This is a genomic window from Nocardiopsis dassonvillei, from assembly GCF_964273065.1.
Classification (GTDB): domain Bacteria; phylum Actinomycetota; class Actinomycetes; order Streptosporangiales; family Streptosporangiaceae; genus Nocardiopsis; species Nocardiopsis dassonvillei_B.
This window is the reverse complement of the sequence record NZ_OZ186815.1, coordinates 1,935,972-1,993,642: the sequence shown is the minus strand read 5'-3', so window position 1 is coordinate 1,993,642 and position 57,671 is coordinate 1,935,972. Positions and strand designations below refer to the sequence as shown.

Annotated in this window: 47 protein-coding genes (2 of these 47 cut by a window edge); 25 read left to right on the top strand and 22 right to left on the bottom strand. The window is 74.2% G+C overall.

What is annotated here, in order from left to right:
* Positions 1–168: the final stretch of a glycosyltransferase gene (locus tag ACSUPR_RS08925; RefSeq protein ID WP_436890676.1), read on the top strand. 1,518 nt of this gene lie to the left of the window's left edge; only the last 168 of its 1,686 coding nucleotides appear in the window; its start codon lies off the left edge, out of view; its stop codon occupies positions 166–168.
* Positions 169–309: 141 nt separating this feature from the next.
* On the opposite strand, the gene ACSUPR_RS08920 is transcribed toward ACSUPR_RS08925, so the two are convergent.
* The 4 genes from ACSUPR_RS08920 to ACSUPR_RS08905 form a co-directional block, all read right to left on the bottom strand.
* Positions 310–765 carry a MaoC family dehydratase gene (locus ACSUPR_RS08920; protein ID WP_436891930.1) on the bottom strand — a complete coding sequence of 152 codons (456 nt, stop codon included), beginning with the start codon at positions 763–765 and terminating at the stop codon, positions 310–312.
* A gap of 73 nt (positions 766–838) precedes the next feature.
* Positions 839–1,972 carry an enolase C-terminal domain-like protein gene (locus ACSUPR_RS08915; protein WP_436890675.1) on the bottom strand — a complete coding sequence of 378 codons (1,134 nt, stop codon included), beginning with the start codon at positions 1,970–1,972 and terminating at the stop codon, positions 839–841.
* Between the two features lie 351 nt (positions 1,973–2,323).
* A complete protein-coding gene (ald, locus tag ACSUPR_RS08910) occupies positions 2,324–3,439 on the bottom strand; it encodes an alanine dehydrogenase (RefSeq protein WP_436890674.1) in 1,116 nt (371 codons plus the stop codon).
* A 104-nt stretch (positions 3,440–3,543) separates the two neighbouring features.
* On the bottom strand, positions 3,544–4,785 hold the full coding sequence (locus tag ACSUPR_RS08905; RefSeq protein ID WP_436890673.1) for an amidohydrolase family protein: 1,242 nt from the start codon (positions 4,783–4,785) through the stop codon (positions 3,544–3,546).
* 363 nt (positions 4,786–5,148) lie between these two features.
* Between ACSUPR_RS08905 and ACSUPR_RS08900 the strand changes: the two genes are divergently transcribed.
* Positions 5,149–7,263, top strand: a complete 2,115-nt coding sequence (locus tag ACSUPR_RS08900) for a cytochrome c oxidase assembly protein (RefSeq protein WP_436890672.1) — start codon at positions 5,149–5,151, stop codon at positions 7,261–7,263.
* 61 nt (positions 7,264–7,324) lie between these two features.
* On the opposite strand, the gene ACSUPR_RS08895 is transcribed toward ACSUPR_RS08900, so the two are convergent.
* From ACSUPR_RS08895 to ACSUPR_RS08875, 5 genes are all read right to left on the bottom strand, one after another.
* On the bottom strand, positions 7,325–7,738 hold the full coding sequence (locus ACSUPR_RS08895) for a hypothetical protein (RefSeq protein WP_436890671.1): 414 nt from the start codon (positions 7,736–7,738) through the stop codon (positions 7,325–7,327).
* A 33-nt stretch (positions 7,739–7,771) separates the two neighbouring features.
* Positions 7,772–10,741: an AAA family ATPase gene (locus tag ACSUPR_RS08890; RefSeq protein ID WP_436890670.1), complete on the bottom strand. Its 2,970-nt coding sequence runs from the start codon at positions 10,739–10,741 to the stop codon at positions 7,772–7,774.
* Positions 10,741–11,886: an exonuclease SbcCD subunit D gene (locus tag ACSUPR_RS08885; RefSeq protein ID WP_436890669.1), complete on the bottom strand. Its 1,146-nt coding sequence runs from the start codon at positions 11,884–11,886 to the stop codon at positions 10,741–10,743. The genes ACSUPR_RS08890 and ACSUPR_RS08885 overlap by 1 nt, the downstream gene beginning before the upstream one ends.
* Positions 11,887–12,236: 350 nt before the next feature.
* Complete coding sequence (locus ACSUPR_RS08880) at positions 12,237–12,896, bottom strand: O-methyltransferase (protein ID WP_436890668.1); 660 nt, start codon at positions 12,894–12,896, stop codon at positions 12,237–12,239.
* Positions 12,897–12,976: 80 nt separating this feature from the next.
* Positions 12,977–13,693, bottom strand: a complete 717-nt coding sequence (locus ACSUPR_RS08875; protein ID WP_436890667.1) for a metal-dependent hydrolase — start codon at positions 13,691–13,693, stop codon at positions 12,977–12,979.
* A 232-nt stretch (positions 13,694–13,925) separates the two neighbouring features.
* Between ACSUPR_RS08875 and ACSUPR_RS08870 the strand changes: the two genes are divergently transcribed.
* The 10 genes from ACSUPR_RS08870 (at position 13,926) to dapB (ending at position 25,271) form a co-directional block, all read left to right on the top strand.
* Positions 13,926–15,779: an ABC transporter substrate-binding protein gene (locus ACSUPR_RS08870; protein WP_436890666.1), complete on the top strand. Its 1,854-nt coding sequence runs from the start codon at positions 13,926–13,928 to the stop codon at positions 15,777–15,779.
* Positions 15,776–16,843, top strand: coding sequence for an ABC transporter permease (locus ACSUPR_RS08865; RefSeq protein WP_436890665.1), 1,068 nt, complete (start codon positions 15,776–15,778; stop codon positions 16,841–16,843). The genes ACSUPR_RS08870 and ACSUPR_RS08865 overlap by 4 nt, the downstream gene beginning before the upstream one ends.
* Positions 16,840–17,775 carry an ABC transporter permease gene (locus tag ACSUPR_RS08860; RefSeq protein ID WP_436890664.1) on the top strand — a complete coding sequence of 312 codons (936 nt, stop codon included), beginning with the start codon at positions 16,840–16,842 and terminating at the stop codon, positions 17,773–17,775. Before ACSUPR_RS08865 ends, ACSUPR_RS08860 begins: the two co-directional genes overlap by 4 nt.
* Complete coding sequence (locus ACSUPR_RS08855; protein WP_436890663.1) at positions 17,772–18,770, top strand: ABC transporter ATP-binding protein; 999 nt, start codon at positions 17,772–17,774, stop codon at positions 18,768–18,770. Before ACSUPR_RS08860 ends, ACSUPR_RS08855 begins: the two co-directional genes overlap by 4 nt.
* Entirely contained in the window at positions 18,767–19,825 is a 1,059-nt protein-coding gene (locus ACSUPR_RS08850) for an ABC transporter ATP-binding protein (RefSeq protein ID WP_436890662.1), read from the top strand. Before ACSUPR_RS08855 ends, ACSUPR_RS08850 begins: the two co-directional genes overlap by 4 nt.
* A gap of 292 nt (positions 19,826–20,117) precedes the next feature.
* A complete protein-coding gene (egtA, locus tag ACSUPR_RS08845) occupies positions 20,118–21,401 on the top strand; it encodes an ergothioneine biosynthesis glutamate--cysteine ligase EgtA (RefSeq protein WP_436890661.1) in 1,284 nt (427 codons plus the stop codon).
* Positions 21,398–22,741 (top strand): ergothioneine biosynthesis protein EgtB, encoded by a 1,344-nt coding sequence (gene egtB / locus ACSUPR_RS08840; RefSeq protein ID WP_436890660.1) that lies wholly within the window; start codon positions 21,398–21,400, stop codon positions 22,739–22,741. Before egtA ends, egtB begins: the two co-directional genes overlap by 4 nt.
* Positions 22,741–23,472: an ergothioneine biosynthesis protein EgtC gene (gene egtC, locus ACSUPR_RS08835; protein ID WP_436890659.1), complete on the top strand. Its 732-nt coding sequence runs from the start codon at positions 22,741–22,743 to the stop codon at positions 23,470–23,472. Before egtB ends, egtC begins: the two co-directional genes overlap by 1 nt.
* A gap of 12 nt (positions 23,473–23,484) precedes the next feature.
* Complete coding sequence (gene egtD / locus ACSUPR_RS08830; protein WP_436890658.1) at positions 23,485–24,459, top strand: L-histidine N(alpha)-methyltransferase; 975 nt, start codon at positions 23,485–23,487, stop codon at positions 24,457–24,459.
* A 104-nt stretch (positions 24,460–24,563) separates the two neighbouring features.
* Positions 24,564–25,271 carry a 4-hydroxy-tetrahydrodipicolinate reductase gene (gene dapB / locus ACSUPR_RS08825; protein WP_436890657.1) on the top strand — a complete coding sequence of 236 codons (708 nt, stop codon included), beginning with the start codon at positions 24,564–24,566 and terminating at the stop codon, positions 25,269–25,271.
* Between the two features lie 192 nt (positions 25,272–25,463).
* Here the strand turns inward: dapB and ACSUPR_RS08820 are convergent, their stop codons facing one another.
* The 4 genes from ACSUPR_RS08820 to ACSUPR_RS08805 form a co-directional block, all read right to left on the bottom strand.
* On the bottom strand, positions 25,464–25,748 hold the full coding sequence (locus ACSUPR_RS08820) for a hypothetical protein (RefSeq protein WP_436890656.1): 285 nt from the start codon (positions 25,746–25,748) through the stop codon (positions 25,464–25,466).
* Positions 25,735–26,361 carry a hypothetical protein gene (locus tag ACSUPR_RS08815; RefSeq protein WP_436890655.1) on the bottom strand — a complete coding sequence of 209 codons (627 nt, stop codon included), beginning with the start codon at positions 26,359–26,361 and terminating at the stop codon, positions 25,735–25,737. The genes ACSUPR_RS08820 and ACSUPR_RS08815 overlap by 14 nt, the downstream gene beginning before the upstream one ends.
* An 89-nt stretch (positions 26,362–26,450) precedes the next feature.
* On the bottom strand, positions 26,451–27,323 hold the full coding sequence (locus ACSUPR_RS08810; RefSeq protein ID WP_436890654.1) for a 1,4-dihydroxy-2-naphthoate polyprenyltransferase: 873 nt from the start codon (positions 27,321–27,323) through the stop codon (positions 26,451–26,453).
* A gap of 433 nt (positions 27,324–27,756) precedes the next feature.
* Complete coding sequence (locus ACSUPR_RS08805; RefSeq protein WP_436890653.1) at positions 27,757–28,308, bottom strand: N-acetyltransferase family protein; 552 nt, start codon at positions 28,306–28,308, stop codon at positions 27,757–27,759.
* Between the two features lie 86 nt (positions 28,309–28,394).
* Here ACSUPR_RS08805 and ACSUPR_RS08800 point away from each other — a divergent pair, with 86 nt between their 5' ends.
* From ACSUPR_RS08800 to ACSUPR_RS08785, 4 genes are all read left to right on the top strand, one after another.
* A complete protein-coding gene (locus tag ACSUPR_RS08800; RefSeq protein ID WP_436890652.1) occupies positions 28,395–28,775 on the top strand; it encodes a phage holin family protein in 381 nt (126 codons plus the stop codon).
* A 390-nt stretch (positions 28,776–29,165) separates the two neighbouring features.
* Entirely contained in the window at positions 29,166–30,137 is a 972-nt protein-coding gene (gene dapA, locus ACSUPR_RS08795; protein ID WP_436890651.1) for a 4-hydroxy-tetrahydrodipicolinate synthase, read from the top strand.
* A complete protein-coding gene (locus ACSUPR_RS08790; protein ID WP_436890650.1) occupies positions 30,134–31,819 on the top strand; it encodes a ribonuclease J in 1,686 nt (561 codons plus the stop codon). Before dapA ends, ACSUPR_RS08790 begins: the two co-directional genes overlap by 4 nt.
* 188 nt (positions 31,820–32,007) lie before the next feature.
* On the top strand, positions 32,008–34,494 hold the full coding sequence (locus ACSUPR_RS08785) for a DNA translocase FtsK (protein WP_436890649.1): 2,487 nt from the start codon (positions 32,008–32,010) through the stop codon (positions 34,492–34,494).
* Between the two features lie 301 nt (positions 34,495–34,795).
* Here the strand turns inward: ACSUPR_RS08785 and ACSUPR_RS08780 are convergent, their stop codons facing one another.
* Positions 34,796–36,940: a hypothetical protein gene (locus tag ACSUPR_RS08780; protein ID WP_436890648.1), complete on the bottom strand. Its 2,145-nt coding sequence runs from the start codon at positions 36,938–36,940 to the stop codon at positions 34,796–34,798.
* A 217-nt stretch (positions 36,941–37,157) separates the two neighbouring features.
* Between ACSUPR_RS08780 and ACSUPR_RS08775 the strand changes: the two genes are divergently transcribed.
* The 5 genes from ACSUPR_RS08775 to ACSUPR_RS08755 all read left to right on the top strand — a co-directional run bounded on the left by ACSUPR_RS08775 (position 37,158) and on the right by ACSUPR_RS08755 (position 41,561).
* Complete coding sequence (locus tag ACSUPR_RS08775) at positions 37,158–38,303, top strand: helix-turn-helix domain-containing protein (protein ID WP_436890647.1); 1,146 nt, start codon at positions 37,158–37,160, stop codon at positions 38,301–38,303.
* A 184-nt stretch (positions 38,304–38,487) separates the two neighbouring features.
* Complete coding sequence (rimO, locus tag ACSUPR_RS08770) at positions 38,488–39,930, top strand: 30S ribosomal protein S12 methylthiotransferase RimO (RefSeq protein ID WP_436890646.1); 1,443 nt, start codon at positions 38,488–38,490, stop codon at positions 39,928–39,930.
* Positions 39,927–40,532, top strand: a complete 606-nt coding sequence (gene pgsA / locus ACSUPR_RS08765; RefSeq protein ID WP_436890645.1) for a CDP-diacylglycerol--glycerol-3-phosphate 3-phosphatidyltransferase — start codon at positions 39,927–39,929, stop codon at positions 40,530–40,532. Before rimO ends, pgsA begins: the two co-directional genes overlap by 4 nt.
* Positions 40,529–41,047: a CinA family protein gene (locus tag ACSUPR_RS08760; protein ID WP_436890644.1), complete on the top strand. Its 519-nt coding sequence runs from the start codon at positions 40,529–40,531 to the stop codon at positions 41,045–41,047. Before pgsA ends, ACSUPR_RS08760 begins: the two co-directional genes overlap by 4 nt.
* A gap of 157 nt (positions 41,048–41,204) precedes the next feature.
* A complete protein-coding gene (locus ACSUPR_RS08755; RefSeq protein WP_436890643.1) occupies positions 41,205–41,561 on the top strand; it encodes a helix-turn-helix domain-containing protein in 357 nt (118 codons plus the stop codon).
* Between the two features lie 137 nt (positions 41,562–41,698).
* On the opposite strand, the gene ACSUPR_RS08750 is transcribed toward ACSUPR_RS08755, so the two are convergent.
* The 5 genes from ACSUPR_RS08750 to ACSUPR_RS08730 all read right to left on the bottom strand — a co-directional run bounded on the left by ACSUPR_RS08750 (position 41,699) and on the right by ACSUPR_RS08730 (position 47,280).
* Positions 41,699–42,163: an RrF2 family transcriptional regulator gene (locus ACSUPR_RS08750; RefSeq protein WP_436890642.1), complete on the bottom strand. Its 465-nt coding sequence runs from the start codon at positions 42,161–42,163 to the stop codon at positions 41,699–41,701.
* A gap of 226 nt (positions 42,164–42,389) precedes the next feature.
* Complete coding sequence (locus ACSUPR_RS08745; protein ID WP_436890641.1) at positions 42,390–43,859, bottom strand: glycoside hydrolase family 3 protein; 1,470 nt, start codon at positions 43,857–43,859, stop codon at positions 42,390–42,392.
* Between the two features lie 139 nt (positions 43,860–43,998).
* Positions 43,999–44,913, bottom strand: a complete 915-nt coding sequence (locus tag ACSUPR_RS08740) for a carbohydrate ABC transporter permease (protein ID WP_436890640.1) — start codon at positions 44,911–44,913, stop codon at positions 43,999–44,001.
* Positions 44,910–45,902 carry a carbohydrate ABC transporter permease gene (locus ACSUPR_RS08735; RefSeq protein WP_436890639.1) on the bottom strand — a complete coding sequence of 331 codons (993 nt, stop codon included), beginning with the start codon at positions 45,900–45,902 and terminating at the stop codon, positions 44,910–44,912. Before ACSUPR_RS08735 ends, ACSUPR_RS08740 begins: the two co-directional genes overlap by 4 nt.
* Before the next feature lie 94 nt (positions 45,903–45,996).
* Complete coding sequence (locus tag ACSUPR_RS08730; protein ID WP_436890638.1) at positions 45,997–47,280, bottom strand: extracellular solute-binding protein; 1,284 nt, start codon at positions 47,278–47,280, stop codon at positions 45,997–45,999.
* A 256-nt stretch (positions 47,281–47,536) separates the two neighbouring features.
* On the opposite strand from ACSUPR_RS08730, the gene ACSUPR_RS08725 reads away from it, so the two are divergent.
* Positions 47,537–48,751 carry an ROK family transcriptional regulator gene (locus ACSUPR_RS08725; RefSeq protein WP_436890637.1) on the top strand — a complete coding sequence of 405 codons (1,215 nt, stop codon included), beginning with the start codon at positions 47,537–47,539 and terminating at the stop codon, positions 48,749–48,751.
* A gap of 282 nt (positions 48,752–49,033) precedes the next feature.
* On the opposite strand, the gene ACSUPR_RS08720 is transcribed toward ACSUPR_RS08725, so the two are convergent.
* Positions 49,034–49,516, bottom strand: coding sequence for a GNAT family N-acetyltransferase (locus ACSUPR_RS08720; RefSeq protein ID WP_436890636.1), 483 nt, complete (start codon positions 49,514–49,516; stop codon positions 49,034–49,036).
* 63 nt (positions 49,517–49,579) lie between these two features.
* Positions 49,580–54,292: a DEAD/DEAH box helicase gene (locus ACSUPR_RS08715; RefSeq protein ID WP_436890635.1), complete on the bottom strand. Its 4,713-nt coding sequence runs from the start codon at positions 54,290–54,292 to the stop codon at positions 49,580–49,582.
* A 93-nt stretch (positions 54,293–54,385) separates the two neighbouring features.
* Between ACSUPR_RS08715 and ACSUPR_RS08710 the strand changes: the two genes are divergently transcribed.
* The 3 genes from ACSUPR_RS08710 to ACSUPR_RS08700 all read left to right on the top strand — a co-directional run bounded on the left by ACSUPR_RS08710 (position 54,386) and on the right by ACSUPR_RS08700 (position 56,458).
* On the top strand, positions 54,386–54,580 hold the full coding sequence (locus ACSUPR_RS08710) for a DUF3046 domain-containing protein (protein WP_436890634.1): 195 nt from the start codon (positions 54,386–54,388) through the stop codon (positions 54,578–54,580).
* A 173-nt stretch (positions 54,581–54,753) separates the two neighbouring features.
* Positions 54,754–55,902 carry a recombinase RecA gene (recA, locus tag ACSUPR_RS08705; RefSeq protein ID WP_436890633.1) on the top strand — a complete coding sequence of 383 codons (1,149 nt, stop codon included), beginning with the start codon at positions 54,754–54,756 and terminating at the stop codon, positions 55,900–55,902.
* Complete coding sequence (locus ACSUPR_RS08700) at positions 55,895–56,458, top strand: regulatory protein RecX (RefSeq protein ID WP_436890632.1); 564 nt, start codon at positions 55,895–55,897, stop codon at positions 56,456–56,458. Before recA ends, ACSUPR_RS08700 begins: the two co-directional genes overlap by 8 nt.
* Before the next feature lie 556 nt (positions 56,459–57,014).
* On the opposite strand, the gene ACSUPR_RS08695 is transcribed toward ACSUPR_RS08700, so the two are convergent.
* On the bottom strand, positions 57,015–57,671 hold the 3' end of the coding sequence (locus ACSUPR_RS08695; RefSeq protein ID WP_436890631.1) for a S9 family peptidase. Its footprint extends 1,452 nt past the window's final position; the window shows 657 of its 2,109 coding nt (coding positions 1,453–2,109); its start codon lies beyond the right edge, outside the window — the gene reads right to left on this strand; its stop codon occupies positions 57,015–57,017.

Sequence of the window (57,671 nt, the reverse complement as noted above, 5' to 3'; positions counted from 1 at the left end):
GTCGCGGAGTCCGGCCCCGAGCCGACGCCGGTCGAGCTGCGCGCGGAGCTGCGCCGCGCCCGCCGGGAGATCGACCGGCTGCGCCGCCGGGCCGAGCGCACCGAGCGCAAGCTGCGCTGGTTCACCCCGGGGCTGGGCCGCCGCCTGCTGCGCCGCGTCGCCCGCTGAACACCGGAGAGGGGCGCCGGGGGATCCCGGCGCCCCCTGCGCCGGGCACCGCGGCGGCAGCGCGGCCGCGGGCCGCCCGCCGGGGACCGGAAGGTCCCCGGCGGGCGGCCCGGAGCGCGGCGGGGGCCGGAACGGGACGGCTCAGGGCACCCAGAGGCCGAGGGACTCGGCGACCAGCGCCGGGCGCTCCTGGCCCTCGATCTCCACCGTGTGCCTCGTGCTGACCAGGTACCCCTTGGGGCCCTCCTGCACCGAGACGATCTCCACTCCGTCGCGCAGGCGGGAGCCCACGGTGACGGGCTGGAGGAAGCGGACCTTGTTGAGGCCGTAGTTGATGGACATCGACGGCTTCTTCTCGATCCTGATGATCGACTGCGAGAAGTGCGCGAGCAGGGACAGGCTGAGGAACCCGTGCGCGATCGTGCGGCCGAAGGGCCCGGCGGCGGCCTTCTCCTCGTCCACATGGATCCACTGGTGGTCCTCGGTCGCGTCGGCGAAGCGGGTGATCCGCTCCTGGTCGACGGTGAGCCAGTCGGTGTATCCCAGGTGTTCGCCCTGGGCGGCGATCACCTCGTCGATATCGGCGAAAACGCGCACCACGCCTCCACACTCCTCGGTCGGGTCGGATGGTGCGGCAACTCTACCTAACACTGTTCGGTTATGGCAGGGGTCATCGGCCCCGAGTCTCCCCGCGGGTCCCCGAGAGGTCCACCAGCAGCGCCTCGGCGGTCCGCTCGGCCACCGCCGCCCGGTCCACCCCGTGCCCCAGCCCGCTCTCGGTCAGCGGGATCGGGACCACGCCCTCGTGCGCGCGCACCGGCGGGACCACCAGGCCGTCGCGGCCCCGGTGCCCCGCCCCGGGCATCTCCACCGGCAGCGACGCCCCCGCCAGCGAGGCCAGCGCCACCGTCGCGGCCCGGCCCACGCCGGTCTCCGCGGACGAACCGCACCAGACCTTCCACCCGGCGTCCACGGCCAGGTCCACCGCGCGCCGGGCAGGGGTCAGCCCGCCCAGCCGGGACACGTCCACGTTCACCGCGCTCCCCGCCTCGGCGTCCACCGCGATCTCCAGGTCCGCCAGGGAGGCCAGCGGCCGGCCGAGGGCCACGGGGGTGCGCAGCTCCGCCGCCGCGCGGGCGTACGCGCCCAGGTCGCCGGGGTCGAAGGGGTCCTCGATCGCCAGCAGCTCCAGCCCGTCCAGCGCCCGCAGCGCCTCCAGGTGGCCCTCGTCCGACTCGTGATAGCGGCCGCCCGCGTCCGCCTGGAGCACCAGGAACGGGAACCGGGACCGCACCGCGTGCACCACCTCGGTGTCCCAGCCCGGCGCGATCTCCAGCCGGACCCGCCGGAACCCCGCCCCCACCTGGCGGTTGACCTCGGTGATCAGCGTCTCCACGCTCACCGTCCGGGGCACCGTGACCCCGGCCGTCAGCGCCGTGCGCTCTCCGCCCAGGGCGTGCGCCAGCGGAGTGCCGCGCTGGCGGCTCCACAGGTCCCAGCAGGCCGTGTCCAGTGCGGCGGCCAGTGCCGGGTCCCAGGGCAGGTCCGCCCAGGCCGCACCCGCCTCCGTGGGGCGCGCCCATCCGTGGGCCAGCAGGGCCGGCGCGTACTCCGAGCGCAGCGCCTCCCACTGCTCGGGGCTCGCCCAGGGCACCTCGCCCCAGCCGCTGACCCCCTCGCCGTCGGCGATCCGCACCAGCACGGGGCCGTCCCCGGCACTGCGCCGCCCCCGGCCCGGACGCCGCAGCCGGATCATTTCGAGTTCGACGATCCGGGTCGCGGTCGTCGAGCCGGTGTGTCCCACGCTGTCCCACCTCGGTCCTCGCGGGCCCGCCTCGGTCCTTCCGGCCCGCGGCCGGACACGGGCTCCGTCCTTCCTCGACGGTACCCGCGCCCGACCCGGCCGACCACCCCGAGCCCGTACGGACCTGCCCGAACGCCCCCGCGATCCGGGACGTTCGGGCACGATCGGACCTGGGCCGTGTTTTTTTGGATCCCCGCTCCGCTGCGGTCCGCGTTCGGCGCCCCCGGAAGGCGGGGACCCCCGGCCCCACGGGGACGTCCCCGTTCCCCGGACATCGCCTCCGGGCCTGCAGAACCCCGCCGGCGCCTCACACGCCCCCGCGGAACAGGACGGCATCCAAAAAAGCAGACCCTAGACCAGCACCTCGCCCAGGGGGCGGTGCTTGAGGCCGTGGGCCTCGGCGACCGGCGCGGAGACGACCTCGCCCGCGTAGGTGTTCAGGCCGCCCGCCAGCGCGGCGTCCTCCGCCAGCGCCCGGCGCCAGCCCTTGTCGGCCAGCGCGACCGCGTACCGCAGCGTGTCCTTGGTCAGCGCGTGCGTGGAGGTGTTGGGCACCGCGCCCGGCATGTTCGCCACGCAGTAGAAGACGGTGTCGTGCACCCGGAAGGTCGGGTCGTCGTGGGTGGTGGGACGCGAGTCCTCGAAGCAGCCGCCCTGGTCGATGGCGATGTCCACCAGCACCGCGCCCGGCCGCATCCGGGACACCAGCTCGTTCGAGACCAGCTTGGGAGCCTTGGCCCCGGGCACCAGCACCGCGCCGATGACCAGGTCCGACTCCAGGACCGACAGCTCCAGCTCGAAGGAGTTGGACACCACCGTCTTCACCTGGCCGCGGTACAGGGCGTCCACGTGGCGCAGCTTGTTGACGTTGAGGTCCAGCACCGTGACGTCGGCGCCCATGCCCACCGCGATCTGGGTGGCGTTGAGGCCGGACACCCCGGCGCCGATCACCGTCACGCGGGCCGGGCGCACACCCGGGACGCCGCCCATGAGGACGCCGCGGCCGCCGTTGGGGCGCTGGAGGGTCACCGAGCCGACCTGCGGGGCCAGCCGGCCGGCGACCTCCGACATCGGGGCCAGCAGCGGCAGGGAGCCGTCCGGCAGCTGCACGGTCTCGTAGGCGATGCCGGTGACGCCCCGGTCCAGCAGGGCGTCGGTGCAGGCGCGGGAGGCCGCCAGGTGCAGGTAGGTGAAGAGGGTCTGGCCCTCGCGCATCCGGTGGTACTCGGCCTCGACGGGCTCCTTGACCTTGAGGATCAGGTCGCCCGCGGCCCACACGTCGTCCGCGGTGTCGAGGATGCGGGCGCCCGCGGCCTCGAACTCCTCGTTCGAGATGGAGGAGCCCAGACCCGCGTCCCGTTCGACGGACACCTCGTGTCCGCGGCGGGTCAGTTCGTGAACTCCGGCCGGGGTGATGGCCACACGGTATTCGTGGTTCTTGATCTCGCGGGGCACGCCGACGTGCACGGTTCCTCCTGGATATCTCCGTTGATACCCCCACTGTCACCTGTGAAGGTGCAGCGATGCCATCGCCAACCTGACAGCGTGTCGGCGATCTTGTTGACAGAGTGTCAGGCCCAGGTGTGGGGCGGGGCACTCCCGCCCGACGGTGCGCGCATCCCCGAGACCCAGACCGGGCCGACCTCTCCGACCAGTTCCCTACCCGCGTACGGGCTCGGATCCACGCCCGGGACCGATACCGGCCGCTCCGGCGCGAACGCCACCAGGTCGGCGTCGCAGCCCTCGGCGATGCGCCCCTTGCCCGCCAGCCCCAGCAGCTCCGCGGGCGCCAGCGACGTCCAGCGGGACAGCAGGTCCAGGCCCGCCCCCCGGCGCCGGGCCGCCGTCCACAGCGCGGACAGGCTCCACTCCAGCGTGTACAGGCCGTGCGCGGGCAGGTGCCCGGAGGACACCGCCGTGATCGCCGAACCCGGCTCCATCAGGGCGCTCCACAGCGCCTTGCGGTTGGCGTCCGAGCGCAGCGGCGGACGGCAGGCGTGCGCGGGCGAGCGCGGGTCCAGCACCTCCGCGGGCAGGCACAGGTAGTGCGGGCAGGTCTGCGCGCTCAACCCCACACCGATCGACCCGGCCGCCGACAGCAGCGCCGCGCACTCGGCGGCGGTGAACGGCACCACGTGCGTGCGCGTCCCCACCGAGCGCGCCGCGGAGATCACCCGTTCCAGCCCGCGCCGCTCGGCCCGCGGCGGGCGCTGCTCCGCGCGCGTCGGCGCGACGCCCAGCTCGCCCGCGTCCTCGGCGTGCACCAGCAGGACCGCGTCCAGCGCCGCCAGCTCCGCCATCGCCTTGCGCAGCCAGGAGTCGTCCAGCGCCGCCATGTCCGGGGCGCCCCCGTCCGACAGCGAGCACTGGAACGCCACCGCGCCCGCCGCCCGCAGGTCCGCCAGGTCCAGCGGTCCGCTGCCCGGGGTGATCCCGCCCAGGAAGTACAGCGACACCGGCGCCCCGGCCGCCGCCCGGCGGTGCGCCTGGAGGTCGTCGGCGCAGATCACCGCCGGCCGCGCCGGGGCGGGGGAGACGACCAGTGTCGTGACCCCTCCGCGCAGCGCCGCCGCGCCCGCCGCCCGGTAGGCCTCCCGCGTCTCCTCGCCCGGCGCGTACACCCCGGTGCCCAGGTCCACCGCCCCCGGCAGCAGGGCGGTGCCGCCCAGGTCGACCTCCTCCCGGGCCGACCAGCGGATCCCCGGACCGGCCACCGCCTCGATCCGGCCGTCCCGGACGCCGACCGAGGCCGGGACGACGCCCTCGGGGGTGACCACCCGCTGAGACCGGATCACGCTCTCGAAATCGGTCATCGCCTCTTCCCTTTCAGGTGTGTGCGAAGGACGAGGGCAGGGACCGGGACGGCCGACCGGTGACCGTCCTGAGAGGGGCGCCCGCGGCCCGGGGGCCACGGGCGGGGAGAGGGGTCCGCGCGCCGACGACGGGGAGGGCGAGGAGCCTGGAGCCTCGTCCGAGGCCACCGAGAGTATCGCGAAGAACACACCGGGGAGGGGCGAACGCCACTTCCCGCCGCCGTCCCGTGCCGTCGGCGTTCCGTTCTCCCTGTTCCCCACCCCCGGCCGACATCCCGTAGTGGACGGTTTACGCTGGAGTGCGCCGAGCCGCCCCTTGACGGCATCCCCCGCCTTGAACGACCTCGACGACGGAAGTGGCACGTGGCTCCTCCCGCAAAGATCACCCAGTCCCCGGACCGCGCCGGGTCGCCCCGGACGTCCACCACGGCGGTCCTGGCGGCGGCGGCCGCCGTCCTGTGCCTCACCGGACTGAGCCTCACGCTGGTCCTGGGCGGCGCCGCCTTCCCCGTGGTCATCCCCGGCCTGCCCGACGCGGGCGACGCCGTCCGCTGGGGCCTTCCCCTGTCCAAGGTGCTCATGGAGACCGCGGGCGTGCTCACCATCGGGTCGCTGCTGCTGGCCGTGGTCCTGCTGCCCTCCGACAGGGGGCGCCTGTCCCACCAGGCCGTCGGCTACGTCCAGGCCGCGACCTGGAGCGCCCTGGCCTGGACCGCGGGCGCCGTCCTCACCCTGTACTTCCAGGCGTCCGAGTTCCTGGCCCGGCCGCTGGGCCAGGTCAGCATCGACGAGGTCACCGCCTACGCCGGATCGGTCTCCGGCGGCATCGCGCTGATGTTCGTCATCCTGTTCACCACCGGCATCCTGCTGTTCGGCCGCACCGTCACCGGCGCCACGGGCGCCCTGTGGCTCCTCCTCCTGGCCCTGGCCGCCACCACCCCGCCCGCGCTGACCGGCCACTCCGCCTCCGCCGGGGCGCACGAGCTGGCCGTCACCGGCCTGGCCATGCACGTCCTCACGATCAGCGTGTGGACCGGCGGCATGGCCCTGCTCACCTTCCACGCGATGCGTGCCGCCGGCGAGGCGCTGGAGACCGCGGCCGCCCGGTTCAGCCGACTGGCCCTGTGGGCCTACGTCGGCGTGGCCGTCAGCGGACTGGCCAGCGCCCTGGCCCGCATCGAGTCCCTGGACGCCCTGCTGCGCACCGAGTACGGACTGATCATCCTGGTCAAGGCCGTGCTGTTCACGGTCCTGGGCGCGCTCGGGTACCTGCACCGCGAGTTCGCGCTCAAGGGCGTGGCGGGCGCCGCCGGGGAGCCGGACCGGCCGGGCCTGCGCCGCCTGCTGTTCCTGCGCATCGCCGCCGTGGAGATCCTCGTCATGGCGGCCGTCATCGGCGTCTCCGTCGGCCTGGGCCGCACCGCGCCGCCCCCGCCGCTGGACAGCCGGGTGGACCCGGCCGCGCTCATCCTCGGCTTCCCCGTGCCCCCGCCCATGGACATGGTCAACCTGCTCACGCTGTGGCGGCCCGACCTGTTCTTCATCATGTTCGTGGTCATCGCCGGAGGCCTGTACGCCGCCGGGGTGACCCGCCTGGTGCGCCGCGGCGACTCCTGGCCGGTGGGGCGGACCGTCGCCTTCGCCGCGGGCCTGCTCACCATCGTGGCCGCGCAGCTCAGCGGGTACGCGACCTACGCGATGGTGCTGTTCTCGGCGCACATGATCCAGCACATGGTGCTGGCGATGCTCAGCCCGATCCTGCTGGTGCTCGGCGCGCCGGCCACCCTGGCGCTGCGGGCGCTGCGCCCGGCGAAGCGGCGCGGGGACCGGGGGCCGCGCGAATGGCTCAACCTGTTCCTCAACAGCCGGTACTCCAAGCTGGTGACGCACCCGGCGGTGGCCACGCCGCTGTTCGTGTTCAGCCCCTACGCCCTGTACTTCACCCAGCTGTTCCCGACGCTGATGAACGACCACCTCGGTCACCTGTTCATGGGCGTGCACTTCCTGCTCACCGGGTTCCTCTTCTACTGGGTGATCATCGGCGTCGACCCGGCGCCCCGCAAGATGCCCTACCTGCTGCGCATCCTGCTCCTGCTGCTGGCCATGGGCTTCCACGCGTTCTTCGGCATCTCGATCATGATGCAGTCGGCGCCCATCGCCATGGACTTCTACGGGCAGTTCGAGGTCCCCTGGATCGACGGCCTGGCCGAGGACCAGTACGCGGGCGGCGGCGTGGCCTGGGCCCTGGGCGAGATCCCGACGCTGCTGGTCATGCTGGCGCTGGTGGTGCAGTGGTCCCGCGACGACGAGAAGCAGGAGCGCCGCCGGGAGCGGCACGCCCGCCGCGGCGGCTCCGAGGACGCCGACCTGGACGCCTACAACGCCTACCTGGCCGAGCTCGACCGCCGGAACAGGGCGATGTCGGGCGCGGAGGCGCCCGCCGAGGAACCGGCGCCGAAACAGGCCGGCGAGGACTGAGGCCGGACACGGAGAAGGGGCCCGCGGATCCGAGATCCGCGGGCCCCGTGGTCTTCGGGCGTCAGACGAACAGGGCGGCCAGGCCGGCGGCGACCAGGCCCAGGGCCGTGCACAGCACCAGGCCGACCGCGAACACCGGCAGCGAGGGCCGCAGCACCGTCGCGGTGCCGCCCTGGCGCCGGGCGACCAGCGGCGACAGGCCGATGTTGACCGCGGCGGCGACCGCGGCCACACAGGTGGCCACGGCGAACGCCGTCCAGAACCCCTCCCCGGACGACAGCACGCTGATCGCGGCCAGCGTCGGCAGCGCGACCAGCAGGGCGAGGGCGGCGGCCGGGAAGGCCCTCCGGGCCCAGGGCGGGATCCCGCCGGGGCGGCCCGAGGCCACCAGGAGCAGACCGACCAGGGCCGCCATCATGATGGCGCCCACGATTCCGAACACAGCGATGTCCACCAGCGAATTCACGCTGGTCATTGTCCCACCGGTCCGCCGGGCCCCGTCCCCGGGTCAGCCGATGTGCCGGATGTGGGACCCGGCGGCGGTCTTGACCACCCGCAACTGGCCGGTGATGCGGTGGCGCAGGTCGGCGACGTGGCTGACCACGCCGACGGCGCGGCCGCCGTCGCGCAGCCGGTCCAGCACGTCCAGGACCTCCTCCAGGGTGTCCTCGTCCAGGGTGCCGAACCCCTCGTCCACGAACAGGGTGTCGATGTCGGCGCCGCCGGCCTCCGCGCTCGCCACGTCGCCCAGCCCCAGGGCCAGCGCCAGCGAGCTGAAGAACGTCTCGCCGCCCGAGAGCGTCGCCGGGTCGCGCTCGGCCCCGGTCCAGGCGTCCACCACCCGGATGCCCAGCCCGCCCGCCTTCTGGGCCCTGCCGTCGCTCACCGTCTTGTCCACGGTGTAGCGCAGCTCGTACCGCCCGTCGGACATGGTGAACAGCCGGTCGTTGGCGGCCGCCACCACCTGCTCCAGCCGGGCCGCCAGCACGTACGCGGACAGGCGCACACCGTCGGTGTTGTCCTTGGCGGTGCCGGCGGTCAGAGCCCGCATTCCCTCGGCGATCCGGTACCGGCGCAGCACCGGGCCGCAGGCGTCCAGCCGCTCGCGCAGCTCCGCGCGCAGCGCGGCCAGCCGCCCGGACCGCTCCCGCCACAGGCCGCGCAGGGCCACCGCCCGTTCGGCGGCCAGGGCGGCCTCGTCGGCGGCGGACTTCAGCGCGGACAGGTCCGGGGGAGCCAGGTCGGCGACGGCGGTCAGCTCGGGGTCGTCCAGGGTCGCCCGAACCGCGGCCAGGGCGTCGTCATGGGCGCGCGCCTGGGAGCGCAGCTCCCGGCGCCCGCGCTCGTCCAGCGCGGCGGCCCGGGCCCGCCCCTCGTCGGCGAAGCCGGCCGCGGCCAGGGCCTCGGTGAGGGCGCCCTCGGCGGCGTCCAGCTCGCGCCCGGCCCGCTCGTGCTCCTCCACGGCCGCCGCGGCCGCCGCCAGCAGCTCGGCCTCGGCGTGCAGGCCCTGTACCCGGGCGTCCAGGTCGACGTCCCCGCCCAGGGCCTCGTGCAGGGCGCCCGCCAGCCGGGCGCACTCCTGGACCGCCTCCTCGCGGTGGGCCGCGGTCACCGACCGCTTCCGGGCCTCCTCGGCCTCGTGGGCCCGGGTCCGCTCCAGACGGCCGAGCAGCCCCTCCAGGTCCTCCTCCATGCGGCGGACCTCGTCGACGGCGGTCCGGGCCTCGGCGTGCCGCCGGGTCAGCTCGGCGACCTCCGCGGCGGCCTCGTCGGGGCCGCGCCCCTCCGCGCGCTCCAGCGCGGTGGCGGCCCGCTCGCCCAGCGCGGCCACCCGCTCGCGGGCGGCGGACCGGCGCCGGGCGGCCTCGTCCGCGGCGGCCTGGGCGGCCCGCTCGGCCTCCGCGGTGACCAGGTCCCCGGCGGCGGCCCGGGCCGGGGCCGGGTGATCGACGGAGCCGCACACGGCGCACGGAGTTCCCTCCGCGAGCCCCAGGGCCAGCTCGGCCGCCATGTGGGTGATGCGCCGCTCGCGCAGGTCCAGCAGGTGTTCGCGGGCGGACTGGTCGGCGTCCACGGCCTCCGCCTGCGCGGTCTCGGCGAGCTCCAGCTCGGCGGACAGCCGGGTGTGCTCGGCGACGGCGTCGCGCCGCTGCACGGCCGCGGCCAGCGCCGCCTCCGCCGCCTCCACCCGCCCGGCCCGGTCGCGGGCCGCGTCCAGGCGCCCGCGCAGGTCCGCGATGCGGGCGGGCAGGTCGGCGAGGTGTTCGCGCACCCGCGCCAGTGTGTCGTCGGCCCTGGCCAGGTGGCGGTCGAACCGGGTGATCGCCTCGCGCCGCTCCCACAGCCGCCGCGCGTCCGCGCGCAGGCGCTCGGCCCGGGCCAGCTCGTCCCGGCGCTCGCGCTCGGCGGCGCGCAGCTCCGCCGTGGTGGCCTCCGCGGTGAACGCGGGGGGCAGCAGCGCCGTCGCCTGCTCCCGGACCAGCGCGGCCTTGGCCAGGGCCGTCCGACGGGCGTCGCGCTCGCCGAGCACCGGCAGCACGGCGGCGGCCCGCTCGGCGGCGGCCAGCCCGGTGTCGATCCGGGCCCGCCACTCGGACAGTTCGAGCAGCTCCCCGAGCCGGGCCCGGGCCCGGGCCAGCCGGGTGCGCCGCCGGTCCAGGGCCTGGGCCTCCGACAGGGCGCCGGCGGCGGCCTCCCGTGCCCCGACCACGGAGTCCACCACCGGCGAGACCTCCTCGGCCACGGCCGCGGTCATCGCGGTCAGCTCACTGGCCCAGGCCCACAGCTCCTCGGTGTCCTCCGGTGCGGTGGAGCGGCCGGTCTCGGCGATGCGCCCCGCCGTCTCCCGGATCCGCCGGTCGGCCGTCTCCACCTCGCGGCGCAGCCCGTTCGCGTGCTCGGCGAACCAGTCCTCCAGGTCGCGGAACACGCCCGTGTTGAAGATCCGCTCCAGCGAGGTGCGCCGGTCCTTGGAGGAGGCGCGCAGGAAGCGGGCGAACTCCCCCTGGGGGAGCAGCACGATCTGGCAGAACTGGTCCAGGGTGAGCCCCACCAGGTCGCCGATGAACTGCCCCGCCTCGTCGGGGCGGGTGGTGACCCCCTCCCAGCGGTCGCCGACGAGCTCCTGGACGGTGACCTTCTGGTTCTCCACCAGCGTGCCCGAGCCCCGCTTCTTGGGCCGCTCCCAGCGGGGGCGGCGTTCGACGCGGACGCGGCGGCCCCGCACGGTGAACTCCAGGTGCACCTCGGGGCGGCGGTCCAGCGGCGCGTGGTGGCTCTTGTAGGAGTCGTCCTTGCCGCGGGCCCCGGGCAGGGAGCCGTACAGGGCGAAGCACACGGCGTCCAGCACCGAGGTCTTGCCCGCGCCGGTGGGCCCGTGGATGAGGAACAGCCCGCCGGAGCCGAGCCGGTCGAAGTCCACGGTCTCGGTGTCCGCGAACGGCCCGAAGGCCCGGACGGTCAGGGTGTGCAGGCGCATCAGCGTAGTCCTTCCCGGAGTCGGACCTCTTCGACGGCGGCCTCGACCAGGGCCGTCTCCTCGGGGGTGGCGGGGACGCCGCGCGCCCACTCCACGAAGTCGCCGATCACGGCGCGCTCGGCCCGGCCCGCCACGGGCGCGGCCACCGGCCGGGTGGCCGGCGCCCCGCCCTCGGGGGCGAACTCCAGCACCAGGGTGTGCGGGAACCGCTCGCGCAGCCGGTCCATGGGCTGGGCCGGGCGGCGCGGGTCGGTGAGGGTGACCTGGAGCCAGTGGCCGGTGTACCGCTCCCACCGGGGGTCCTCGAGCAGGTCGTCGATGCGGCCGCGGATCCGCGCCAGCGGGCGGGGGACGGGGGCGTCGACGAACTCGACCTCCCCCAGCCCGTCGGCGTCCAGGTCGACCAGCCAGTAGCCCTTGCGGTGGTGCTCCTCGGAGAAGGAGTAGGCCAGCGGGGTCCCCGAGTACCGGACCGCGGGGGTGATCGTCTGGCGCCCGTGCAGGTGGCCCAGGGCGGTGTAGTCCACCCCGGCGTAGACGGAGGCGGGCACGTGGGAGGCGCCTCCCACGGAGATGTCGCGTTCGCTGTCGGAGGGCTCGCCGCCCGCGACGAAGGCGTGGGAGAGCACCACCGAGCGGGTGCCGGGCCGCCGGGCCAGGTCGGCGCGGACCAGGTCCATGGCGTGTCCGAGGACCGCGGGGTGCCCGCGCCCGGCGAGCCCCCAGTGGTGGCGGGCGATCTCCGGCTCCAGGTAGGGGATGCCGTAGAACGCGACGGGCCCGTGCCCGTCCTCGATGAGGACCGGGTCCCCGATGCCGTCGAGGGTGCTGCGCAGGTGGACCCCGGCGGCGTCGATGAGGCCGGAGGCGAACGACAGCCGGGCCATGGAGTCGTGGTTGCCCGCGATGAGCACGGCCCGCGCCCCGGTGTCCCGGATGCGCTCCAGCGCCCGGTCGAACAGGCGCACGGCGTCCACCGGGGGCAGGGCGCGGTCGTAGAGGTCGCCCGCCACGAGCACGACGTCGACCTCCCGTTCGCGGACGGTGTCGACGAGGTGGTCGAGGAAGGAGGCCTGGGCGTCGAGGAGGTTCTCCCGGTGGAAGGAGCGGCCCAGGTGCCAGTCGGAGGTGTGCAGCAACCGCATGGAAACGGACACTATCGAAGGGACGGCGGTTCCGGGTGGGAAACCGTCGCCCGGAGGACGGCACTGTGGAAGATCCCGCATCGGGCGGTGCGTGTGCGCCGCCCGGGCGACCGCCTCCCCCCGGCCCGCCCCCGCCCCGGGGGAGGCACCGCGGGCCGCCCCCGGGAGCGGCGGTGGGTGGGGGCGGGGCCCGTCACCCCGGGGCCTGTTCCCCGGATGCCGGTCTGCTCCTCAGGGCCGAAGGTCCCGCCCCCGGAGGCGCCGGGCCGGGTGCGGGCCGCGGCTGCCGGGCCGTCCGCCGGGGGCGCCGGACGCGAACCGGAGCGGAGCGGAGGTTCGAAAGAACACGCCTAGTTCTTGCGGGCCAGGGTGAGGCCGTCGCCGATGGGCAGCAGGACCTGGGTGACGCGGTCGTCGGCGACCAGGCGGGCGTTGAAGTCGCGGATGCCCTGGACGTGCGCCGAGGTGTTGGAGCGGTCGACCACCCGGCCGTGCGAGAGCGTGTTGTCGGCCAGCAGGATCCCGCCGGGGCGCATGCGCGGGACGAGCTCCTCCCAGTAGCCGACGTAGCCCTCCTTGTCGGCGTCGATGAAGGCCAGGTCGAACCGCGGCTCCTCGGGCAGGGCGCGCAGGGACTCCAGCGCCGGGCCCAGTTCGAGCGTGATCTTGTCGGCGACCCCGGCGCGCTCCCAGTAGCGGCGGGCGACGGAGGTCCACTCGTCGCTGACGTCCAGGGCGAGCAGGCTGCCGCCCTCGGGCAGGCCGCGGGCCAGGCAGATCGACGAGTAACCGGTGAAGGTGCCGATCTCCACGGCGTCGCGGGCGCCGGAGATCCGGGTGAGCAGGGTGGTGAAGGTGCCCTGCTCGGGGCCGATCTGCATCCCCTTGCTCTCGGGGAACAGGCGCGCGGTCTCCTCGACCAGGTCGGCCAGTACGTCGTCGAGCGGGGCGCCCTGGGCGACGAGGTATTCGTACAGTTCCGGCGTGAGGCTCTCAGTGGTCCGTGTCACGGGACACACCTTAGCCCGGCGGCCCGGGAACGGAGCGCCCCGCCGACGGGGTCGGCGGGGCGCGGGGAACGGGAGAGGGCTCAGCGCCCGTCGGGCAGCAGGGTCGGCCAGTCGAAGAGGTAGATGGAGCCGACGATCACGCCGACGGTGAGCAGCGGGGTGACCACCTTCTGCTCGACCGGGCCGTCCGTCTTGAAGCCCATGTTCTGGCCGATGCGCTTCTTCCAGAACGGCCAGAAGATCGGCACGCCCATCTTGGTGATCATGTCGCCGAAGAAGTGCAGGACCACGCCGAAGGCGACCGCCAGCCCCAGCCAGGTGTAGTTGGTCCCGGCCGCGTACAGGGCCAGGGTGATCGCCGCGGTCGCCAGCGCGTTGATCACCCCCGAGGCGGCCCGGTTCTTGTCCAGTCCGAAACCCAGGCCCTGGAGCGCGATACCGATCAGCAGGAACACGAAGACCTGTACCGCCAGCTCCGACCACAGGGCCAGGAGCTGCACGATCACACCCATGAGGACGGCGAAGAAGAACGAGTGGGTGCCCATCCGGTGGCCGCCGAAGAGGAACGACAGCATGTCGCTCAGTGCCTCGGTGACCTTGCCGTAGGTCTTGGTGACCGTCGCGCTCTTGTGGTCCACGTCGGGCAGCAGGGCGGCCCCCGCGCACACCAGAGAACCGGCGATGATCTCGCTCGGGCCGAGGTTGAAGTCCAGGCCCAGAAATTGCGTCCCCTGGACCAGCGGAACGACCGCCATCCAGCCGACCACGCCGCTCAGTGCGTGAGAGTGCCCCATCATGGCGGGAACCGTAGCGGAGTACGACGAACAGTGCCAAGGCGGGGTCGTTACGGTCGCCTCATTTGCCACTCAACGCCTGGGAAACCCCTCTGTGACCTTGCTCGGGAGCGAATGTATTGCGATGTCATGGCGCACCATGTAGGTCATTGACGCTCCTCGCGGTCCGTTGGTAGACAACCAACAACCCCCTGGTGGCCCAGGCCACCACCCCACGATCCTGACAGGGGCCCCGATGAACTCCCATCACCCTCCGGCCGTGTCCCCGTTCCGCAGAGCGGCGACCGCGGGAAGCGCGCTCGTGCTCCTCGCCGGTACGACGGCCGCCCCCGCCGCGGCCGACGCCGCTTCCCCCGACGGCACCACCCTCACGGTCGCGGTCGCCCAGCAGGTCGACTCCTTCAACCCCTTCACGGCGCAGCTCGCCGTCACCACCAACATCCTCTCCCACGTCTACGACTCGCTGGTCACCAACGAGCAGGAGACCAGCAACCCCGCCCCGGCCCTGGCGGAGAGCTGGGACACCAGCGACGACGGCCTGACCTGGACCTTCCACCTGCGCGACGACGTCGCCTTCACCGACGGCGAGCCGCTCACCTCCGACGACGTGGCCTGGACGTTCACCACGATCATGGAGAACGAGGCCGCCGCCATCGCCAACGGCAGCTACGTCGCCGGGTTCGAGGAGGTGACCACCCCCGACGAGCACACCGTCGTCATCGAGCTCTCCGAGCCCCAGGCCACCATGGAGTCCCTGACCGTGCCCATCGTGCCCAGGCACGTGTGGGAGCCCATCGTCGAGAGCGAGGGCGACGCCTTCGCCGAGTACACGGGAGAGGACCTGCCCAGCGTCGGCAGCGGCCCGTTCGTCCTCACCTCGCACGACCGCGGCCAGAGCATCACGCTGGAGGCCAACCCCGAACACTGGAACGGCGCCCCCGGCTTCGACCACCTCGTCTTCCGGTACTACGCCGAGAAGGACGCCGCCGTCGAGGCCCTGCGCAGCGGCGAGGTCTCCTTCGTCTACGAGCTGACCGCCGCCCAGGCCGACGCGCTGGAGGAGGCCGCCGACATCGCGGTCAACTTCGCCGACGGCAAGCGGTTCCAGGCGTTCACCGTCAACCCGGGCGCCCGCACCCAGGACGGCGAGGAGTTCGGCGACGGCCACCCGGCCCTACAGGACCGCACCCTTCGCCAGGCCATCGTGATGGCCATCGACAACCAGGAGATCGTGGACAAGGCCCACGGCGGCCGCGCCACCGCCGCCGGGGGCTACATCCCGGCCCGCTACACCGACTTCCACTGGTCCCCCGGGGGCGGGGAGGCGATCCTGGACTTCGACCCGGACGCCGCCAACGCCATGCTCGACGAGGCGGGCTACGAGACGGGCGACGACGGCGTGCGCGTCTCGCCCGACGGCGACCGCCTCGAACTGCGCATGCACGTCCACCAGGACCGGCCGGACAACGTCAGCGCCGGCAAGATCATCGTGGAGCGCCTGGCCGACATCGGCATCGAGGTCGAGAACCTCACCGTCGACCCCGGCGTGCTCAGCGACGCCCTCTACGCCGCCGAGTACGACCTGATCTTCACGGGGTGGACGGTCAACCCCGACCCCGACTACGTGTTCGGCATCCACACCTGCGACGCGCTGCCCACCGAGCCGGGCACCATGCAGGGCGACGCCTACTTCTGCGACGAGGAGTACGACCGGCTCTACGCGGAGCAGCTCCGGGAGTACGACCGGGCCGCGCGCGCCGGGATCATCCACGACCTCCAGCGCGTCCTCTACGAGGAGGCCGTCGTCAACGTCCTGACCTACCCGGACATCCGGGAGGCCTACCGGACCGACCAGATCCGGGAGGGCACCCTGCTCACCCAGCCCGCCGAGGGCGGCAACATCTGGGGCCAGGACGGCTACTGGGCGTTCTGGGCGGCGCAGCCCGCCGAGGGCGGCTCCGGCGCGGCAGGCGCGGGCGGCCCGTCCACCGGGGTCTGGATCGGCATCGGGGCGGTCGCCCTGGTGCTCCTGGCCGGGGGCGCGTTCCTCCTCTTCCGCCGCCGGGCCACCGCGGAGGACCGCGAGTGACCGGCACCCCCGTCACGGCCGGGGCGCAGGAGCAGCACTCCTCCGCCCCGGCGGCCCCCGCGCAGGCCGCCGCCCGGGGGCGCACCGGCCGCGTGCTCCGCTACGTCGGCGGCCGGCTGCTCACCGCGGTGCTCTCCCTGGCCGGGGTGGTCGTCACCGGGTTCTTCCTGTTCCGCATCCTGCCCGGCGACCCCGTCCGCGCCATGACCGAGGGGCGCGAGGTCACCGCCGAGCAGCGGGAGGAGCTGCGCCGCCAGTTCGGCCTGGACCAGCCGCTGTGGCAGCAGTTCCTCGACTACTCCCTGGGCCTGTTCCGCATGGACCTGGGCACCTCGTTCCAGTACCGCAGGCCGGTGGCCGAGCTCATCCTCGACGCGCTGGGCCCCACGGTCCTGCTCGCCGGGACCGGCACCCTCATCGCCGCCCTGCTCGGGCTGCTCCTGGGTGTGCGCTCGGGCTGGCGGCCCGGGAGCGCGGGCGACCGGGTCAACACGACGGTGGCCCTCTTCTTCTGGTCGGTGCCGACGTTCTGGCTGGGCCTGCTGCTCATCGTGCTGTTCGCCTCCGGCCGCGACCCGCTGCCCGGCCTGTTCCCGACCGGCGGCATGACCACCCCCGGTGTCACCGGGGCCTGGAACGTCGCCGTCGACACCGCCTGGCACATGGTCCTCCCGGTCGCCACCATGGTCGCGGTCGTCTACGCCCAGTACCTGATGATCATGCGCTCGTCCCTCATGGACGAGAAGGGCGCCGACTACCTCACCACCGCGCGGGCCAAGGGGCTCCGCGACTCCCTGGTGCGCCGCAGGCACGCCGTGCCCAACGCCCTGCTGCCCACCGTCACCCTGATCTTCCTCAACCTGGGCCAGGTGGTCTCCGGGGTCATCCTCGTCGAGACCGTCTTCTCCTGGCCGGGGCTGGGGCGCCTCTTCTACTCCGGGCTGAGCGTGCCCGACCTGGGCCTGGTCCAGGGCCTGTTCGTGGTGTTCGCGGCCTCGGTGATCGTCATGAACCTCGTCGCCGACCTGGTCTACCCGCTGCTCGACCCCAGGGTGCGCCCGTGAACGCCCCCGCGGCCCCGCCGCACTCCCCGCGGGCCCTGGCCCGCCGCAGGCGCCGCGAGGCCCTGCGCTCGTTCGCCCGGGAGTACTCCCGGCGCCGCGCCGGCATGGTCGGCCTGGCCGGGCTGCTCGCCCTGGTCGCCCTCGCCCTGGCCGCGCCGCTGCTGGTGGACCCGGCCGACCTCACCGTCACCCGGGCGCCCGGCACCGCGTTCGAGCCGCCCAGCGCCCGGTTCCCGCTGGGCACCGACGACTACGGCCGGTCCATCCTCGACCTCATCATCTGGGGGTCCCGGGTCTCGCTGACGGTGGGCTTCCTGGCCACCGTCGTCTCGGTGTCCCTGGGGACCCTGGTGGGGATCACCGCCGGGCACTTCGGGGCGGGCGGCGGCACCGCCGGGCGGATCCTGTCGTCGGTCCTGATGCGCCTCACCGACTGGTTCCTGGTGCTGCCCACCCTGGTGCTGGCGGTGGCCCTGGCAGCGGTGCTGCCGCGCGGCACCGGCACGATCATCCTCGCGATCGGTCTGACGGTGTGGCCGGCCACCGCACGCCTGGTGCGCGCCCAGACCCTGGCGGTGGAGGCCCGGCCCTACGTGGAGCGGGCCCGGGCCCTGGGCGGCGGCCACCTGCACGTCATGGCCTGGCACGTGCTGCCCAACGTGCTGCCGGTGGTGCTCGCCCAGACCACCCTGCTGGTGGCGACGTCCATCATCGCCGAGTCCACCCTGGCCTTCCTGGGCGTGGGCGACCCCACCACCGTCTCCTGGGGCGGGATCCTGGAGAGCGCCCGCAACGCGGGCGCGATCAGCTCCGGGATCTGGTGGTACATGGTCCCGCCCGGACTGGCGATCGCCCTGGTCGCCCTCGCGTTCACCCTGTGCGGCCGCGCCCTGGAGGCCGTCATCGACCCCCGACTCAGGGAGCGGCGTTGACCTCTCTTCTCGACGTGCGCGACCTGCACGTGACCTACCGCTCCGGCGGTGCCGACGTCCCCGCCGTGCGCGGCGTGGACCTGTCCCTGGACCCGGGCGGCACGCTCGGCCTGGCCGGGGAGTCCGGCAGCGGCAAGTCCACGGTGGCCATGGCGCTGCTGCGGCTGCTGCCCGAGACCGCCCGGGTCACCGGGGCCGTGGAGCTGTCCGGCGAGGACGTCCTCACCATGCGGTGGGGGCGGCTGCGCGCGGTGCGGTGGTCGGAGGCGGCCATCGTGTTCCAGGGCGCCATGCACTCGCTGAACCCGGTACGGCGGATCGGCGAGCAGATCGCCGAACCCCTGCTGATCCACCGGACGGTGCCGCGGGAGCGGGTGGGCGACCGGGTCGCCGAGCTCCTCGGGCAGGTGGGCCTGCCCGCATCCCGGGCCGCCGACCACCCCCACCAGCTGTCCGGCGGCCAGCGCCAGCGGGTCATGATCGCGATGGCCCTGGCCTGCCGGCCGCGGCTCATCGTGGCCGACGAGGCGACCACCGCCCTGGACGTGATGATCCAGGCGCAGATCCTGGCCCTGCTCAGGGGACTGGTCGCCGACCACGGCATCGGCATGCTGATGATCAGCCACGACCTGTCCGTCCTCGCCGAGACCTGCGACCGGGTCGCGGTGATGTACGCGGGGCGGGTCGTGGAGCAGGGGCCGGCCCGGGAGGTGACGGGCGCCCCCGCCCACCCGTACGCGGCCGCCCTGGGCGCGGCCTTCCCCCGGATCGGGGACCCGGCGTCCCGGCGGGCCCCGCGCGGCCTGCCCGGCGACCCGCCCGATCCCGCCGACCCGCCCGCGGGGTGCGTGTTCCGGCCGCGCTGCCCGGTGGCCGAGGAGGTGTGCGCGACGGTCGACCCGCCGCTGTGGCCGGTCGGGCCCGACTCCCGCGGGGAGTCCGCGCGGCACGCCGCCTGTGTACATGTGGGGCCGGTCGGGGAGGGAGTCCGTTGAGCACCACCGAGACCGACGCGTCCGCGCCCGCGTCCGACCCCGGGGAGGACGTGCCGATCCTGCGCGCCCGGGACGTGCGGGTCGTCTTCACCTCCGGGTTCGGTGGCGGACGCGCCGCAGCCCGGGCCGTGGACGGCGTCCACCTGGACGTCGCCGCCGGGGAGATCGTGGCCCTGGTGGGGGAGTCCGGCTGCGGCAAGACCACCCTGGGGAGGGTGCTGCTGGGCCTGGAGCGCCCGACCTCGGGCACCGTGTCCTTCGAGGGGGGCGCCCTGCGGTACTCCTCCCGCGACCTGCGCGCCTACCGCCACCGCGTGCAGCTGGTGCAGCAGGACCCGACGGGGTCGCTCAACCCCCGGCGCACCGTCTACGAGTCGGTCGCCGAGGGGCTGCGCATCCACGGGGGCACCACCGCCGACGAGGCCGAGCGGGTGTCCCGGGCGCTGTCCCGGGCGGGCCTGCGGCCGCCTGAGCGGTTCCTGTCCCGGTACCCCTACGAGCTCTCGGGCGGCCAGCGCCAGCGCGTGGTGATCGCCGGGGCGCTGGTCCTGGAGCCGGAGGTGCTGGTGGCCGACGAACCGGTGGCGTCGCTGGACGCCTCGGTGCGCGGCGAGATCCTGCGCCTGCTGCTGGACCTGCGCGACGAGCTGGGGCTGTCCGCGCTCATCGCCACCCACGACCTGGGCCTGGCGTGGAACATCGCCGACCGGGTCGCCGTGATGTACCTGGGCCGGGTGGTGGAGCTGGGGACGGTGGAGGAGGTCCTGTCCGGTCCCCGGCACCCGTACACCCGGGCGCTGCTGTCGGTGCTGCCCGACTCCGGGAGCGAACCGGTGGTGCTGTCGGGGGAGCCGCCGGACCCGAAGCGGGTGCCCGCGGGCTGCCGGTTCCACCCGCGCTGCCCGGTCCTGGCCTCGGGGGAGGCGGAGCGGACGGGTGTCGCCGACCGCTGCCGCACCGAGGACCCGGGGATCCTGCCCGGCGGAGCGGGCGCGCACACCACGGCCTGCCACTGGGCCCGGGCCCTGGAGCGGGAGGAGCCGGGGGCGCCCTGACCGGGCACGGCGGGGCCGCGGCGCCCGGCTCCGCCGCCGGGAGCGGTCCCGGGCCCCGGCGTGGCAAAATGTGATGTGAGTCACTTTATGCACCGGCGGCAGTGCCGCCGTCACCCGGGAAGGGCGAAGTCACCGGGGATGTCACGAACCGGAGACAAGTCCCTGATGCGATACCTGACCGCCTTTGCTCATGTTTCCGACCGGTCGGCACGTTCGCGGTAACGGAGAGCGGGGGAGGACAGGGTAGGCGCCGCTCCGCACGGGGCGGCGGCGTCCTGAGGGAGAACACCCCATGGTGAGCATCACCACCGACGACGTCCACGAGTACATCAACGGCGTCTGTTTCAAGACCGGACCTCCCGGAAAGGTCGGGGCCGAGACCGAGTGGCTGGTCACCGACACCACCGCACCCGAGACCACCGTCACCATCGACCGCCTCGCGGCGCTGCTGGAGGGCTCCGGCCCCCCGCCCGCGGGAAGCCGCGTCACCTTCGAACCCGGCGGCCAGATCGAGCTCAGCTCGCCCGCCCTGCCCGGCCCGGCCCGAGCCCACGAAGCGCTCGCCGCGGACCTGGAGCACCTCGACAAGACCCTCGCCCAGGACGGCCTGCGCCTGGTCGAGTCCGCCCTGGATCCCGTGCGCCCGCCCGCCCGACAGCTCCGGCTGCCCCGGTACACGGCCATGGAGCGGTTCTTCGCCGGGCGCCGCAGCCGCGGCGGCCACACCATGATGTGCGCGACGGCCTCGCTCCAGGTGTGCCTGGACACCGGGGCCGACGCCGCCGACCTGCGCGCCCGCTGGGAGCTCGCGCACCGGCTCGGCCCCGTCCTGGTCGCCGTGTTCGCCAACTCCGCGCTCTGGCGCGGCCGCCCCACCGGCTGGAAGTCCACCCGCTGGGCCATCTGGGCCGGCATGGACGCCGACCGCACCGCCCCGGTCCTGGAGCCCGGGGGCACCGCCGACCCGGCCGCCGCCTGGGCCGCGTACGCCCTCGGCGCCTCCGTCATGGCGGTGCCCGAGATCCCCGGGGGCGGCGGCCCCTGGCTGTCCGACCCCGGCATCACCCTCGCCGAGTGGGTCGCCGGACGGGGCCCGCGCCCCATCACCCGCGTCGACCTCGAACTCCACATGAGCACCCTGTTCCCGCCGGTGCGCCCCCGCGGCTGGTGGGAGCTGCGCATGATCGACGCCCTGCCCCTGCGCTGGTGGCCGGTACCCGTGGCGGTCGCCGCCGCACTCTTCGACGACCCCCGGGCCCGCGGCGCGGCCGAGGAGGCCACGGAGCGGCTCTGCGGCGGTCCCGCCCCCGACCGGAGGCTGTGGCTGCGCGCGGCCCGCGACGGCGTGGGCGACCCGGCCCTCGCCGACTGCGCCCGCCGCTGCCTCGACGCCGCCGTGGAGGCCCTGCCCCGCATGGGGGCCGCACCCCTGGCCCGCCTCGTCGACGACTACGCCGACCGCCACACCCGGCGCGGGCTCAGCCCCGCCGACACGCGGCCCGGCGTGCCCGAGCCGCGCACCGCCCACGCGGGCGCGGCGGACCGCCACTCCCGACACGGTGGAGGAGCCCGGTGAACGACGGACAGGACATCTCCAAGGAGCGCATCGCCGCCGAACTCGACCGGAGCAGGCGGCGCAGCAACGGCCTGACCCTGGACGCCCTCGACGACGGGGAACTGCTCGCCCAGCACTCGCCGCTGATGTCGCCGCTGGTCTGGGACCTGGCCCACGTCGGCAACTACGAGGAGCAGTGGCTGCTGCGGGCCGCCGCAGGACGCGAGGCCCTGCGCCCCGACATCGACCACCTCTACGACGCCTTCGAGAACCCCCGCGCCGAGCGCATCAGCCTGCCGCTGCTGCGTCCGCAGGAGGCCCGGGACTACAACGACCGCGTCCGCCGCGAGGTCCTGGACGCCCTGGACGGGGTCGACCTCGCCGTGCCCGCACCGCGCGGCCCCGGAGAGGACCCCGGCCTGCTGGACGCCGGGTTCGTGTACCACATGGTCATCCAGCACGAACACCAGCACGGCGAGACGATGCTCGCCACCCACCAGCTGCGCCGCGGCGCCCCCGTGCTGCTCGAGGAGGCCCCCGCCGTCGCGCGCCTGCTCCCGCCCACGGACACCGAGGCCCTCATCCCCGCCGGGCCCTTCACGATGGGCACCGACGACGACCCCTGGGCCTACGACAACGAGAAGCCCGCCCTCACCGTCGACCTGCCCGCGTACCACATCGACACCGCGCCCGTCACCAACGCCGCCTACCGGGAGTTCATGGACGACGGCGGCTACCGGACCCGCCGGTGGTGGAGCCGCGACGGCTGGGAGTGGAAGGAGAAGCGCGGGGCCCTGGCCCCGGCCTTCTGGGAGCGCGAGGGCGGGGAGTGGTCCCGGCGCCGCTTCGGCCGCCGGGAGCTGGTGCCCGCCGACGAGCCGGTCCAGCACGTCAACTTCCACGAGGCCCAGGCCTACGCCCGGTGGGCGGGCAAAAGGCTGCCCACCGAGGCCGAGTGGGAGAAGGCCGCCCGCTTCGACCCGGCCACCGGCCTCTCCCGCCGCTACCCGTGGGGGGACGAGGAACCCGCCGCCCGCCACGCCAACCTCGGCCAGCGCAGACTCGGCCCCGGACCGGCGGGCCGCCACCCCGACGGCGCCTCCCCGCTGGGAGTGCAGCAGCTCATCGGCGACGTGTGGGAGTGGACCTCCACCACCTTCCACGGCTACCCCGGGTTCCGCGCCTTCCCGTACCGCGACTACTCGGAGGTGTTCTTCGACTCCGGGTACAAGGTGCTGCGCGGCGGCTCCTGGGCCACCCACCCCACGGCGGTGCGCTCCACGTTCCGCAACTGGGACCTGCCGATCCGGCGGCAGATCTTCAGCGGGTTCCGCTGCGCCCGCGACGCGGAGCCCGCCTGATGTGCCGCCACCTGGCCTACCTGGGGCCGCCGCGCACACTCCACGACCTGCTGTACACGGCGCCCCACTCCCTGTACGTCCAGTCCTGGGCGCCGCGGATGCAGCGGTACGGCACGGTCAACGCGGACGGGTTCGGGGCGGGCTGGTACCCCGACGACACCCCCGAGCCCCTGCGCTACCGTCGCGCCCTGCCGATGTGGGGCGACACCTCCTTCGCCGAGGCGGCCCGCGGCCTGTCCTCAGGGTGCGTCCTGGCGGCGGTGCGCGACGCCACCGTCGGGTTCGGCACCGACGAGGCGAGTGTCCAGCCCTTCCGCGCCGGACGGCTGCTGTTCAGCCACAACGGCGCGGTCAAGGACGACGAGGCCCTGGTGGCGGCCCTCCCGCCGCCGCCCGGAGCGCTCGACGCCCGCGCGCCGGTGGACTCCGCGCCCCTGTTCGGGCACGCGGTGCGCCTGTGGCGGGCCTCCGGCGACCTGCCCGGCGCACTGGCCGCCGTGGTCCGCCACGCCCGCGAGCACTCGGAGGGGCGCTACAACCTGCTGGCGACCGACGGCGAGACCCTCGTGGGGACCGCCGCCGGCGACACCCTGTTCACCCGGCGGGAACCAGGGGGAGGCGTCCTGCTGGCCTCGGAGCCCCACGACGACGCGCCGGGCTGGCGGGAGGTGCCCGAGGGGTCCGTGGCCGTGGCCTCGGCGGAACGCACCGAGATCCACCCCATCGTCTGACAAGGAGTCGCCGTGTTCCGCATCGACCGCAACCTCACCGCCGACGACCTGGACAAGGCCCTGCGCAGGGACGTGGCCGAGGGGCTCTCCTCCGTCCCCAAACAGCTGCCGCCCAAATGGTTCTACGACGAACGCGGCAGCGCCCTGTTCGAGGACATCACCGAACTCCCCGAGTACTACCCCACCCGGGCCGAGCGGGCGATCCTGGAGGAGCGCTCCGACGAGATCGCCGACGCCGCCGACGCCGAGGCGCTCGTCGAACTGGGCTCGGGGTCGGGCGTCAAGACCCGGCTGCTGCTGGACGCCATGCGCCGCCACGGCACCCTGGTGCGGTTCGTCCCCGTCGACGTCAGCGGTGACTTCCTGGCCGCCTCCGCGCGCAGGGTCTCCGACGACTACCCGGGCCTGGACGTGCACGCCGTCGTCGGCGACTTCGAGCACCACCTGGGCCTGCTGCCGGTGCGCGAGGACGGCGGCCGCCAGACCATCGCCGTACTGGGCTCCACCATCGGCAACCAGGAACCCGCGCCCCGGGAGGTGTTCCTGCGCGACATCCGGGCGGTGCTGCGCCCGGGCGACACCTTCCTGCTCGGGGCCGACCTGGTCAAGGACCCGGAACGGCTGGTCGCCGCCTACGACGACGCGCAGGGGGTCACCGCCGAGTTCGACCGCAACGTCCTCAACGTCATCAACCGCGAGCTGGGGGCCGACTTCGACCCCTCGGAGTTCGAGCACGTCGCCCGCTGGAACGCCGAGGAGGAGTGGATCGAGATGCGGCTGCGCTCGCGGGTGGACCAGCACGTGCACGTCGCCGCACTGGACCTGGACGTGGACTTCGCCGCCGGCGAGGAGCTGCGCACCGAGATCTCCGCCAAGTTCCGAAGGGAGGGGCTGGAGCGGGAGCTGGACGCCGCCGGGTTCGAGCCGACGCACTGGTGGACCGACCCGGACGGGGACTTCTCCCTGAGCCTGTCCACGGCGCGGTGACCGCCCCCGGCGCGGTCGCGGCCCAGGTCGCACCGCGCCGGGCCGCGGTCATCCGCTACGCTCGTGCCGTGTTCAAGGTAGGAGTTTTCGGCGCCGATGGGCGCATGGGGTCAGAGGTCGTCAAGGCGGTCCAGGGGGCCGACGACATGGAGTTCGTCGGGGGCGCGGACGACCCCGCCGACCGGGACCGGGTGCTGGGGGCCGACTACGTCGTCGACTTCACCCACCCCGACGTCGTCATGGACAACCTGGAGTGGCTGATCGGCCGCGGCGTCCACGCCGTCGTCGGCACCAGCGGCTTCGACGAGGAGAAGCTGAACCGGGTGCGCGGGCTGCTGGCCGCCGCGCCCGGCACCAGGGTGCTCATCGCGCCCAACTTCGGCATCGCCGCCGTGCTGATGATGCACTTCGCGGCCAAGGCCGCCCCCTACTTCGAGTCGGCCGAGATCATCGAGCTGCACCACCCCAACAAGGCGGACGCCCCCAGCGGCACCGCCTACCACACCGCCGAGCTGGTCGCCGGGGCCCGCCGGGCGGCCGGGACGGGCCCGATGCCGGACGCCACCACCGCCGAGATCCCCGGCGCCCGCGGCGCCGACGTGGACGGGGTGCGGGTGCACGCGCTGCGCATCCAGGGCCTGATCGCCCACCAGGAGGTCGTGTTCGGCACCGACGGGGAGACCCTGAAGATCCGCCACGACTCCATGAACCGGGCCTCGTTCATGCCCGGTGTGCTGCTGGGCGTGCGCCGGGTCGCCGACCTGCCCGACCCGCTCACGGTGGGCCTGGAGCCGCTGCTCGACCTGGGCTGATCCGTTTCCTTCCGCCCCGGTCCGCACGTCGCGGCCCGGGGCGGCCGTGTGCGCGGCGCCGGACGCCCCGGCGGCCCCCGGACCCGGCCGGTCGGCGGGGGAGCGGCCCGGTAGGCGCCCCCCGGCGGCCCGGGGCGCCGGTGCCCACCCGCCGACGGCCGCGGGGCCGGGTCCCGCCGGTCCGGCCCCCCGTCAGGGGGCGTCCGAGACGGGGGCCTCGAAGTCCTCCGCCGGCGCCCCGAACTCCTCGACCGGCGCGGTGACCTCCTCCACGGGCGCGGTGGCCACCGGCCGGTCCTCGACCGGCAGGACGAGGGGCTCCGAAGGGCCGGGGCCGGGGTCGCGCGGCTCCGGCGCGAGGAGGGAGAAGCCCGCGAAGAACACCGCCGCCGCCAGCAGCGGACCGAGCAGGGCGGTGAGCAGGCAGCCCAGGAAGGCGCGGCCGGAGTGGAGGGGCGCCGGCTCAGCCCCGGACAACGGGGACCTCCGCCAGCACCTCACCGAAGGGGAGCCGTACGGTCATCGAGTCCACACCGGCGGGCGGGGCGGCGTAGGTCCCGCCCACGGTCACGGCGTCGGAGGCCCACAGCTCCATGGCGGGGTCGAACCGGGAGCACACGCACACGTCACCGGCGTCCCTCGCGACCCGGTGCACCCGGCCGTTCTCCAGGTCCATCAGGTCCACCCCGGCCAGGTCGCCCGGAATGCCGGCCTCCTCCCGGCCCAGCAGGTCGCCCAGGGTGATCGAACCCTCCTGGACCTGGAACGTCAGCGTCAGCTCGACGAACCCGCCCTCGGTCCGCCGCAGCGGTTCGACGCCCGCCGCGACACTCGCCTGTCCCACCCGGGTGAGGATCCACGTCCCGTCCCCGGGCGGCGCCGTGTCCGCCACGGTCGGGGAGGCGGGTTCACCGCCCGCGTCCGGCCCGGGTCCGGTGAACAGGGGCTCGGGGACACCGTCGCGGCCCAGCGGGGCCTCGCCGGAGCCGGGGCCGTCGGCGGGGCTGCCAGGGCTTCCGGAGCACGCGGCCAGGGTCAGCGTCAGCGCCGCGGCGGCCAGTGCCGCGGCGGTCCTGCGGGGGGTCACCATGCCCCGAACCTAGGCAGGGGAGGGTCTCCGCCCGGTCACGCCCCGCCTACGAATCGCCCGTGGCCGTACCCGGCCACCGCCGCCGGGGCTCAGCCCAGCAGCAGCGCCACCGAGAACAGAGCGCCGAACGCCATCTGGAGCCGGCCGGTCTCGCCCAGCCCCAGCACCAGATCGCGGCCGGTCTGGCCGCCCAGCACCCGGCGCAGCGGCGGCACCGCCAGCGGAGCCGCCAGCAGCACCAGCGGCACCCACCACGACACCGCCACCAGCGGCAGGGCCACCACGAAGGCCCCGGCGAGCATCGCCGCGTACAGCCGCCGGGTCCCGGCGTCGCCCAGCCGCACCGCCAGCGTGACCTTGCCGGTCTCCCGGTCGGTGGGGATGTCCCGCAGGTTGTTGATCACCAGCACCGCGCAGGACAGCAGGCCCACCGGAACCGACGCCGTCCACGCCTGCCAGGGCGCGGCCTCCAGCTGCACGAACACGGTGCCCACCACGGCCACCACGCCGAAGAACACGAACACCGAGACCTCGCCCAGGCCCCGGTACCCGTACGGGGTGCGCCCGCCGGTGTAGTACCAGGCGGCGGCGATCGCCACCGCGCCCACCAGCAGCAGCCACCACGACGTGGTGGCCACCAGGACCAGGCCGACCAGCCCGGCGAACACGAAGCTCCCCAGCGCGGCGGCCAGCACCTGCCGGGGGGCTGCCAGCCCGGTCGCGGTCAGCCGGGTCGGCCCGGTCCGCTCCGCGGTGTCGGTGCCCTTGACGCCGTCGCTGTAGTCGTTGGCGAAGTTCACCCCCACCTGCAGGGCCATCGACACCACCAGCGCCAGCAGTGCCTTCCACCACACGAAGCCGTCCAGGGCGAAGGCCAGCGCGGTACCGACCGCCACCGGGACGACCGAGTTCGGAAGCGTCCGGGGGCGCATCCCCGAGATCCATTCGCTGACCGTGGCCACTGCCGGGTCCCTCCACCGCTCGACGGGCGGCGCGCGTCGCGCCGCTACGACCTCCCCACGGTAGTGCCTGTCCACGGACCCCCGGCCACCGGCCCGCAGCGAGGCGCCGGCGGGGTCCCGGAGACCCCGGGGGAGAGGTCTTCGAGGAGGTGCCGTCGGCCGTGGGCCGTCCGTTGGGGGCGGTGGGGGGAGACGGGCATGGTGGAGGTGCCGTCGGCCGTGGGCCGTCCGTTGGGGGCGGTGGAGGGAGACGGGCATGGTGGAGGTGCCGTCGGCCGTGGGCCGTCCGTTGAGGGCGGTGGGGGGAGACGGGCATGGTGGAGGTGCCGTCGGCCGTAGGCCGTCCGTTGAGGGCGGTGGAGGGAGACGGGCATGGTGGAGGTGCCGTCGGCCGTAGGCCGTCCGTTGAGGGCGGTGGAGGGAGACGGGCGGGCTATCCGATACCGGCGTGCAGGCGCACCATCGGCAGTTCCGAGCCCAGGTCGATCACCCGCCGTGCACCGTCGGGTGCCCACCCGGAGGACTCGAAGAACGCCCGCAGCGCGTTGTCGGCCTCGGGCACCCACACGTAGGCGATGACGAACCCGTCCTCCACCAGGTGGTCCACGCTCGCGTTGAGCAGGCGGCCGCCGTGCCCCCGCCGGGTCAGGGCCGGGTCCACGTGCAGGGCGAAGATCTCCGCGGCGGTGGCGGGCCACAGGTCGGGGTCTCCCGCCGGGCCGAACGCGGCGAAGCCCACCACCGTGCGGACCCCGTCGTTCTCGTCGGTGGCGACCACCAGCCGGTGTTTGGAGGTGGGCGGCGACTCCAGGGCGGCCGTCCACTGGGCGTGGAAGCCCTTGCGGGCCTCCTCGCCGCCGATCTCGGCGACCACCTCCTCGGGCAGCAGGCCCCCGTACACCTCCCGCCAGGAGGCCACCTGGACGTCCACGACGGTGCCGACATCGGCGGGGCGGGCGGGACGGACGAACTGGGCAGCGGACACGATCAGGCCTCCTGGGGGAGTCATCGACACGAGTGCGCCCACGCCGGAGTTTCCGGACCTTGCCACGGCGTGGGAACATCTACGTTGTGAGCTTCATTATCAGAGTCATCGTGAACGCGCTCGCCCTGTGGCTGGCGGCCTACCTGGTCAGCGGCATCGAGGTCCCGACCTCCGACATGACGGAGACCATCCTCGTCTTCCTGGGACTGGGTCTGATCTTCGGCGTGGTCAACGCGGTCATCAAACCGATCGTCAAGGCGGTCGGCTGCCTCTTCTACGTGCTGACCCTCGGGCTCATCGGCCTCGTCGTGAACGCGCTGCTGTTCCTGCTCACCGAGTGGATCGCCGGGCTCTTCGGCCTGCCCTTCCAGATCGACGGCTTCTGGTCCGCCTTCTGGGGTGCCATCATCGTCGCGATCGTCAGCTGGCTGGCCAGCCTCTTCCTGCCGGACGGCAAGGACGACTGACCGGCGGCGGCCTCCGCACCGACCCGCCCCGAATCCGCGGGTTCCCGCCCGTGTCCCGGTCCGACGGCCGGGACGCGGTGCGGGTAGGTTCACATGCGGGCCCCTCCCTCGACCCACGAGGACGGGGCCGACCCCGGTCCCGGCACCGGCGTCCGCACGGACGCGGTCCGGACACGACCGGCACAGGCTTCTCCGCGACCGCCCCCGTCGGACCCCGCAGTGGTCCGACCCGGCCCCGGTCACGGAAGCGGACAACGGTTCCGCATTCTCATCCGTACGCCACAGCACCGGTGCCGCCCCGCGCGGCGGCACCGCACACACCGAGAGGAGGAGGGGCGACACAGGGCTCCCGCCGCCCGGCGGCGGCGGTCCGCACGCCTTTCACACACCATGGTGAACACCAAGTACCGCCCGTTCGGCAAGATGTTGACCGCGATGGTCACACCCATGCTCGACGACGGTGAACTCGACTACGACGGTGCCGCGCGACTCGCCACCTACCTGGTGGACGAGCAGCACAACGACGGGCTCGTCATCAGCGGCACCACGGGCGAGTCGCCCACGACCAGCGACGAGGAGAAGGACCGGCTGCTGCGCGCCGTCATCGAGGCCGTCGGCGACCGGGCCCAGGTCATCGCGGGCGTGGGCACCAACGACACCCGGCACAGCGTCAAGCTGGCCAAGGCCGCCGAGAAGGCGGGCGCGCACGGCCTCCTGACGGTGACCCCGTACTACAACAAGCCGCCGCAGGAAGGGCTGATCCGGCACTTCACCGAGATCGCCGACAGCACCGGCCTGCCGGTGATGCTCTACGACATCCCGCACCGCACGGGGACGCCCATCGCCTCCGAGACGCTGGTCCGGCTGGCCGAGCACCCGCGCATCGTCGCCAACAAGGACGCCAAGGACAACGTCGGCGCCAGCTCCTGGGTCATGGAGCGCACCGACCTTGCCTACTACTGCGGCACCGACATCCTCAACCTGCCCCTGCTGTCGGTGGGCGCCGCCGGGTTCGTGAGCGTCGTCGGCCACATCGTCGGCGGCGACCTCAAGGACATGATCGACGCCTACGAGGCGGGCGAGGTCGGCCAGGCGCTGGCCATCCACCGCAGGCTCACCCCGGTCTACACCGGCATGTTCCGCACCCAGGGCGTCATCACGACGAAGGCCGTCCTGAACCTGTTCGGCCTGCCCGCCGGACCGGTCCGCACGCCGCTCGCGGACGCGTCCTCCGAGCTCCAGACGCTGCTGCGCGAGGACCTGGCCGCCGCCGGGGTCAAGGGCCCCATCGGCCTCGCCCCGCACCAGGCCGTCCCGGCCAGCGCCGTCCCCGTCGAGCGCCTCACGGAGGGTTCCGTATGAGCCACCCGCACCCCGAGCTGAGCTCGCCCCCGCCCCAGGGCGACGGCGTCCTGCGCGTCGTCCCGCTGGGAGGCCTGGGCGAGATCGGCCGCAACATGACGGTCTTCGAGTTCGGCGGCCGGATCCTCATCGTCGACTGCGGTGTCCTGTTCCCCGAGGAGGAGCAGCCCGGCGTCGACCTGATCCTGCCGGACTTCGAGTACATCCGGGACCGCCTGGACGACATCGAGGCGATCGTCCTCACACACGGCCACGAGGACCACATCGGCGGTGTCCCGTTCCTGCTGCGCGAGCGGGCCGACATCCCGATCGTCGGCTCCCGGCTCACCCTGGCGCTCATCTCCGCCAAGCTCGGCGAGCACCGGATCAAGCCCGTCACCGTCCAGGTGGAGGAGGGTGAACGCCGCGACTTCGGCCCCTTCGACCTGGAGTTCTTCGCGGTCAACCACTCCATCCCCGACGCGCTGGCCGTCGGCATCCGCACCCCGGGCGGGTCGGTGCTGCACACCGGTGACTTCAAGATGGACCAGCTGCCGCTGGACGGCCGCCTCACCGACCTGGCCGGGTTCGCCCGGTTCGGCGACGAGGGGGTGGACCTGCTGCTCTCGGACTCCACCAACGCCGAGCAGCCCGGGTTCATCATCAACGAGCGGAACCTGACCGAGGCCATCGACAAGGTGTTCCGGCAGGCCGACAAGCGCATCGTCGTGGCCTGCTTCGCCTCGCACGTCCACCGGGTCCAGCAGGTCATCGACTCCGCCACCAAGCACGGCCGCAAGGTCGCGTTCGTGGGCCGGTCGATGGTCCGCAACATGAACATCGCCCGGGACCTGGGCTACCTGAGCATCCCCGGCGACACCATCATCGACGTGCGCCAGCTCGACGACCTCCCGGCGGACAGGGCCGTGCTCATCTGCACCGGCTCCCAGGGCGAGCCGATGTCGGCGCTCAGCCGGATGGCCAACCGGGACCACCAGATCCGCATCGAGGAGGGCGACACCGTCCTGCTGGCGTCCTCGCTCATCCCCGGCAACGAGAACTCGGTCAACCGGGTCATCAACGGCCTGACCCGCTGGGGCGCCAAGGTCGTGCACAAGGGCAACGCCCTGGTGCACGTGTCCGGGCACGCGCCCGCCGGCGAGCTCCTGTACGTGCTCAACATGGTGCGCCCGCGCAACTTCATGCCGGTGCACGGCGAGTGGCGGCACATGCGCGCCCACGCCGACCTGGCCAAACTGACGGGGGTCCCCGCGGACCGGATCGTCATCGCCGAGGACGGCGTGGTCGTCGACCTGTACAAGAACCGCGCCAAGATCGTCGGCGCGGTGCAGGCCGGGTACGTGTACGTGGACGGCTCCTCCGTCGGCGACGTCACCGACGCCGCGCTGAAGGACCGCCGCATCCTCGGCGAGGAGGGCTTCATCTCCGTCGTCGTGGCCGTGGACTCCGGCACCGGCAAGATCCTGGGCGACCCGGAGATCCACACCCGGGGCGCGGGCATCGGCGCCGACGCCTACGACGACGTCATCGACAAGATCCAGGACGCCCTGGACAAGGCGGCCCGGGACGGGGTCAACGACCCCCACCAGCTGCGCCAGCTCATCCGGCGCAGCACCGGCCGGTGGGTCAACGACACCTACCGCCGCCGCCCGATGATCATCCCGGTCCTGGTCGAGGTCTGACCCGGAGCGGGGAGGGGGCCCGGAGCGGCCCGGGGTCGATCCGACGGATCGACCCCGGGCCGCTCCGCGTTCCGCGCGACACGCCGCGCGGGAGGGGGCCCGCGGGGTGGACGACTCGATAGGCTGCCCGCCGTGGCGGGACCCGCGCCCGCCGGACGAGACCGCTCCCCCCGTACGGAGGTGACCCCATGTCCCCGCGCGCCTCCTCAGGCGGTTCCGGGCGCAAGAAGCCCGCGGCCCGCAGACCCGCGGCCAAGCGGATGCCCGACGGTCCCATCGCGTTCGCGGTCACCATGTTCGGACAGTTCCTGCTGGTGCTGTGGAAGCTCGTCGCGCACACCGTCGGCGGGGCGGCCCGCGCGGTGGGCCGCAGCGCCCGCGACCTCGATCCGGACCTGCGCCGGGACGGGGCCGGCCTGTTGCTGCTGGCGGCCGGGGTCCTGGTCGCCGCGGCCGTGTGGTGGGAGAGCGACGGGCCGCTGCCCGAGTACACCCGCCTGGTCGTCGTCGGCGCGTTCGGGACGTTCTCCCCGATCCTGCCGCTGCTGTTCCTGCCGCTGGCGATCCGCCTGATGCGCACCCCGGGTACGGCCAAGGAGGGCGACGCCGGGAGGCTGTTCATCGGCACCAGCGCGATCCTGCTGGGCCTGCTCGGCCTCATCCACATCGCCAACGGCATCCCGCAGCCCTCCGAGGGGCTGGAGGCGCTCCAGGAGGCGGGCGGCCTCATCGGGTTCGTGGCCTCCGGCCCGCTCAGCGCCGTCATCACCCCCTGGCTCACCGGGGTGCTGCTGGCCCTGGTGCTGATGTTCGGGATCCTCGTGGTCACCTCCACCCCCATCCGGCGCATCCCCGAGCGGCTGCACACGCTCTTCGGCGCCCTCATGGAGCGCGACACCGGCCCCGACTCCGGGATCGGCCTGCTGGGCGCGGAACCCGAGAAGAAGCCCGCCCGCAAGCGCCGCCCCGCCAGGAAGGCGGAGAAGGAGAACACGGCCGGGACCGTCGCGGGCGACCACGAGCGCCCCTACGACAGCCCGGTGCTGGCCGAGGAGGCCCTCGCCCCGGCGCTGACCGACGAGGAGGAGGCGGCCGCGGCCGCCGGGGGGAACGGCACCGGCAAGAAGGGGCGCAAGAAGCTCCCCGTCCCCGACCCCACCCCCGCGCCCGCCGCCACCGAGCAGCTCACGATCCCCTCCCGGGTGGTGGAGGGCGACTACGAGCTGCCCCCGCCCGCCATGCTCAAGCCGGGCAGCCCGGTGAAGCCGCGCACCAAGGCCAACGACGACGTGGTGGACGCGCTCACCGGCGTGCTCACCCAGTTCGGCATCGACGCCGAGGTCACCGGGTTCAGCCGGGGGCCGACGGTCACCCGCTACGAGATCGAGCTGGGCCCGGCCGTCAAGGTCGAGAAGGTCACCGCGCTGGCCAAGAACATCTCCCTGGCGGTCAAGAGCGCCGACGTGCGCATCCAGTCGCCGATCCCCGGCAAGTCCGCGATCGGCGTGGAGATCCCCAACACGGACAAGGACATCGTCAGCCTGGGCGACGTGCTCGGCTCCCCGGCGGCCACCTCCGACGACCACCCCATGCTGGTGGGGCTGGGCAAGGACATCGAGGGCAGCAACGTCGTCGCCAACCTGGCGAAGATGCCGCACGTGCTGGTCGCCGGCGCCACCGGCGCGGGCAAGTCCACCTGCATCAACGGGCTCATCACCTCGCTGATGATGCGGGCCGCCCCCGACGAGGTGCGGATGATCCTGGTCGACCCCAAGCGGGTCGAGCTGACCATGTACGAGGGCATCCCGCACCTGATCACGCCCATCATCACCAACCCCAAGCGGGCCGCCGAGGCCCTGCAGTGGGTGGTGGGGGAGATGGACCGCCGCTACGACGACCTGGCCGCCTCCGGGTACCGGCACATCGACGACTTCAACGCCGCGGTGCGCACAGGGGAGCTCACCGCCCCGCTCGGCAGCGAGCGGGTGTACGAGCCCTACCCGTACCTGCTGGTGATCGTGGACGAGCTGGCGGACCTGATGATGGTCGCCCCGCGCGACGTCGAGGACTCTGTCGTGCGCATCACCCAGCTGGCCCGGGCCGCCGGGATCCACCTGGTGCTGGCGACCCAGCGGCCCAGCGTCGACGTCGTCACCGGCCTGATCAAGGCGAACGTGCCCTCCCGGCTGGCGTTCGCCACATCCAGCCTCGCCGACAGCCGCGTCATCCTCGACCAGCCCGGCGCCGAGAAGCTGGTGGGCAAGGGCGACGCGCTGTTCCTGCCGATGGGCGCGGGCAAGCCCATCCGGCTCCAGAACGCCTGGGTGTCGGAGAAGGAGATCCGGGCGATCGTCGACCACTGCAAGAAGCAGGCCGAGCCCAGCTACCGCGAGGACGTCGCGGTCGCCGACACCAAGAAGAAGGAGATCGACGAGGAGATCGGCGACGACCTCGACCTGCTGCTGCAGGCCGTCGAGCTGGTGGTCACCACCCAGTTCGGGTCGACCTCGATGCTCCAGCGCAAGCTCCGCGTCGGCTTCGCCAAGGCGGGCCGCCTGATGGACCTCATGGAGAGCCGCGACGTCGTCGGCCCCAGCGAGGGCTCCAAGGCCCGCGACGTGCTCGTGACGCCCGACGACCTGCCCGCCGTCCTCGCCGACATCCGCGGGGGCTGAACCCGGCCCTCTCCGCGCTCCGCCGGGCTTCGTCCGCCCGTCGTCCGCCACCGCCCGCCCGTCGCCCACCACCGCCCGCCCGTCGCCCACCACCACCCTCAACGGACGGCCTGCGGCCGCGGGTCCTCCGCCCGGGGACGGCCTGCGGCCGGGGGTGCTCCGCCCGGGGACGGCCTGCGGCCGGGGGTGCTCCGCCCGGGGACGGCCTGCGGCCGCGGGTCCTCCGCCCGGGGACGGCCTGCGGCCGCGGGTCCTCCGCCCGGGGACGGCCTCCGGCCGGTCTGTTCCTTCGGGCGCCCGGTCACCCCCTCCGGGTGGCGAAGTGGTCGAGGACGGCGCGGAGCAGGTCGGTGTCCAGGGCCAGGCCGTCCAGGGCGGCCTCGGCCCGGTCGCGGTGCTCGGCGAGCAGCCGCGAGGCGGTGACGCGCCCGTGCGCGCCGACCAGGGTGGGCCGCCCCGCACCGGGCCCGGCCACCAGGTCCGAGCGGATCCGCAGCACGACCCCGGTGTGGTGGGCGTAGGCGGCCAGCAGGTCCACCTCGTGGTCCGGCAGTTCCAGCAGGATCGCGGCGGGCACCAGGGCCACCTCGATCTCCGTCGAAGCGGTCAGGGCGAAGACCTCCAGGAAGCCGGCCGCGTCGGCGGGCTCCTCGCCCCGCTCCAGCAGCCGGTCCAGGTGGCGGCCCCGGGACAGGCGCTCGGGGCCCAGCAGCGCGCCCGTCCGGGCCATCGCCTCCACCACCCGCTCGGGGGGATGGGTCCGGGCCAGCCGCGCCATGAGCGCGTACCCGCCGGAGACCAGCGCGATACCGGCCGGGTGGGACGCACGTTCGTCGAAGGCCAGGCTCCCGGTGTGGAACAACTCCACCGCGGCCACCAGCGGTGCCAGCGGCTCGGGGTCGGCCGCGGCGCCCTCGGCCAGCATCAGCGCCAGCGCCGGGCGCAGCCGCTCCTTCGGGCCGCCGGGCGAGCGGTGCGGAAGCCCGCCGGGCCCCCGGACGCCGCCGCCCGCGGCGTGCCGGGCCAGGGCGGCGTCGACGAACACGGACCGGTCCGAGGCGAAGGTGCGCGGGTCGGTCGCCGCGGGCGGCCGGGGGCCGCCGGGTCCCACGGCGACGGCGGTCCGCGCGCCCCACCGGGACGGCCGGGCGGCCGCGCGCAGCAGGGCCTCGATCTCCGGCGTCACCCGGTGCACCTCCAGCAGCTCGTCCACCCGGCCGCCCCGCCGGGCCAGGTGGTCGGCCAGCCGGGCGGCGCCGTGCCGGGCCAGGGCGTCGGCCACCTCGGCGTCGCCGCCGAACACCGTCGCGACCAGGTGCGCCTCGGCGGCGAAGAGGTCGTGCAGCGGGTCGCCGTCCAGGTCCTGCGGGGCCAGGGTGAACGGCGTGAGGCGGCCGGTCACCGCGTCCCGCACCCGGCCGAGCAGGTCGTGCCGGAACCGGGTGGCCAGAGCCGCGACCAGGTGCGGCCGGAGCGGGTCCGGCGGGGGGACGCGCCGGCCCAGCAGGGTGGCGGCGAGCGCCCCCGCCCCGGTCTCCAGCACCGCGTCGGCGAGCATGGCGTCCCCGCCGTCGCGGACCGCCTCCTCACGGGTGCGCCGCTCCGCCCGCGCGCGGGCCAGGTACATGACCTCGGTGGCCCGGTACAGGGACCGGTGCTCGGCGGAGGGGAAGCCGTCCAGCAGCAGCACGTGGGCGGTGTGCAGCTCCTCGGCCAGCGGGTCGTCGGGGACCCCGGCGGCGGGCTCCGACTCGGTCAGCAGGTGCGGCAGCAGCCGGTGGTGGGCGTCGTGCCGGGCGTGCGCGGGCAGGTCGACCACGGCCTGGGCCACGGCCAGGGCGTACGCGCCGGGCACGACCCGCCGCAGGTGCGCCGCCGCGGTCCCGGGGTCCTCGCCGACGGTGTCGTGGGAGGCGACCGCCAGCACCCCGCCGACGGTCCGGGCGGCCCGGTCCATGGCCCCGGCGGCGACGGCCTCCCCCGGCAGCGCGGCGTACAGCCTGGTCATCCGCTCCCGCAGCGTTCCCAGCGCGGGCAGGCGCTGGAGGGAGGCGCTGTACCGGACCCGTTCCAGGGCGGCGCCGACGCCGTCGGCGGGGGCGGGCACGGCGGGCCGGGGCAGGCGGTACGGGTCGGAGGTGAGCCGGTCCAGGACCTCGGGGGAGGGGAGTTCGCCCAGGGCGAGCGCGTGGCGGCGCAGGGCCCGCCGCCGCAGCCGTACGCGCTCGGCGGCCCGGTCGGCCGCGGCGGCCGCTCCGAAGCGCAGCCGGTGCAGCAGCGGGCGCCGTTCGAGGACCTCGGGCAGGTGGGAGGACCACCGGTACACGTGCTCGGCGATGTCCTCGGCGTGGGCGCCGCTCCAGGAGCGGAAGGAGTCGAGGGTTTCACGGGCCGCGGCCACCGGCGCGTCGCCGTCGAGGCCGGGGTCGGACAGGTGGTGGGGCATCGTCTGCTTCGCGGGGAGGGGGCGGGGTGGTCCAAGATCATCGCAAACACGGGCCCCGCGACAAGGGGATGACCGTATCCGGTCGGAAAATCTGGCCGTAATCTGTCCGATTTGGCGGGATCTTTGGGGCTTCATAGGGCGTGGTGGCCTGCGCGTCTCCCGTGGGGACCGGCAGAGTGTACTTCGACAGATACTCAGAGTCGCGAGGGGAGTGCGTATGGCGACGATCGGACACACCCTGGCCGCCGCCCGCGTCGCGGCGGGATTCACGGTCGCCGACCTCAGCGTCCGTACACGCATCCGGGAACCGGTGCTCAAGGCGATCGAACAGGAGGACTTCGTCCCCTGTGGCGGGGACTTCTACGCGCGCGGCCACATCCGGGGCCTGTGCCGGGCCCTGGGGCTGGACCCGGCACCGCTGCTGGAGGAGTTCGAGCGCGAGCACGCCGGCCGCCGCGGCTCGGTGTTCGTCCCCCTGCCCCGCCACCCGGCGGCCGTCCCCGCCGCGGCCCGTGCCGCCGCCGCGGCGCGGGCCGGTCGGGAGGCGGGACAGGACGGGGCCGAGGACCCGCCGGCGGCGGGGACGCTCGTCATCGGGGACGACGCCGACCCCGGCGCCGGAAGCGAGCGCTGGGGCCACTTCGAGCGGGGCGACCGGCTGCGCGGCAGGGTCCGCGGTGGAAGGCCGCGGCGCAGGCGCCCCGCGCCCGCCGCGGAGGCCGCGGGTGCGACCGCGGCCGCCGGGACGGGACCGACCGTCCCCGGGCCCCGCGACGGACGGGACCGGCCGCCCGGCCGGCGCCGCAGGCCCGAACCCGGGTCCCGCCCGGCCCCGCGCCCGCCGGTCACCAGCGCGCGGAGCCGCCGGGCCGAGGCCGTCCGCAGGCACTGGCCCTGGGCCCTGGTCGCCGTCCTGGTCGTCCTGAGCATCATCGTCGGGGTGCGGGCCTGGCGGGACTGGGACGGCGGCAACCCGCTGCGCACCGCCTTCGACGAGACCGGCACCGGCACCGTCGACTCCGCCGTCCTGCCCGAAACCGCCGTGGAGCCGGACGGGGCCGGCAAGCAGCGGCCCGGGGCCGACCCGGCCGACGGGAAGGCCGAACCCGACGAGGTCACCGTCGGGCTCACCGCGTCCGCGCGCACCTGGGTCAAGGTCACCGACGCCGGCGGCGAGAACCTGTTCACCGGGTTCCTCACCGCCGGCGACACCCGGGACTATGTGACCGACGACACCCTGACCCTCTGGCTGGGCAACGCCGGAGGGGTCGAGGTCTCCGTCGACGGGGAGGACCTCGGCCCGGTGGGGGACACCGGAGAGGTCAAGGAGGTGGTCGTCGGCGCCGACGGCTTCGACGGCTGACCCCGCCCGCGGTACCGCACCGTCCCCGGCCAGGGGTGATCCCGGCCGGGGTACGGGCGGGTGGGCCGGTGCGGGTAATGTGGAGTGCCGCGGGCGATGCCCATCGCACCGCGCGGCGGGGCTCCGGCGCCACCCGGACGGCCTCCGCCATCACTCGAAACGCTCTCCCACACGCTTGGAAGCCATGTCACCGCGCCGTACTGTCTCATTGGTCACCCTGGGGTGTGCGCGTAACGAGGTCGACTCCGAAGAGCTGGCCGGACGCCTGTCCGCGGGCGGCTGGGAGCTGGTCGACGGCGACACCGAGGCCGACGTCACCCTCGTCAACACCTGCGGGTTCATCGACGCCGCCAAACAGGACTCCATCGAGACCCTGCTGGAGGCCTCCGAGAACGGCGGCCGGGTCGTCGCCGCCGGGTGCATGGCCGAGCGCTACGGCTCCGAGCTCGCCGAGGCGCTCCCCGAGGCCCAGGTCCTCGGGTTCGACGACTACGCGACCATCGCCGACCGCCTCGACGACGTGCTCGAGGGCCGGCCCCTGGTGCCGCACAGCCCGCGCGACCGGCGCACCCTGCTGCCGATCAGCCCGGCCGAGCGCGGCTCCTCCCAGGTCCACGTCCCCGGCCACGGCGGGTTCGCCGACGCCGCCGGGGCCGAGGGCGCCGAGCTGCCCTACCGCGCCGCGATCCCGCGCCGCCGCCTGACCGGCGGCCCGGTGGCCAACCTCAAGATCGCCTCCGGCTGCGACCGCCGCTGCACCTTCTGCGCCATCCCGACCTTCCGCGGCGCCTACATCTCCCGGCACCCCGACGAGATCGTGCGCGAGGCCGAGTGGCTGGCCTCCGAGGGCGTGCGCGAGGTCTTCCTGGTCAGCGAGAACTCCACCTCCTACGGCAAGGACCTGGGTGACGTGCGCGCGCTGGAGAAGCTGCTGCCGCGCCTGGCCGCCGTCGAGGGCCTGGACCGGGTCCGGGTCAGCTACCTCCAGCCCGCCGAGGTCCGCCCGGGGCTGGTGGACGTGCTCACCGGGACGCCCGGCGTGGTGCCCTACTTCGACCTGTCGTTCCAGCACGCCAGCGGCACCCTGCTGCGCCGCATGCGCCGCTTCGGCGACCGCGAGCGCTTCCTGGAGCTGCTGGACACCGTGCGCACCCGGGTGCCCGAGGCGGGTGCCCGCTCCAACTTCATCGTCGGGTTCCCCGGCGAGACCGAGGCCGAGTTCGAGGACCTGGTCGCCTTCCTGGAGTCGGCCCGACTGGACGCCATCGGCGTGTTCGGCTACTCCGACGAGGACGGCACCGAGGCCAAGGGACACGCGGGCAAGGTGCCCGAGGAGGTCGTCGCCGAGCGCGTGGAGCGCCTCAACCGCCTCTCCGAGGAGCTGATGGCCCAGCGCGCCGAGGAGCGCCTGGGCGAGGAGGTGACCGTCCTGGTGGAGGCGGTGCTCGAGGACGGGGCCTACGAGGGCCGCTCCGAGCACCAGGCCCCCGAGGTCGACGGGAGCACCATCCTCTACGGTGAGGACCTGTCCGTGGGCGACCTGGTCCGGGCCACCGTGGTCCAGACGGTCGGCGCGGACCTGGTCGCGGAGCAGGACGAGGAGCCCGGGGAAACCGGAGACAGATGAGCAGCCACGAAGCGGCGACGCCCGCCCCCCACGTTCCGCTGTGGAACATCGCGAACATCCTCACCATGAGCCGGCTGGTCATGGTCCCGGTCTTCGTGTGGTTCATGTTCTTGGACGGCACCTGGTGGCGCCTGGCCGCCTTCGCCGTCTTCGTGCTCGCGGCCGTCACCGACCGCATCGACGGCGAGCTGGCCCGCCGCCGCGGGCTGGTCACCGACTTCGGCAAGATCGTCGACCCCATCGCGGACAAGGCCCTCACCGGCGCCGCCCTGGTCGTGCTGTCCCTCCAGGGCGACCTGTGGTGGTGGGTGACCATCGCGATCCTGGCCCGCGAGTGGGGCGTCACCCTGCTGCGCTTCGCGGTGCTGCGCTACGTGGTCATGCCGGCGAGCAAGGGCGGCAAGCTCAAGACGGTCCTGCAGATCGTCGCCATCAGCATCTACCTGTTCCCGCTGTCGGTCCTGCCCTTCGACCAGGTGTTCACCTGGGCCGCCCACCTCGTGATGGCCGCCGCCCTGGCGGTCACCCTGTGGACCGGCGTCACCTACGTCCTGGACGCCGTCCGCGCGGTGCGCGCGGGCCGGCGGGAGACGACGGGGTGAACCCCGCCGTGTCCGCCGCCGAGGTCCTGGCCTCCCAGGTCCACCGGGCCCTGCAGGAGCGCGGTATGACCTGCGCCACGGCCGAGTCGCTCACCGGAGGGCTCATCTCCGCCCACCTGACCTCCGTCCCCGGGACCTCGGCCACCTACCGGGGCGGGGTGGTCACCTACGCCACGGACACCAAGGCGTCCCTGCTGGGCGTTCCCGAGGACCTGCTGGCCGCCGAGGGCGCGGTCCACCCCGGCGTCGCCGAGGCCATGGCCAGGGGCGTCCGGCGCCTGCTGGGCGCCGACTACGGGCTGTCGGTGACCGGTGTCGCCGGGCCCGCTCCCCAGGACGGCAAGCCCGTGGGGACCGTGTACGCGGGCCTGGCCGGACCCGACGGGAATGCGCGGGCCCTCCTTTTCCGTTTCACCGGTGACCGTTCGGGTATCCGATACCGCACGGTCGAAGGCGCACTCGAGCTCCTGGATTCCGCTGTTCGCTACGGCGTGGCGGGGAACACCCGGTCCTGACCCTCCGGCCCGGTTCCTTCTCCTCGTACGGGGGAACGAAACCTTGTCAAGAGGCGGTTCCCCCTCCAGCGAACAGGCCGACAAGAGGTGCCCGAATCGGGCGTGGGGCAGGTACGGTGTTGTATATGAAGGTCGCTACCGGTGGGAGGGAGCGCGAATGATGGTCCTGCTTCGTCACCTACTTGGTGACGTGCTCAGGCGGCTGCGACAGCGCCAGGGCCGCACCCTCCGCGAGGTGTCGGCCGATGCACGCGTCTCCCTCGGCTACCTGTCGGAGGTCGAGCGCGGGCAGAAGGAAGCCTCTTCCGAACTGCTCTCGTCGATCTGCGGGGCCCTGGGGGTCCCGCTCTCGCAGGTACTGAGAGAGGTGTCCGACCAGCTGGCGCTGGTCGAGCTGCAAGAGGCGGCGCTGCTGGAGGACGCGGTCACGACCGATCCCGTTCCCGCGCAGGACCTCGGCATCGGACCGGTTCCGGATCGCGTTCCCCATGTTCCCGACATGGTGGGGGTCTGAGGGCCCGCACCCGGCGTCCGCTCCGCGGGCGTCCATAGCGTCCTCCTGAGGGGGACACCGAATTCACGAGAGGAGCCGACCAACGGTCGGCTCCTCTCGCGTGTGCATGAATATCACTATAGGTGATGGTCCGGTGGCTACCGGTGGGTATGGTTCACCCAGGCCTCCGGATCCTCCGCCAGGGTGCGGACCTGCTCCGGCAGCTCGTTGGTGGCCAGGTGCTGGAGGTTGACCCCCTCCAGGATGGAGCGCTCGCTGGCGCGCAGGGCGATCCACACCTGCTGGAGGCTGCGGGCCGCACCGTCGTAGTCGACGTGCTCGGGGCGCTCCCCGCGCACGTTGGCCAGCGGTCCGTCGACCGCGCGGATGATGTCGGCGAGCGAGATCTCCGCGGCCGGACGGGCCAGCCAGTAACCGCCCACCGGGCCGCGTTGGCTGCGCACCAGTCCGGCCCGGCGTAGCTGGGTGAGGATGTTCTCGAGGAATTTTCCGGGGATGGCCTGCGCTCGCGCGAGCTGCTCGGCCGTCACCGGTCCTTCGCTGGCGACAGCGAGTTCCGCTGCGGCGCGCAGCGCGTAATCGACCCGGGCTGAAAGGCGCATGCTGTGATTATGCCGTGGTTAGAAGGGCGAATGGGGCACCGGGCTTCGGCTCGTGCGCCGTCGCTCCGGAATGCTGCGTGATCAAGGGTACTTCTCCTACCGGGTTTCGGGGACATCGGTGACGATCCACCCGGCGGGGCGCCCGTGCCGGGACCGCCTCCCGGCGGAGGACGACCCGGGCCGGTCACGGCACCGGCCCGGGTCGTCGGGAGGGGTCGCGCCCCCGTCAGGCGGGGTGGGCGGCGGGCGCGGCGGCGCCGCCCAGCAGTTCCGCGGCGCTGAGGCCGTTGACGTGCGCGGCGCCGTAGGTGCTCACGTAGGCCCCGCAGGAGGGGCGCCAGATGGGCAGCCCCATCTCGACCACGACGGCTTCCGGGAACGCTCCCAGAAGCCGTTCGACCAGTTCGCGGGCCTCCGGGTAGCGGTGCGCGTCGCGGACCACCACGACCAGGTCGCGGCCCTGGGCGGCGGCGGTGATCCGGTCGGCGAGGGCGGCGTCGGGGGCGACCCGCTCGGTGTCGGGGAACCACGAGGACAGGCCCCAGTGCACGTCGCCCACGGCCATGCCCGCGGGCGCGTCCACCTCGACCACGTACGGGGACTCCAGGGCGGGCAGTTCGCCCGCCACCCGGAGGGCCCGGCGGGCCCCGGCCAGGCCCACCTCCGCGGACTCGGCGGCCGCGGTGCGGCGCACGGCGGCGTCGCGGATCCAGGCGCGCAGGCGCAGGTTGCGGTCGGCGGCCTCCTCCAGCCGCTCGCCCGCCAGGCGCCCGTCGCGCACCGCCTCCACCAGCGCCGTGCGGATCGCCGCCACCTGGTCGGCGTAGACGAACCGGCCCAGGCACAGCAGGTCGCACCCGGCGGCCACGGCGAGCACACTGGCCTCGGGGATGCCGATCCGGCCGCTGACCCCGTGCATGTCCATGGCGTCGCTGACGATGACGCCCTCGAAGCCCAGCTCCCCGCGGAGCAGGTCGTTGAGCACCTTCGGGGCCAGAGTGGCCGGGCCCGTCACGCCCAGGCCGGGCATCTCGATGTGCGCGGTCAGCACGGCCCGGACACCGGCGTCGACCGCCGCCCGGAACGGCACCAGCTCGCGCCGGTACAGCACCTCCGGGTCCGCCTCCACCCGCGGGAGCGTGTGGTGGGAGTCCTGGGAGGTGGCGCCGTGCCCGGGGAAGTGCTTGGCGCAGGCGGCGACCCCGGCCTCCTGCAGGCCCGCCACGGCGGCCGCCCCGTGCCGGGCGACCAGCTCGGCGTCGGAGCCGAAGGAGCGGGTGCCGATGACCGGGTTGTCGTCGGCGACGTTGACGTCCACCGACGGGGCCAGGTCCAGGTTGAACCCCAGCTGGGCGAGCCTGCCGCCGAGCGAGCGCAGGGTGGCCCGGGTCAGCTCGGGATCGTCCACGGCGCCCAGGGCGGCGTTGCCGGGGTAGTCGCTCCCGTGCTCCTGCCCGATGCGGGTGACGTCGCCGCCCTCCTCGTCCAGGGAGATCAGCGGGGTGTCCGCGGCCTGCGCCAGCTGCGCGTTCAGCGCCGTGATCTGCGCGGGGGTGTCGAGGTTGTTGTGGAAGAGGCAGACGCCGGAGATGCCGTCCGCCAGGCCCTCCAGAATCCAGCGCGGGGCGTGGTGGGACTCGAAGGGCACCAGCAGAGTGGCGTTGGCCAGGCGCGCCAGGGTCGGATCGAGCGACATGACGGACTCCGTTCGGTGAGCACGGGTGCCCATGGTGAGGGCAGACGAAGGGCGTGAAGGGGTGGTGGTGGGGCGCGGGCGCGCACGAGGCGGGTCCACGGCGCCCTCGTGGACCCGCCTCGTGGGGAGGACCGGGCGGTCAGCCCTTGACCGCGCCCATGGTCAGGCCGGAGACCATCCGCCGCTGGACGAACAGGAAGAAGATCATCACCGGGATGGTCAGCAGGGTGGAGGCGGCCATGATGGGCCCCCACTCGGTGCCGAAGCGGCCGAAGTAGTAGGACAGGGTGAGCGGCAGGGTGTAGTTGTCCGTGCTGCGGCCCAGGAACGTGAGCGCGACGATGAACTCGTTCCACGCGGTGATGAAGGCGAAGATGCTCGCGGCCACCAGGCCGGGCGCCACCAGCGGCATGAGGATGCGCCAGAAGATCGTCCAGCCGCTCGCGCCGTCGATCGCCGCCGCCTCCTCCAGCTCCTTGGGCACGGCGGCGACGAAGCCTCGCAGCATCAGGATCGTGATCGGCAGGGACACCGCCGTGTACACGATGAGCAGGCCGGACAGGTTGCCGAGCAGCTGGGCGCCGGTGGCGTCGGACAGCTGGCGGAAGTTGATGAAGATCGAGATGATCATCGCTTCCATCGGCACCATCTGGATGATGAGCAGCAGGATGATGAACGCCGTCCGCAGCCTGAAGCGGAACCGGGCCACCGCCATCGCGGCCAGCAGCGACAGGAACGCGCCCATCCCGACCGCCCCGAGGGTCACGAGGAGGCTGTTGCCCAGGAACTGCCAGAAGTTGACGCCCGGGATGAGCTGCCCGTTGAGGACCCGGTCGAAGTGCGCCAGGGTCGGGGCCTGCGGGAAGAACGTCTGGTTCCGGGTGAAGATCTCACCGACCGGCTTGAAGGCCGTGGCGACCATCCAGTAGACGGGGAAGACGGAGAACACGAACACCGCGAGGCCGGCCAGGTACAGCGGCAGGGAGCGCAGCCGGCGCAGCGGGCTGCGGCGGTAGCCCCCGCGGTTCGGGGCGGTGGTGCTGGTCGCGCTCATCGGGTCTCCCCCTGGCGGATCATGATGCGCAGGTAGTACGCGGTGACGGCGAGGATCATCACGGTCATCACGACCGCGATCGCCGAGCCCATGCCGTAGTTGGCCGGGCTCGCGCTGAAGCCCTGCTGGTAGATGTAGTACGAGAGCAGGTAGACGTCCTTGTTCTGGAAGCTGTTCGCCAGGATGTACAGCTGGGTGAACACCCGCAGGTCCCAGATGATCTGCAGGACCAGCAGCAGGGCGAACAGCGGGCGCAGCATCGGGAACGTGACGTTCCAGAAGGACTTCCACGCGGTGGCGCCGTCCATCTTCGCGGCCTCGTACAGCTCGCTCGGGATGCTCTTGAGCCCGGCGAGGACGGAGACGGCCACGAACGGGAACGACTGCCAGACGATCACGGTGATGAGGATCGTGAACAGCGATCCCGGCTGGAGGAACCAGTTGTACTCCAGCCACCCGCTGCCGACGAGCCAGTCGGGGAGCCGGTCCAGGGCCACGTTGACCAGGCCCCGCTCGGGCAGGAACAGCCAGCGGAAGACCAGGGAGGCGCTCAGCGCCGGGGTGGCCCAGGCGAGCATCATGCCGATGGACACGATCGCCGAGAACCACTTGGGCAGCTTGTGGAGCAGGAGCCCGACCAGGGTCCCCAGCACCATCGTGATGCCGACCATCAGCACGCAGACGACCACGGTGTTGCGCAGGATCGTCCAGAACTCGGGGTCGGTCAGCAGGCGGCGGTAGTGCGCGAAGTCGTTCCACTCCGGCCCGGGCTGGTTGGGCAGGAGGTTGCGCGTGGTGAAACTGGTGAACGAGTACCACACCATCTGCACGATCGGCCAGAGCAGCACGACCGCGAGCAGGATCAGTGCCGGGGCGATGAGCAGGTACGGGGTGGGGAGCTTGCGGCGGCGCTTGGGCGCGGGGTCGGCGGTCACCCGGTCGGTGCCCTCGCTGTCCCGGTCTGCCGCTCGTTCGACGGTGTGTGCCATGGTCTTCTCAATCGAGGCGTGGTTCTGCCGGGCGGCGGGCGGGGTCCGGGGGACCCCGCCCGCGTGCGGCACTGCGCTGTGGAAGAGGAGCTGGCTACTCGACCGGCTCGTTGAGGATGGTGGTCAGCTGCTCGTTGGCCTCGGCCAGGACCTCCTCGGCGTCACCGCCGTTGACGATCTCCAGGACGGCGCCCGGCAGGACCTTGTTGTCCTGGTCGGCAGCGGTCCAGCGCGGGGTGCTGGGGAAGAACTGCGTGTGCTGCATCTGGGTGGCGGCGGCGACGCGGGCCGGGTCCTTCTGGTACTCGTCGCCGGCCAGCAGGTCCGGGTACGCCGGGAAGAAGCCCGCGACGTCGGCGTAGCCCTTGCCGCCCTCCTGGTCGCCCAGGACGGTCAGCAGCTCGAACGCCAGCTCGGGGGACTGGGTGGTGCTGAAGACGGAGAGGGCGGAGCCGCCGGCGAAGGCCGGGGCGATGCCGTCGGCGCCCGGGATCGGGGCGGCGACGATGTCCTCCAGGATGGCCGGGTCCTCGGCCTGCTCCTCCATGGAGCCCAGCGCCCAGCCGCCGTCGATGTACATGCCGACCTGGCCGTTGGCCATGTCCGCCAGGGGCACGAGCTCGTTCTCGCCGACGTAGCCCTGCGGCGAGATGCCGTCGGTGGTCAGGCTCGCGTAGAACTCGACGGCCTCGACGGTCGCGGGGTCGGTGAGCTTGCCCTCCCACTCGCCGTCGGCGTTCTGGGTGGCGATCTCCCCGCCGTTGCTCCAGATGAAGGAGGCGATGCCGTTGGTGAAGTCGGTCGGGGCGGCGAAGCCGGGGACGTCGTACTCCTTCTGGATGTCCTCGGCGACGGTCACCAGCTCGTCCCAGGTCGTGGGCGGCTCGTGGCCGAGCTCCTGGAGCCAGTCGGCGCGGTAGTAGAGGGTGCGGACGCCGGAGAACCACGGAACGCCGTACTGGACGCCGTCGTAGGTGCCGTACTCCAGGGCGTTCTGGTCGATCTCGGCGGCGGCGTCCCAGCCGCCCACCTGCTCGGTGATGTCGAGCAGGGCGCCCTGGGAGGCCCAGCCGGCCACCTGGTCGTTGCCGATCTCGATGACGTCGGGGGCGTCGCCGCCGGCGAGGGCGTTGGTGATGGACTCCTGGGCGTCCGGCCAGGGGATGAACTCGACGTTGACGTCGACGTCCGGGTTGTTCTCCTGGAACCGCGCCTCGGCACCGTCGAAGTACTCGACGAGGGCCGGCTGCGAGGTGCCCATGACCCACACGGTCAGGCTGTCGGCGTCACCGCCGCCATTGGAGTCGGAACCGCCACCGCCGCAGGCGGCGGCGAGCAGGACCACGGACGTTGCCGCGGCGATCTTGGGGAACCTCATGATGAAACCTATCTCCCTTCGCACGACGCGCCGGGGACCGACGCCTGTGCTCGAACCGACCTGGGATGATGGAACGTCATCCCCCGGGTTCGACGTCTCTGTGGGGGTGTGCTGGGATAGCACGTTGCCGCCCCGCCGGCGCGGGTACCGGAGGGCCCGGGTGAACTCGGACCTGCCAGGACGTGACCTCCTGTGAGGTTGTGAGCTAAATTAACAGGAAACTTTCCTAATAAAAACAGGGTGAGGTGTCACGGTTATGTCTCAACGTCCGGGGACTCCCCGGCTGCTACGCCAGCTCAACGACCGTGCGGCGCTGGAACTGCTGCTGTCCGCGGGCCCGTTGACGAGGACGCAGCTGGGTACGAGGACCGGCCTTTCCAAGGTAACCGCGTCACAGCTCCTCGCCCGGTTGGAGGAGCGCGACCTGGTGCGCGTCGTGGGCAGCCAGGCCGGCGGCCGGGGCCCCAACGCGGCCCTGTACGCGGTGGTCCCGGAGAGCGCCTACGTCGCGGCCCTGGACGTCAGCGCCCGCCGGGTGACCGCCACGATCGCCGACATCACCGGGCGGATCGTCGGCGACGTCACCGTCGACCCCAGTTCCTCCGACGACCCCGTCGCCCTGGTCCACACGGCCGTGATGCGCCTGGTCGAAACGGCGGAGGTGCCGCTGGACAGGCTTCGCGCCTGCGTCATCGGCACCCCCGGCGTGGTCGACCCGCGGACCGGCGACATCCGCTTCTCCTTCGACCTCATCTCCTGGCACGAGGGCATCCTGGAGGCGCTGCGCACCGACCTGAAGCGGTCGGTGATGATCGAGAACGACGTGAACCTGGCGGCCCTGGCCGAGCACGCCGAGGGCGCCGCCTCCGGGGTCTCGGAGTTCGTGCTCATCTGGCTCAGCGCCGCGGGCGGCGTCGGCATGTCCACCATGATCGACGGGCGCATCCACCGGGGCCGCTCCGGCGGCGCCGGGGAGATCGGCTACCTGCCCGTGCCCGGCGCGCCCATGCCCGGCGACCTGGGCCTGTCCGGCGGCTACGAGTCCCTGCGCGACGACGTGAACCGGGAACTGCCGCACGGCTTCCAGGCGCTGGTCAAGGCGGGCGGGGTCGTCGGCCTGGCCGCGGAGTACGGCGTCCGGGGCGCCGACGTCGTCGAGGTCGTGCGCAGCGCCGCCGCCTCGGGCACCCCCGAGGGCGACGCGTTCCTGGACGCCTTCGCCGAGCGGCTCGCCCGGGGCGTGGCCGCCGTCAGCGTCATCATCGACCCCGGCCTGGTCGTGCTGGGCGGCGACGTCGCCCAGGCGGGCGGGACCAAGCTCGCCGAGCGGGTGCAGGAGGCCACCGCGCGGATCGCCCCCAACGCCACCGAGATCGCGCTCGGCGCGGTCGAAGGCGGCCCCGTCGTCCGCGGCGCCCTGCTGCACGCGCTGGAGCACGCCCGCGACGAGGTGTTCTCCTCCACGGTCTGACCGGGACGCCCGCGGCCGGGCCCTCCCCGGCCGCGGGGAGGGCCTGCATCGCCCCGGGAACGACCACGACCGCGGTCGCCGGGCCGAGCACCGGCAGCAGGCAGCCGCCGCCCAGGCCCCACCACAGGCCGGCCCGGGAGGCGCGGGCCGGGGCCCGCGGCACGGGGCGCATCGGGCCCGCGTGCACCGGCGTACCCGGCACCTACCCGGTGGGCGCCGGGGGTCCGGCCGCCGCCGGGTGCGGCTGCGGCGCCCCGGTTCGCACCCGCGGTGCGCCCCGGCTCACCCCACCGGCCGGGCCATTGCCACCCGCGGCCGTACCCGGATCGCCTCCTCCTGCTTCCACAGCCCCCGCAGGCCCGCGCCCCACTCCCGCGGCGGCAGCACCGAGAAGCCGCGGGCCGCGTACCAGGGGCCGTTCCACGGCAGGTCGCGGAAGGTCGTCAGGGTCACGCGCACCGCCCCGGCGGCGGCCGCCTCCGCGCACACCGCCTCCAGCAGGGCCGACCCGGTCCCGCGCCGCCCGTGGTCGGGGTGCACCGCCAGCTGCTCCAGGTGCACGTTCCCGTCCAGTGCCAGGGTGGCCGCCAGTCCCCGCACCGCACCGCCCTCCACCGCGACCAGGACCCGGTCGCAGTGGTCGAACACCTCGCTCGGGTCGTCCGGCGGCAGCACCACCCCGGCCCGGGCGAACAGCGTGTCCGCGGCCAGCGACGCGGCCACCGCGCCCGCCTCGTCCGCGGGCACCATCGGCCTGATCTCCATCAACGGTCCCCCTTCGGCACGCCCGCCATCCTGCCCGGGGCCGCCCTCCGCGGCCAGGGGTTTTCACGGGCGCAGCCGCAGCCCCCTGGGGGTGGCGTGGAAGCCCGCGGACACCAGTGCGGCGTCCAGCGGCGTCCCGAACACCTCGGTCCCGTCGGCCCGCTCCACCGTCACCGCGTCCAGGGCCCCGGAGAGCACCGCCCCGGCCAGCGCCCGGGCCGCCCGGGCCAGCTCCTGCGGGGAGGCGCCCAGGGTGAGCGCCGAGCGCCCGCCCCGGCCCGTGTACAGGGTGGGCCGCCCGTCGTCGATCACGACCACGGAACCCGCCGCACGCGCCGGACGGCCGTCCCCGGGCCCCTCCGGCCAGGGCAGGTCCCGGCCGAACGGGTTGGCGGGGTCGTCGGCGGCGAGCACCACCGGAGGCACCGCCCCGCCCCGGTTCTCCCCGGCCAGCGCCCGCAGCCGGTCCACCGCGCCGGGCAGGGCGAACTGGGCGCCGCCCACACCCGACACGAAGTACCCGCGGCGCACCCGCCCGGCCTCCTCCATCGACCGCAGCACCCGGTACTCGTCCGGGGAGATGCCGCCGCCCTGCCAGCCCTTGACCAGCAGCCCGTGCCGCTCCAGCCGGGCCTGCAGGGACGCCACCGCCCGCCGGGTGGGGTCGGGCTCGCGCTCGGGGAGCGCCCACCAGCGGCCCGCCGCGGTCGGCGGCCCCGACCGGGTGGGCAGCACCGCGCGCCGCGCCCGCCCCGGACGGGCCGGGCGCGGGCGCACCGCACCGCCGGTGCCCAGCAGGGCGCGGACCGGGGCCAGGGTGTCGTTGGTGACCACCCCGGACCAGGCCAGCGACCACAGAGCGGCCACCAGGTCGGCGTCCGGGGGCGCTCCCGGACCGCCCGCGCGGGTCACCCGGTCGGCGAGGTCGCGGAAGAACAGCGCACCGCCCTCCCGCAGCGCCTCCAGCACCGTGTGCTCCACCGTGCCCGGCTCCGGCGGGACCGGGTCCGGCGCCAGCGCCTCCGCCTCGTCCGCCGGGAGCAGGACGATCCGCCCGTCCCCGCCGGGCAGGGGCCCGGCGCCCGCCCACACCACCTCCCCGGCCTGGGTGAGCTCGTCCAGCATCCGCGGCTCGTAGCCCTCCACCCGGGCGGGCAGTACCAGCGACTCCAGCGCAGAGGCCGGGAGCGGCGCGCCGCGCAGCGACTCCACCGCCTCGAACACCGCGTCCGGGCCCCGCCACCGCTCGCCGGGCACCGCCCGCTGCCACAGCGGGGAGAACCGGGCCAGCGCCGCCGGACCGACCGGCTCCACCTCGGCCCGCAACCGGGCGATCGACCCCCGCCGCAGACGGCGCAGCACCTCGGCGTCGCACCACTCCGTCCCCGCGCCGCCGGGGCGGAACCCGCCCCGCGTGACCCGGCCCTCCCGGGCCAGCGCCCGCAGCACGGCGGTGACGACGTCCTCGGCCAGGCCCAGCCGGGCGGCGGCCCCGGCGGCGGTGAACGGCCCGTGCGTGCGCGCGTACCGGGAGACCAGGTCGCGCACCGGGTCCCCGGCCGGCTCCAGAAGCGCCTCCGGGACACCGGAGGGCGGCCGCGCGCCCAGCGCGTCCCGCAGCCGCGCGACGTCCTCCACGGCGCACCACCGCTCCACCGGCCCGGTCGGTTCCGCGACCCCCGGACCGGAGTCGGCGCCCTCCCCGGAGGAGACCGCCTCCACGGTGCCCGGAAGCCTCATCCGGACCGCGCGGCCCGCCCCCTCCAGCGCCGCCAGCCACTCCGGGCGCACCCCCCGGGACGCGGCCTCCGCCGCCGTCAGCGGGCCCACCTCGCGCAGCAGGTCGGCCGCGGCCTCCTCGTCGCGCACCGGGGCGGCGGTGCGCTGGAGCAGCGCGTCCACCTCCGCCACCACCCCGGGGTCCAGCAGGTCCCGCAGGTCGGTGCGCCCCAGCAGGTCCGACAGCAGCGAAGGGTCCAGGGCCAGGGCCCCGGCGCGCGCCTCGGCGGCCGGGACGTCCCCCTCGTACAGGAACGCCGCCGTGTACTCCATCAGCAGCGACCGGGCGAAGGGCGAGGCGCGGTCGGTCTCCACCTCCACCACCCGCACGTCGCGCGAGCGCACCCCGCGCAGCACCTCCACCAGCGCGGGCACGTCGAACAGGTCCCGCAGGCACTCGCGCGCCGTCTCCAGCACGATCGGGAACGACCCGTAGCGGCCCGCCACCGACAGCAGGTGCGAGGCGCGCAGCCGCTGCTGCCACAGCGGCATCCGCCGGTCGGGGCGCTGCCGGGGCAGCAGCAGGGCCCGGGCGGCGCACTCACGGAACCGGGACGCGAACAGCGCCGAACCGGTCAGCTCCTCGGTGACCACCGCCTCCACCGTCTCGGGGTCCACCGCCACCAGTTCGGCCAGCACCCCGGGCCCGTCGAGCCCGCCCGCCGTGTCGGGCAGGCTCAGCACGATCCCGTCGTCCCCGTGCAGCACCCGGCTCTCCACTCCGAACCGCTCCCGGATGCGCGCCGCGATCGCCAGCGCCCACGGCGCGTGCACCCGGTCGCCCAGCGGCGAGTGGACCACCACCCGCCGGTCTCCCACCTGGTCGGGGAACCGCTCGACCACGACCGTGCGGTCGTCGGGCACCCGCCCGGTCGCGTCCTGCTGCTCGGCGACGTAGGCCGCCAGGTTGCGGGCCGCCCACGGGTCCAGGCCGGCGAACTCCGCCGCGGCCCCCCGCGGGTCCTCGGCCAGCCGACGGACCGCCGCGCCGATGGCCCGGCCCAGCTCCACCGGGCGGCCCCGCGCGTCGGCCTTCCAGAACGGCATCCGGCCGGGGCGGCCAGGGGCGGGGGTCACCAGCACCCGGTCGGCGGTGATCGCGTCGATCCGCCACGAGCTGGAGCCCAGGACGAACACGTCGCCCACCCGCGACTCGTACACCATCTCCTCGTCCAGCTCGCCGACCCGGGTCGGGCCCACCCGTCGCCCGCCACCGCCCTCAACGGACGCCTGCGGCGCGGGCTCCCCCCGGCCGGTGCTCTCCCGCGCCCCGGCCAGGTGCACGGTGTACATGCCCCGGTCGGGGATGGTGCCCCCGGCCACCACGGCCAGCCGCTGGGCGTCGGGGCGGGCCCGCAGCACCCCGGCCTGCCGGTCCCACACCAGGCGGGGCCGCAGCTCGGCGAACTCGTCGGACGGATACCGGCCCGACAGCATGTCGAGGACCGACTCCAGTGCCGCGTCCCCCAGGTCGGAGAACGGGGCCGCCCGCCGCACCACCGCGGCCAGCTCCGCCACCGGCCACTCGTCCATCGCCACCATCGCCACGATCTGCTGGGCCAGCACGTCCAGCGGGGACCGGGGCACGCTCAGCGGCTCGATGTCGCCCGCGCGCATCCGCTCGACCGCCACCGCCGTGGTGAGCAGGTCGCCCCGGAAGGCCGGGAGGAACACACCGCGCGAGGTCCCTCCCACCTGGTGCCCGGCCCGCCCCACCCGCTGGAGCCCCGACGCCACCGACGGCGGCGCGGCCACCTGCACCACGAGGTCCACCGCGCCCATGTCCACGCCCAGCTCCAGGCTGGAGGTGGCCACCACGCAGCGCAGCCGCCCCGCCTTGAGGTCGTCCTCCACCACCGCCCGCTCGGCCTTGGACATCGAGCCGTGGTGGGGGCGGGCGATCACCGCCGGGGCGCCGCGGCCGCTCCCGGACTGGGCGATGACCTGTGCGGGCACCTCCTCGGGCGGCAGGTCCAGGCCGTGCCGCTCGGCGTACAGGTCGTTGATGCGGGCGCACAGCCGCTCCGCGGTGCGCCGTCCGTTGGTGAACACGATGGTGGACCGGTGCTCCTCCACCAGGTCCAGCACCCGCCGCTCCAGGTGCGGCCACAGGGAGCCGCGGCCCGCCGGGGGCGCGCCCCCGGCGGCGGTGCCCGCGGGCACCGGGGGCCCGGGGGCGCCGGGCGGCACCACCACGGCCCCGGCCTCCTCCGCCCCGGTCTCCTCCGCGTCGGCCGGGCCCGGCGGCAGGGGCGGCGCGGGCAGGTCGGGTTCCTCCATGTCGAAGACCGGCACCGCCACGCTCAGGTCCAGGTGCGGGGAGTCGGGCGGGGCGACGATGTCGGCGCCGCCCAGGAACTCCGCGACCGCCTCCGCCGGGCGCACCGTCGCCGATAGGCCGATCCGCCGGGTGCGCCGCTCCACCAGCTCCTCCAGCCGCTCCAGGCTGAGGGCGAGGTGGGCGCCGCGCTTGGTGCCCGCCAGGGCGTGGACCTCGTCGACGATCACCGTCTCCACCCCGGCCAGCCCCTCGCGGGCCCGCGAGGTGAGCACCAGGAACAGCGACTCGGGGGTGGTGATGAGGATGTCCGGGGGCCGGGTGGCCATCCGCCGCCGCTCGTCCGCCGGGGTGTCGCCGGTGCGCACGCCCACCGACACCGGGGACACCGGTGCGCCCAGCTCCGCGGCGGCCGCCGAGATCCCCGCCAGCGGAGCGCGCAGGTTGCGCTCCACGTCCACGGCCAGCGCCTTGAGCGGCGAGACGTACAGCACCCGGCACCGCCGCGCCGGATCCTCCGGGACCGGGGAGGCGAGCAGCCGGTCCAGGGACCACAGGAACGCCGCCAGTGTCTTGCCCGACCCGGTCGGGGCCACGACCAGGGTGTCGCGGCCGCCCGAGACCGAGGCCCACGCACCCTCCTGCGCCGGGGTCGGCCCGTCGGGGAAGGCGTGTTCGAACCAGGCCCGGGTGGCGGGCCCGAAGGAGGTCGGTGTCATCCGACCAGTCTGCCCCGAGGGGGTGACGGATCAGGGGAGGACGGCCTGTGGACGACGGCCGACGGGTGGCCCGGATCGACGATACTGGGGCCGATGAGACTGACTGTTTTCTGGCGCAACATGTACGAGCAGTTCGGCGAGGCGTACGCGCAGAGCCTGGCCAAGGACTACGTGATCGAGGGGCTGGGCTCGCGCACCGTCGAGCGGGCGCTCGCCGACGGGGTCCCGGCCAAGGAGGTCTGGCGGGCCGTCTGCGACGCGTTCGACCTTCCGGCGACGACGCGCTGACCGACGAGGGGAAAAGGGGGGCGGCGCTTTACGCGTTCGAACGGAAATCGAACAGGGGTTCGGGTAGGCTGGGTTCGTCCACAGGCCGACGCCGGACACCGCGATTGTCGGACCGACCGCGTAGCGTCGTGCGCATCATGAAGAAGAAGGCATCGACCCAACAGGGGTATCCCGTGGCATCTGGAGACCGAGAGAAGGCTCTCGAAACCGCCCTCGCGCAGATCGAGCGGCAGTTCGGCAAGGGCTCCGTCATGCGCCTGGGCGACGACGACCGTCCGCCCATCGAGGCCATCCCCACCGGGGCGATCGCCCTCGACGTGGCCCTGGGCATCGGCGGTATCCCGCGCGGCCGGATCGTCGAGATCTACGGCCCGGAGTCCAGCGGTAAGACCACCGTCGCGCTGCACGCGGTGGCCAACGCGCAGAAGCTCGGCGGCATCGCCGCGTTCGTGGACGCCGAGCACGCGCTGGACCCGGAGTACGCCAAGAAGATCGGCGTCGACACCGACAACCTGCTGCTGTCCCAGCCGGACACCGGTGAGCAGGCGCTGGAGATCGTCGACATGCTGATCCGCTCCGGCGCGGTGTCCATCATCGTCATCGACTCCGTGGCGGCCCTGGTGCCCCGCGCCGAGATCGAGGGCGAGATGGGCGACAGCCACGTGGGCCTGCAGGCCCGGCTCATGTCGCAGGCGCTGCGCAAGATCGCCGGTGCGCTCAACCAGACCGGCACCACCGCGATCTTCATCAACCAGCTCCGCGAGAAGGTCGGCGTCATGTTCGGCTCCCCGGAGACCACCAGCGGTGGCCGGGCGCTGAAGTTCTACTCCTCGGTGCGCCTGGACGTGCGCCGTATCGAGACGCTCAAGGACGGCACGGACGCGGTCGGCAACCGCACCCGCGTCAAGGTCGTCAAGAACAAGGTCGCGCCGCCCTTCAAGCAGGCCGAGTTCGACATCCTCTACGGGGTGGGCGTCTCCCGCGAGGGCAGCCTCATCGACCTGGGCGTGGAGAACGGCATCGTCCGCAAGTCGGGCGCCTGGTACACCTACGACGGCACCCAGCTCGGCCAGGGCAAGGAGAACGCGCGCAACTTCCTGCGCGAGAACTCCGACATCGCCAACGAGGTCGAGAAGAAGATCAAGGAGAAGCTGGGCGTCTCCACCGGCGACGACAGCGCCACGGGCCCGGCGGCCCCGGAGGCGGCGGCCGCCCCGGCCGCCGACAAGGCTCCGGCCGCCCCGGCGACCGAGGCCAAGGCGCCGGCCAAGAAGGCCCCGGCCAAGACCACCACCGTCAAGGCGCCCACGACGGATGCGTGAGGCCGACACCCCGCCGGACGGTGACGACGGCCCCGAGGCCGCACCGGCCTCCGGCGGGGAGAAGGCACTGAACAGGGCCCGCACCCTGGCCCTGCGCATGCTCGCGCACAAGCCGCGCACCGCCGCGCAGCTGGAGGCGGGCCTGCTGCGCCGTGGCCACGAGGAGGAGATCGTGGCCGCGGTCATGGACGAGTGCGCCAGCGCGGGGCTGGTGGACGACGCCGTCTTCTCCCGCGCCTGGGTGAGCTCGCGCCACCACGCCCGGGGCCTGTCCCGCGCCGCGCTCACCCGCGAGCTGCGCACCCGGGGCGTGGCCGAGGAGACCGTCCGCGAGGCGGTCGCCGAACTCGGCGACGAGGAGGAGGCCGAGGCCGCCCGGGCGCTGGCCCGGCGCAGCCTCTCCGGCAGCCGCGGCCGCGAGCGAGACACCCGCATGCGCCGGGCCCTGGGCGTGCTGGCCCGCAAGGGCTACGGCGGCGGGCTGGCCTACCGGATCGTCCGCGAGGAACTGGAGGCCGAGGGCCTGGACGCGGACCTGGACGAGCCCCCGGAATGAGCTCAGCCCCGCCCGGCGGAGAGCCGCTGGAGCGGGGGCGGTGACCGGAAGCCCCGGATCCGGGGCCTTCCCGGCAGGCGGCCACCGAGGGTCGGATCGCGGCAGGAGTGCCTGCCGTCCCACGGGGCGAGGAGGACACGGCTTGCCGGGAGGGGAGAGCGCGTGGCCGAGGGGGCCGCTCCGGTCCTGCGGGTGGCCGACTCGGCCGCGTCGGCACGGTGGTACGCCCACCCCTCGCCTACCACCCCCCAACGGACGCCTTCGGTGCGGTCCCTCCCCCCGGGTTTCGAGTTCGGCCGGGAGCACCGGTCCGGGCCGAGGCTGCCGGCCTTCGTCGGGGTGCACCGGGGGCGGGTGAGGCTGTTCCTGTCCGAGCACACCGGGGACGCCCGGCCGGACGCCCTGGTCCACCTGCGGCCGAAGGACATCGTCGCGGTCGCCGCCGAGTCCGGTGTTCCCGTCGAGGAGGCGCCGTGGGGCCGCGAACCGGCGCTGCGCGACCCCGACGGCGACCGGCCGCGGGTCGGCGGACCGACCGGCCGACCGGAGCGATCGCTCAGTGGTCGGGAGCGGGCTCGCTCTCCGGGGCCGGGGTCCCGTCGGCGTCGGTGTCGTCCAGGACCGCGGAGGCGGACACGCCTCCCGGCGGGGTCCGGAGCGGCTCGGCCCCGTCCCCGGCCTCCGGCGCGGGCTCCGGCCGCGGGTCGGGCGGCTCGGTGGCCAGCTCCAGCGGCGGCACGTCCGCCGCGAACCCGAACACCCGGGCGTACAGCCCCAGTTCGGCCTCCAGCGACTCCCGGCGCGCCTTCTCCCCGGTGAACCCGTGCGCCTCGCCCTCGAACTCCACCAGCGCGTACGGCACCTTGCGCCCGCCCAGGGCCGTCGCCATCGCGAACGCCTGGTCCGGCGTCACCACCGGGTCGTCCAGGCCCTGGATCAGGAGCACCGGCACGTCGATCTCCGCGGTCCGGTTGATCGGCGACCGCTCCCGGTACCGCTCCACGAACCCCGGCAGCAGGCCCACCAGCGTGTCCAGGAACCGCGACTCGAAGTCGTGGGTGGTCCGCACCAGCCCCAGCAGGTCGGTCACCCCGAAGTACGACACCCCGCAGGCGAACACGTCCCCGGTGACCGCCACCAGGGCGGTGTACCCGCCCGCGCTCGGACCGCGCACCGCCAGCCGCTCCGGGTCGGCCTCGCCCCGCTCCACCAG

What these genes read in the sequence shown, in the direction of transcription:
- ACSUPR_RS08875 (WP_436890667.1), bottom strand. Translation starts at nt 13,693, where the DNA reads ATGATGGGGCACTCTCACGCACTGAGCGGCGTGGTCGGCTGGATGGCG.
- ACSUPR_RS08715 (WP_436890635.1), bottom strand. Translation starts at nt 54,292, where the DNA reads ATGACACCGACCTCCTTCGGGCCCGCCACCCGGGCCTGGTTCGAACAC.
- ACSUPR_RS08785 (WP_436890649.1), top strand. Translation starts at nt 32,008, where the DNA reads ATGTCCCCGCGCGCCTCCTCAGGCGGTTCCGGGCGCAAGAAGCCCGCG.
- ACSUPR_RS08730 (WP_436890638.1), bottom strand. Translation starts at nt 47,280, where the DNA reads ATGAGGTTCCCCAAGATCGCCGCGGCAACGTCCGTGGTCCTGCTCGCC.
- ACSUPR_RS08815 (WP_436890655.1), bottom strand. Translation starts at nt 26,361, where the DNA reads ATGGTGACCCCCCGCAGGACCGCCGCGGCACTGGCCGCCGCGGCGCTG.
- ACSUPR_RS08735 (WP_436890639.1), bottom strand. Translation starts at nt 45,902, where the DNA reads ATGGCACACACCGTCGAACGAGCGGCAGACCGGGACAGCGAGGGCACC.
- rimO (WP_436890646.1), top strand. Translation starts at nt 38,488, where the DNA reads ATGTCACCGCGCCGTACTGTCTCATTGGTCACCCTGGGGTGTGCGCGT.
- ACSUPR_RS08780 (WP_436890648.1), bottom strand. Translation starts at nt 36,940, where the DNA reads ATGCCCCACCACCTGTCCGACCCCGGCCTCGACGGCGACGCGCCGGTG.
- ACSUPR_RS08890 (WP_436890670.1), bottom strand. Translation starts at nt 10,741, where the DNA reads ATGCGCCTGCACACCCTGACCGTCCGGGCCTTCGGGCCGTTCGCGGAC.
- dapA (WP_436890651.1), top strand. Translation starts at nt 29,166, where the DNA reads ATGGTGAACACCAAGTACCGCCCGTTCGGCAAGATGTTGACCGCGATG.
- ACSUPR_RS08885 (WP_436890669.1), bottom strand. Translation starts at nt 11,886, where the DNA reads ATGCGGTTGCTGCACACCTCCGACTGGCACCTGGGCCGCTCCTTCCAC.
- ACSUPR_RS08895 (WP_436890671.1), bottom strand. Translation starts at nt 7,738, where the DNA reads ATGACCAGCGTGAATTCGCTGGTGGACATCGCTGTGTTCGGAATCGTG.
- ACSUPR_RS08870 (WP_436890666.1), top strand. Translation starts at nt 13,926, where the DNA reads ATGAACTCCCATCACCCTCCGGCCGTGTCCCCGTTCCGCAGAGCGGCG.
- ACSUPR_RS08700 (WP_436890632.1), top strand. Translation starts at nt 55,895, where the DNA reads ATGCGTGAGGCCGACACCCCGCCGGACGGTGACGACGGCCCCGAGGCC.
- ACSUPR_RS08750 (WP_436890642.1), bottom strand. Translation starts at nt 42,163, where the DNA reads ATGCGCCTTTCAGCCCGGGTCGATTACGCGCTGCGCGCCGCAGCGGAA.
- ACSUPR_RS08710 (WP_436890634.1), top strand. Translation starts at nt 54,386, where the DNA reads ATGAGACTGACTGTTTTCTGGCGCAACATGTACGAGCAGTTCGGCGAG.
- ACSUPR_RS08790 (WP_436890650.1), top strand. Translation starts at nt 30,134, where the DNA reads ATGAGCCACCCGCACCCCGAGCTGAGCTCGCCCCCGCCCCAGGGCGAC.
- ACSUPR_RS08720 (WP_436890636.1), bottom strand. Translation starts at nt 49,516, where the DNA reads ATGGAGATCAGGCCGATGGTGCCCGCGGACGAGGCGGGCGCGGTGGCC.
- pgsA (WP_436890645.1), top strand. Translation starts at nt 39,927, where the DNA reads ATGAGCAGCCACGAAGCGGCGACGCCCGCCCCCCACGTTCCGCTGTGG.
- ACSUPR_RS08905 (WP_436890673.1), bottom strand. Translation starts at nt 4,785, where the DNA reads ATGACCGATTTCGAGAGCGTGATCCGGTCTCAGCGGGTGGTCACCCCC.
- ACSUPR_RS08745 (WP_436890641.1), bottom strand. Translation starts at nt 43,859, where the DNA reads ATGTCGCTCGATCCGACCCTGGCGCGCCTGGCCAACGCCACTCTGCTG.
- ACSUPR_RS08740 (WP_436890640.1), bottom strand. Translation starts at nt 44,913, where the DNA reads ATGAGCGCGACCAGCACCACCGCCCCGAACCGCGGGGGCTACCGCCGC.
- ACSUPR_RS08755 (WP_436890643.1), top strand. Translation starts at nt 41,205, where the DNA reads ATGATGGTCCTGCTTCGTCACCTACTTGGTGACGTGCTCAGGCGGCTG.
- ACSUPR_RS08725 (WP_436890637.1), top strand. Translation starts at nt 47,537, where the DNA reads ATGTCTCAACGTCCGGGGACTCCCCGGCTGCTACGCCAGCTCAACGAC.
- egtA (WP_436890661.1), top strand. Translation starts at nt 20,118, where the DNA reads ATGGTGAGCATCACCACCGACGACGTCCACGAGTACATCAACGGCGTC.
- dapB (WP_436890657.1), top strand. Translation starts at nt 24,564, where the DNA reads ATGGGGTCAGAGGTCGTCAAGGCGGTCCAGGGGGCCGACGACATGGAG.
- ACSUPR_RS08775 (WP_436890647.1), top strand. Translation starts at nt 37,158, where the DNA reads ATGGCGACGATCGGACACACCCTGGCCGCCGCCCGCGTCGCGGCGGGA.
- egtC (WP_436890659.1), top strand. Translation starts at nt 22,741, where the DNA reads ATGTGCCGCCACCTGGCCTACCTGGGGCCGCCGCGCACACTCCACGAC.